The organism is Actinospica robiniae DSM 44927, assembly GCF_000504285.1.
GTDB classification, from domain to species: domain Bacteria; phylum Actinomycetota; class Actinomycetes; order Streptomycetales; family Catenulisporaceae; genus Actinospica; species Actinospica robiniae.
In genome coordinates this window covers 6206347-6262465 of sequence record NZ_KI632511.1, presented here as the reverse complement: position 1 = coordinate 6262465, position 56119 = coordinate 6206347, and the positions used below count along the sequence as shown (strand labels likewise).

Annotated in this window: 53 protein-coding genes and 1 tRNA gene (2 of these 54 running past the window's edge); 12 read left to right on the top strand and 42 right to left on the bottom strand. The window is 72.1% G+C overall.

Annotated features, from left to right (window positions below; genetic code table 11):
* Nucleotides 1-522 carry the 5' portion of an ABC transporter ATP-binding protein gene (locus ACTRO_RS26765; RefSeq protein WP_084316537.1) on the bottom strand. It extends 1443 nt beyond the left edge of the window, so the window shows 522 of its 1965 coding nt (coding positions 1-522); the start codon lies at nucleotides 520-522; its stop codon lies off the left edge, out of view.
* 298 nt (nucleotides 523-820) lie between these two features.
* Between ACTRO_RS26765 and ACTRO_RS26760 the strand changes: the two genes are divergently transcribed.
* Both ACTRO_RS26760 and ACTRO_RS26755 read left to right on the top strand, forming a co-directional pair.
* Nucleotides 821-3007, top strand: a complete 2187-nt coding sequence (locus ACTRO_RS26760; RefSeq protein WP_051451443.1) for a hypothetical protein — start codon at nucleotides 821-823, stop codon at nucleotides 3005-3007.
* A 65-nt stretch (nucleotides 3008-3072) separates the two neighbouring features.
* A tRNA-Arg gene (locus tag ACTRO_RS26755) sits at nucleotides 3073-3145 on the top strand.
* A gap of 71 nt (nucleotides 3146-3216) precedes the next feature.
* Here the strand turns inward: ACTRO_RS26755 and ACTRO_RS26750 are convergent.
* From ACTRO_RS26750 to ACTRO_RS26705, 10 genes are all read right to left on the bottom strand, one after another.
* Complete coding sequence (locus ACTRO_RS26750) at nucleotides 3217-4377, bottom strand: alpha/beta hydrolase (RefSeq protein ID WP_034267403.1); 1161 nt, start codon at nucleotides 4375-4377, stop codon at nucleotides 3217-3219.
* Nucleotides 4374-5366: a hypothetical protein gene (locus ACTRO_RS26745; protein WP_034267400.1), complete on the bottom strand. Its 993-nt coding sequence runs from the start codon at nucleotides 5364-5366 to the stop codon at nucleotides 4374-4376. The genes ACTRO_RS26750 and ACTRO_RS26745 overlap by 4 nt, the downstream gene beginning before the upstream one ends.
* Before the next feature lie 86 nt (nucleotides 5367-5452).
* Entirely contained in the window at nucleotides 5453-6271 is an 819-nt protein-coding gene (locus tag ACTRO_RS26740) for an ATP-binding cassette domain-containing protein (RefSeq protein WP_034276901.1), read from the bottom strand.
* 88 nt (nucleotides 6272-6359) lie between these two features.
* A complete protein-coding gene (locus tag ACTRO_RS26735) occupies nucleotides 6360-7337 on the bottom strand; it encodes an ABC transporter permease (protein WP_051451442.1) in 978 nt (325 codons plus the stop codon).
* Between the two features lie 61 nt (nucleotides 7338-7398).
* On the bottom strand, nucleotides 7399-8283 hold the full coding sequence (locus ACTRO_RS26730; RefSeq protein ID WP_034276897.1) for a glycosyltransferase: 885 nt from the start codon (nucleotides 8281-8283) through the stop codon (nucleotides 7399-7401).
* A gap of 17 nt (nucleotides 8284-8300) precedes the next feature.
* Nucleotides 8301-9068, bottom strand: a complete 768-nt coding sequence (locus ACTRO_RS26725) for a CDP-alcohol phosphatidyltransferase family protein (protein WP_034267398.1) — start codon at nucleotides 9066-9068, stop codon at nucleotides 8301-8303.
* On the bottom strand, nucleotides 9046-10116 hold the full coding sequence (locus ACTRO_RS26720; RefSeq protein ID WP_034267395.1) for an iron-containing alcohol dehydrogenase family protein: 1071 nt from the start codon (nucleotides 10114-10116) through the stop codon (nucleotides 9046-9048). Before ACTRO_RS26720 ends, ACTRO_RS26725 begins: the two co-directional genes overlap by 23 nt.
* Nucleotides 10116-10898: a phosphocholine cytidylyltransferase family protein gene (locus ACTRO_RS26715; protein WP_051451441.1), complete on the bottom strand. Its 783-nt coding sequence runs from the start codon at nucleotides 10896-10898 to the stop codon at nucleotides 10116-10118. Before ACTRO_RS26715 ends, ACTRO_RS26720 begins: the two co-directional genes overlap by 1 nt.
* Nucleotides 10899-10965: 67 nt before the next feature.
* The gene (gene galE / locus ACTRO_RS26710; protein ID WP_034267392.1) at nucleotides 10966-11952 is read right to left on the bottom strand and encodes a UDP-glucose 4-epimerase GalE; all 987 of its coding nucleotides are present in this window, start codon (nucleotides 11950-11952) and stop codon (nucleotides 10966-10968) included.
* Nucleotides 11953-12102: 150 nt separating this feature from the next.
* Entirely contained in the window at nucleotides 12103-13782 is a 1680-nt protein-coding gene (locus ACTRO_RS26705) for a DUF5941 domain-containing protein (RefSeq protein WP_211244419.1), read from the bottom strand.
* 191 nt (nucleotides 13783-13973) lie between these two features.
* On the opposite strand from ACTRO_RS26705, the gene ACTRO_RS26700 reads away from it, so the two are divergent.
* A complete protein-coding gene (locus ACTRO_RS26700) occupies nucleotides 13974-16850 on the top strand; it encodes a bifunctional glycosyltransferase/CDP-glycerol:glycerophosphate glycerophosphotransferase (RefSeq protein WP_034267389.1) in 2877 nt (958 codons plus the stop codon).
* Complete coding sequence (locus ACTRO_RS26695; RefSeq protein ID WP_051451439.1) at nucleotides 16850-18094, top strand: glycosyltransferase; 1245 nt, start codon at nucleotides 16850-16852, stop codon at nucleotides 18092-18094. The genes ACTRO_RS26700 and ACTRO_RS26695 overlap by 1 nt, the downstream gene beginning before the upstream one ends.
* A 28-nt stretch (nucleotides 18095-18122) precedes the next feature.
* Here ACTRO_RS26695 and ACTRO_RS26690 read toward each other — a convergent pair whose 3' ends face one another.
* The 13 genes from ACTRO_RS26690 to ACTRO_RS26630 all read right to left on the bottom strand — a co-directional run bounded on the left by ACTRO_RS26690 (nucleotide 18123) and on the right by ACTRO_RS26630 (nucleotide 30009).
* Entirely contained in the window at nucleotides 18123-19565 is a 1443-nt protein-coding gene (locus ACTRO_RS26690) for a sensor histidine kinase (protein ID WP_051451438.1), read from the bottom strand.
* Entirely contained in the window at nucleotides 19562-20263 is a 702-nt protein-coding gene (locus ACTRO_RS26685; RefSeq protein ID WP_034267386.1) for a response regulator transcription factor, read from the bottom strand. The genes ACTRO_RS26690 and ACTRO_RS26685 overlap by 4 nt, the downstream gene beginning before the upstream one ends.
* Nucleotides 20264-20382: 119 nt before the next feature.
* On the bottom strand, nucleotides 20383-21000 hold the full coding sequence (locus tag ACTRO_RS26680) for a hypothetical protein (RefSeq protein WP_051451437.1): 618 nt from the start codon (nucleotides 20998-21000) through the stop codon (nucleotides 20383-20385).
* Nucleotides 21001-21024: 24 nt separating this feature from the next.
* Complete coding sequence (locus tag ACTRO_RS26675) at nucleotides 21025-21684, bottom strand: hypothetical protein (RefSeq protein WP_051451436.1); 660 nt, start codon at nucleotides 21682-21684, stop codon at nucleotides 21025-21027.
* Nucleotides 21677-22906, bottom strand: a complete 1230-nt coding sequence (locus ACTRO_RS26670) for an ABC transporter permease (RefSeq protein WP_034267383.1) — start codon at nucleotides 22904-22906, stop codon at nucleotides 21677-21679. Before ACTRO_RS26670 ends, ACTRO_RS26675 begins: the two co-directional genes overlap by 8 nt.
* A gap of 1 nt (nucleotide 22907) precedes the next feature.
* A complete protein-coding gene (locus tag ACTRO_RS26665) occupies nucleotides 22908-23705 on the bottom strand; it encodes an ABC transporter ATP-binding protein (protein ID WP_084317161.1) in 798 nt (265 codons plus the stop codon).
* A 68-nt stretch (nucleotides 23706-23773) separates the two neighbouring features.
* Complete coding sequence (locus ACTRO_RS26660; RefSeq protein WP_034267380.1) at nucleotides 23774-25192, bottom strand: HlyD family secretion protein; 1419 nt, start codon at nucleotides 25190-25192, stop codon at nucleotides 23774-23776.
* 128 nt (nucleotides 25193-25320) lie between these two features.
* Nucleotides 25321-26664: a hypothetical protein gene (locus ACTRO_RS26655; RefSeq protein ID WP_034267377.1), complete on the bottom strand. Its 1344-nt coding sequence runs from the start codon at nucleotides 26662-26664 to the stop codon at nucleotides 25321-25323.
* A gap of 47 nt (nucleotides 26665-26711) precedes the next feature.
* Nucleotides 26712-27818 (bottom strand): L-cysteine desulfhydrase Cds1, encoded by a 1107-nt coding sequence (gene cds1 / locus ACTRO_RS26650; protein ID WP_034267374.1) that lies wholly within the window; start codon nucleotides 27816-27818, stop codon nucleotides 26712-26714.
* A gap of 57 nt (nucleotides 27819-27875) precedes the next feature.
* On the bottom strand, nucleotides 27876-28148 hold the full coding sequence (locus ACTRO_RS26645) for a hypothetical protein (RefSeq protein ID WP_034267371.1): 273 nt from the start codon (nucleotides 28146-28148) through the stop codon (nucleotides 27876-27878).
* Between the two features lies 1 nt (nucleotide 28149).
* Entirely contained in the window at nucleotides 28150-28755 is a 606-nt protein-coding gene (locus tag ACTRO_RS26640; RefSeq protein ID WP_157436461.1) for a hypothetical protein, read from the bottom strand.
* Nucleotides 28756-28763: 8 nt separating this feature from the next.
* Complete coding sequence (locus ACTRO_RS26635) at nucleotides 28764-29210, bottom strand: hypothetical protein (RefSeq protein WP_034267366.1); 447 nt, start codon at nucleotides 29208-29210, stop codon at nucleotides 28764-28766.
* A 115-nt stretch (nucleotides 29211-29325) separates the two neighbouring features.
* Nucleotides 29326-30009 (bottom strand): hypothetical protein, encoded by a 684-nt coding sequence (locus ACTRO_RS26630; RefSeq protein ID WP_034267362.1) that lies wholly within the window; start codon nucleotides 30007-30009, stop codon nucleotides 29326-29328.
* A 161-nt stretch (nucleotides 30010-30170) separates the two neighbouring features.
* Between ACTRO_RS26630 and ACTRO_RS26625 the strand changes: the two genes are divergently transcribed.
* Both ACTRO_RS26625 and ACTRO_RS26620 read left to right on the top strand, forming a co-directional pair.
* Nucleotides 30171-32462 (top strand): FdhF/YdeP family oxidoreductase, encoded by a 2292-nt coding sequence (locus ACTRO_RS26625; RefSeq protein ID WP_034276880.1) that lies wholly within the window; start codon nucleotides 30171-30173, stop codon nucleotides 32460-32462.
* 52 nt (nucleotides 32463-32514) lie between these two features.
* Entirely contained in the window at nucleotides 32515-33159 is a 645-nt protein-coding gene (locus tag ACTRO_RS26620) for a TetR family transcriptional regulator (RefSeq protein ID WP_034267359.1), read from the top strand.
* Nucleotides 33160-33277: 118 nt separating this feature from the next.
* On the opposite strand, the gene ACTRO_RS26615 is transcribed toward ACTRO_RS26620, so the two are convergent.
* Nucleotides 33278-34558 carry a CPBP family intramembrane glutamic endopeptidase gene (locus ACTRO_RS26615; protein WP_034267356.1) on the bottom strand — a complete coding sequence of 427 codons (1281 nt, stop codon included), beginning with the start codon at nucleotides 34556-34558 and terminating at the stop codon, nucleotides 33278-33280.
* Nucleotides 34559-34653: 95 nt separating this feature from the next.
* Between ACTRO_RS26615 and ACTRO_RS26610 the strand changes: the two genes are divergently transcribed.
* Nucleotides 34654-35304 carry an ATP-binding cassette domain-containing protein gene (locus tag ACTRO_RS26610; protein WP_051451435.1) on the top strand — a complete coding sequence of 217 codons (651 nt, stop codon included), beginning with the start codon at nucleotides 34654-34656 and terminating at the stop codon, nucleotides 35302-35304.
* Here ACTRO_RS26610 and hemB read toward each other — a convergent pair.
* The 6 genes from hemB to ACTRO_RS26580 form a co-directional block, all read right to left on the bottom strand.
* Nucleotides 35295-36269 (bottom strand): porphobilinogen synthase, encoded by a 975-nt coding sequence (gene hemB / locus ACTRO_RS26605; RefSeq protein WP_034267354.1) that lies wholly within the window; start codon nucleotides 36267-36269, stop codon nucleotides 35295-35297. The two genes, ACTRO_RS26610 and hemB, sit on opposite strands and share 10 nt — an antisense overlap.
* Nucleotides 36270-36357: 88 nt before the next feature.
* Entirely contained in the window at nucleotides 36358-38142 is a 1785-nt protein-coding gene (locus tag ACTRO_RS26600) for a bifunctional uroporphyrinogen-III C-methyltransferase/uroporphyrinogen-III synthase (protein WP_425394887.1), read from the bottom strand.
* Nucleotides 38143-38392: 250 nt separating this feature from the next.
* Entirely contained in the window at nucleotides 38393-39352 is a 960-nt protein-coding gene (gene hemC / locus ACTRO_RS26595) for a hydroxymethylbilane synthase (protein WP_034267351.1), read from the bottom strand.
* A complete protein-coding gene (locus ACTRO_RS26590) occupies nucleotides 39349-40704 on the bottom strand; it encodes a glutamyl-tRNA reductase (RefSeq protein ID WP_034267348.1) in 1356 nt (451 codons plus the stop codon). Before ACTRO_RS26590 ends, hemC begins: the two co-directional genes overlap by 4 nt.
* A 156-nt stretch (nucleotides 40705-40860) precedes the next feature.
* Nucleotides 40861-41670, bottom strand: coding sequence for a redox-sensing transcriptional repressor Rex (locus tag ACTRO_RS26585; protein ID WP_084316535.1), 810 nt, complete (start codon nucleotides 41668-41670; stop codon nucleotides 40861-40863).
* A gap of 290 nt (nucleotides 41671-41960) precedes the next feature.
* Entirely contained in the window at nucleotides 41961-42221 is a 261-nt protein-coding gene (locus ACTRO_RS26580) for a glutaredoxin family protein (RefSeq protein ID WP_034267345.1), read from the bottom strand.
* A gap of 165 nt (nucleotides 42222-42386) precedes the next feature.
* Here ACTRO_RS26580 and ACTRO_RS26575 point away from each other — a divergent pair, with 165 nt between their 5' ends.
* The 3 genes from ACTRO_RS26575 to ACTRO_RS26565 all read left to right on the top strand — a co-directional run bounded on the left by ACTRO_RS26575 (nucleotide 42387) and on the right by ACTRO_RS26565 (nucleotide 45791).
* Complete coding sequence (locus ACTRO_RS26575; protein WP_211244418.1) at nucleotides 42387-43229, top strand: HAD family hydrolase; 843 nt, start codon at nucleotides 42387-42389, stop codon at nucleotides 43227-43229.
* Between the two features lie 302 nt (nucleotides 43230-43531).
* Complete coding sequence (locus tag ACTRO_RS26570; protein ID WP_034267332.1) at nucleotides 43532-44266, top strand: ECF subfamily RNA polymerase sigma factor, BldN family; 735 nt, start codon at nucleotides 43532-43534, stop codon at nucleotides 44264-44266.
* A 316-nt stretch (nucleotides 44267-44582) separates the two neighbouring features.
* Complete coding sequence (locus ACTRO_RS26565) at nucleotides 44583-45791, top strand: DUF5667 domain-containing protein (protein WP_157436460.1); 1209 nt, start codon at nucleotides 44583-44585, stop codon at nucleotides 45789-45791.
* A 77-nt stretch (nucleotides 45792-45868) separates the two neighbouring features.
* Here ACTRO_RS26565 and ACTRO_RS26560 read toward each other — a convergent pair whose 3' ends face one another.
* The 11 genes from ACTRO_RS26560 to ACTRO_RS26515 form a co-directional block, all read right to left on the bottom strand.
* Nucleotides 45869-46654, bottom strand: a complete 786-nt coding sequence (locus ACTRO_RS26560) for a hypothetical protein (protein ID WP_034267326.1) — start codon at nucleotides 46652-46654, stop codon at nucleotides 45869-45871.
* 6 nt (nucleotides 46655-46660) lie between these two features.
* On the bottom strand, nucleotides 46661-47197 hold the full coding sequence (locus ACTRO_RS26555) for a SigE family RNA polymerase sigma factor (protein ID WP_245594496.1): 537 nt from the start codon (nucleotides 47195-47197) through the stop codon (nucleotides 46661-46663).
* 55 nt (nucleotides 47198-47252) lie between these two features.
* On the bottom strand, nucleotides 47253-48176 hold the full coding sequence (locus tag ACTRO_RS26550) for a 1-acyl-sn-glycerol-3-phosphate acyltransferase (RefSeq protein ID WP_051451434.1): 924 nt from the start codon (nucleotides 48174-48176) through the stop codon (nucleotides 47253-47255).
* Nucleotides 48173-49240 (bottom strand): NAD-dependent epimerase/dehydratase family protein, encoded by a 1068-nt coding sequence (locus tag ACTRO_RS26545; RefSeq protein WP_051451433.1) that lies wholly within the window; start codon nucleotides 49238-49240, stop codon nucleotides 48173-48175. Before ACTRO_RS26545 ends, ACTRO_RS26550 begins: the two co-directional genes overlap by 4 nt.
* Before the next feature lie 20 nt (nucleotides 49241-49260).
* Complete coding sequence (locus ACTRO_RS46020; RefSeq protein WP_018654693.1) at nucleotides 49261-49359, bottom strand: 30S ribosomal protein bS22; 99 nt, start codon at nucleotides 49357-49359, stop codon at nucleotides 49261-49263.
* Between the two features lie 159 nt (nucleotides 49360-49518).
* On the bottom strand, nucleotides 49519-49692 hold the full coding sequence (locus ACTRO_RS26540; RefSeq protein WP_211244738.1) for a helix-turn-helix domain-containing protein: 174 nt from the start codon (nucleotides 49690-49692) through the stop codon (nucleotides 49519-49521).
* Between the two features lie 309 nt (nucleotides 49693-50001).
* On the bottom strand, nucleotides 50002-50823 hold the full coding sequence (locus tag ACTRO_RS26535; protein ID WP_034276863.1) for a phosphatase: 822 nt from the start codon (nucleotides 50821-50823) through the stop codon (nucleotides 50002-50004).
* Between the two features lie 73 nt (nucleotides 50824-50896).
* A complete protein-coding gene (locus ACTRO_RS26530) occupies nucleotides 50897-52096 on the bottom strand; it encodes an MFS transporter (RefSeq protein ID WP_084316534.1) in 1200 nt (399 codons plus the stop codon).
* 128 nt (nucleotides 52097-52224) lie between these two features.
* Nucleotides 52225-53034: a pyrroline-5-carboxylate reductase gene (proC, locus tag ACTRO_RS26525; RefSeq protein WP_034267321.1), complete on the bottom strand. Its 810-nt coding sequence runs from the start codon at nucleotides 53032-53034 to the stop codon at nucleotides 52225-52227.
* A gap of 86 nt (nucleotides 53035-53120) precedes the next feature.
* A complete protein-coding gene (locus tag ACTRO_RS26520; RefSeq protein ID WP_245594494.1) occupies nucleotides 53121-54005 on the bottom strand; it encodes a sugar phosphate isomerase/epimerase family protein in 885 nt (294 codons plus the stop codon).
* Between the two features lie 91 nt (nucleotides 54006-54096).
* A complete protein-coding gene (locus tag ACTRO_RS26515) occupies nucleotides 54097-55035 on the bottom strand; it encodes a Ppx/GppA family phosphatase (protein WP_034267318.1) in 939 nt (312 codons plus the stop codon).
* A gap of 123 nt (nucleotides 55036-55158) precedes the next feature.
* Here ACTRO_RS26515 and ACTRO_RS26510 point away from each other — a divergent pair, with 123 nt between their 5' ends.
* Nucleotides 55159-55920 (top strand): DUF3109 family protein, encoded by a 762-nt coding sequence (locus tag ACTRO_RS26510; RefSeq protein WP_051451432.1) that lies wholly within the window; start codon nucleotides 55159-55161, stop codon nucleotides 55918-55920.
* Nucleotides 55921-55937: 17 nt separating this feature from the next.
* Nucleotides 55938-56119, top strand: partial view of a hypothetical protein gene (locus tag ACTRO_RS26505; protein WP_051451431.1) — the 5' end (the start) only. It continues 1582 nt past the right edge of the window; only the first 182 of its 1764 coding nucleotides appear in the window; its start codon is at nucleotides 55938-55940; its stop codon lies beyond the right edge, outside the window.

The window sequence follows — 56119 nt, the reverse complement described above, 5'->3', positions numbered from 1 at the left end:
GACGAGGCCGAGCGGCACCGAGGACGTCAGCAGGATCGTCGCTACAGCGACGACGGCGACGCAACCCCCGGTAAGCCTGGCCCAGATGTCGTACGTGCTGCCGATCGCCTCGACGTCGGTGGTGCCGATCGCGAGGACGTCGCCGCTGGCGATGAGCCGCGGAAGGTCCGCGCCCACCTTCACCGAGTGGCGGGAGGTGATCTGGATCGACAGGTAAGCGGCCGAGAGCCAGTTCGTCATCGCGCTGCGATGTCGCATGCCGCCCATGACCGCGGTGAACAGCGCGAGCCCGAGCGCGATCGATGCCCACTCCCAGAGGCCGCTCGCCGAGCGGTGTACAAGCCCGCGGTCGATGGCACGGCCGATGACGGCGGGCATCAGGGCGAGGGAGAGCATCCAGCAGATGCCGTAGAACATGCCCAGCAGCTGTGACCGCCACTGATCCCGCCAGATCCACATCAGCAGCCGGGTGGCCGACCGGCTGTCAGGTTCCCTGGGTTCTGGAACTGGAAGGCGGCGCATGAGATGGACAGTACGTGGCTCGGACGACGAGCCGCATCCCATTTTCGGAGGGATGACGGGCGGCACAGTCGACGCGAACGCGCAGGCGGGCGGAGGCGAGCCAGTGAGAGTGGGCATGGATGGACGTAGGCGTCGGTAAGAGGCGCAGTGGCGGAGAGGGTCTGAGCGTGGAAAACGGAGTCGATTGGGCGCTGACGAAAGCGGAGTAGCGGACCCACGGACGTCTCGAACTCGGTAGCCTGCACGGCGTCTGAAGCATCGACGAGACCGGACGGCAGACGAAGGGCGGGGCGGCACCATGGGCGACGGCGGTAGGGAGGAGACCCCGGAGCATTCGAAGAACGGGGAGCGCCCGGGGAGCCTTGAACGCGAGGAGAGCTGGGACAGGCGGCGCGATGGGGAGGTCGACGGCGCGTTCCGTCGAGCGCAGCGGGGCGATGGAAGCGAGCCGCGCGCGGACGCCCCGGCAGACGCGCGTGCGGACGCCCTGGCGGAAGAAGGCCAAGGCCAGCGGGCCGGCAGCAACCCTGCCAACCAGGACGACGACGGGGGCCGGTGGACCGTCGGTAGCGTCAGCCAAGGGCAGGACGAAGACCAAGGCCCGGATCAGGACCAAGCCCCGGCCCCCCATGACGAGCACACCCACCACCCCGGCCACCGCCACACACCCGCCTGCGACACCGGCTGCTGCGAGCGGCTTGAGGCGGAGGGGGAGGCGGCGATGGCGCGGCTTCTGCTCGACTCCGGGGATCTGGCGCACGCCGCTACCCACGTGGGCGGCGCGGTCGGGAGCGATCCGGGGCTGCCGGAGGCCTACGAGGCGCTGGCGGCACTTACCTCACTTGCCGGCGGAGCTTCGGAGGCTCTCGCCTACTTCCCCGCCACACTCCGCTACACCGGCTCGCTCGCTTGCCGTGCGGCGCTGCTCGCCGCCACAGGGGCGGCTTCGGAGGCCGTCATGCTTCTCGCGGCCGTCATGGGGGCCGCTCCGACGCAGCCTTGGGCCTCGGTGGCTTGGCTTTCCCGGCCGGAGCTGGCCGATCTGGTTTCCGCGGACGCCGTCGCTTCGTCGCTGGCTCACGTCACGCAGGCGCTTGACGATCCGGCCGCGCCGGCGGTTCGGGCTGTCGTGGAGCCCTATTACGCGCTCGTGCGGGCGGTTGCGGCCCGGCATCCTTCGCATCTGCAGCTTCTGGCCATGGCTTCGAGCTTGGCGCGTCGGCTGGATGACCTCGATGCCGCCATCGCCTGGGCCAAAACGGCCTTCTCCTTCCGCATGCCCGACAATGGCGCTGCGCTCGGCGTCGTCATGCTCGGCAGTGCGCTGCGACGTGCCGGACGGCCGTCGGAGACCATCGATCTCTGGTACGCGACTATCCGCGCCGAGCCTTCGCAGACCTACCTCGCCGTCGACCTGGCTGAGACTCTCGCCGCTCACGGGCGGGTCGAGGAGGGTATTGCCGTGCTCGAAGAGGTCTTGGTGCGCGAGCCCGACCATGAGAAGGCTGGGCCATCCGTCCATGCGCTGCGCTACCAGGCCTCGCCGGACGCTCGGCATCTGCTTGCGCTCTACGAGCACCTTCAGCGCCATCCCGATCACGACTTCGCCGAGTACCTGCTTCAGTCTCACTGCGGCGGTAGGCCCTGGCTCGGACACGTGGACTGGGCTACCGAGGCCTTGACCAACGGCGTGCGGCAGCTCATCGAGCGTTACGGGCCTGCTTATCCGTCGAAGGTGGAGACGCGGCTCTCCGGCATCGAGCCGCCGAGTGCCGGGCTGGCAGGGCGCTTCGCCGCGCCTGGGCTTTCGATCATCGCCGATCAGGTGCCGGTGCCCGACCCGCGCTTGGCGACGCGGGTGGTCACCACGCAGGTGTGGCGGTACGAGGGGACCACGCCCCTTCCCGCTGTACCCGCGCCGTCGGAGCGGGCGTTGGCGCTTGCGCGGGAGCTGGCTGCGCCTCGCTGGCCCTATCCGCCCGCGCTCTACGACAGCGCCCTGCCACTCGGCGAACTTCCCCTCTCCGATCTACTCGGACTTCTCGTGCACCCGCCGGAGCCTTCGACGGCGCCGTGGCAGAACGGGTATGCCGCACAGGCTCCGGACGTGTGGGTACGAGCGATTCAGGCGCTCGCGTGCTTGGGCATTGCCCATCACCAGCCGTCGCAGCCGTGGGTTGACTCGGTGCGGCGGGAGGTCCTGCTGGACCTGCTCGACGGGCCGGAGGACTGGGTCTGCGAGGCGGCCGCGTTCGCGCTCGTCGCCGTGGGCTGGGCGTTCCCGCCGGCGCGGGACGAGGTGGCGTCCCGGGTGATCGCTCGCCTGCGGGCGGGCACCGAGGCGGCGGCCACGCGCCCGGTGTCGATACTCGCGTCGCTGTGCCGGCTCGCGCTGGCTTGCGCCTGGCTGGAGCCGGGCGTGGTCGCCTCGCTCCGGCGGCTGCTCGAGCAGATCATGGCGGACGAAGAGGACGGCGACGGCTGAGCGATCGGGGGCGGGTGAAGAACTTGGTTCGAGGGCAAGAGCGTCAACCTGTAAGCTATCGCCGCGCCCTCGTAGCTCAGGGGATAGAGCAACCGCCTCCTAAGCGGTAGGTCGCGCGTTCGAATCGCGCCGAGGGCACCCACTCACCAGCGGGCGGAGTCCGTCTCGACTCCATCGAGCCCGCCACCACCCACCCCCTACACCTACGCCTACACCTCCGGCGCCGGAGTGGGCGAGGCCAGGGTGTTGGTCAGCCACTGGAGCGCGGGGGCTATCTCGGCGTTCCAGGTGGCGAAGTTGTGGCCGCCTTCGTTGCGCAGCAGCGTGGAGGTGTGCAGGGGGGTGCCGCGGGTGAGGCGTTCGAACTCGAGGACTGAGGGCAGGTCGTTCTCGCCGCTGAGGCTGGTGGCCAGCAGGACGGCGATGGGGGGCTTGGGGAGGTTGCGCACGCGCCACATCGGGTCGTTCTCGTCGCGGAACTGGCGGGTCTGGTACAGGTTGCCGGTGGTGATGTCCTCAGGAGCGTTGTAGTCGCCGGACAGGGACACGGCGGCGCTGAAGCGATCGGAGTTCATCATCGAGACCTTCAACGCGCAGTCGCCGCCGGTGCTGTCGCCCATCAGGCCCCAGGCTCTCGGGCCGTCGGCTACGCGGGGGTAGGCCTGCTCGACGGCGGCGGGGATGTCCTGGGCCCAGAAGGTGTCGACTTGCGGGCCGCCGGGGACGTTCGTGCACTCGGTGTCGGTGCCGCCGACGCTGGTGGGCGAGGGCTGCGTCATCACCAGCACTATCGGCTTGTCGGTGTGGCCTTTGATGCCGGTCAGCAGGCGGTAGGGGTACTTCAGCCGGTCCTCCAGCGCGCTGAGGGTGCCGGGGTAGCCGGTGGAGACGATCGCGACCGGGAAGCGGTAGCGCGCGTACGCGGGCTGGAAGTACTGGGGCGGGAGGTAGACGATCGCCTGCGTGCTCAGGCCGGTGATCCTGCCTTGGATCGTCACGTCCTGGGTCTGGCCGGTCACCTCGGGGGCGCTGCCGCCGGGGACGTTCAGGCCGTTGACGGCTTGGACGGTGAGGAGGCGCTGCCGGCCTTGGGAGGCGCGGGCGACGAGGGGCCGGGCGTCGCCGGTGGAGGCGGGCGTCGCCATGCCGAAGAGCTCGTGCCAGGAGCCGTAGAAGCCGAAGTAGTCGTTGGCCAGTACGGCCACGAGGAGCACCACCATCAGCTGGGCGCCGCCCAACACGCCGATGCGGCCGAGTACGGCGCGCCAGTTCCGCTTCGCGAGCCTGCGCCACAGCAGGATCACGCCGGCGAACGCGGCGACGGTCGCGGCGGCCAGGAGCGCCGCGAGCAGGGTGCCCGTCAGGTTCATGCGCGGGCGTCCGCGTTCGCGTCGATGGTCTGGCCGAGCCAGTCGAGTTCGCCGAGAAGTGTCAGGCCTCGTTGTCGGGTGACCTTGAGCGCGCCGCTGGTCGCCCTCAGCCGCTGCGGGATGGCCCCTGCGCTCGGGTCATACAGCAGGCTGATGTTCGGAGTGGGGACGGACGCGAGGTACTTCCCGATGCCGGGCCAGCTCTGCTGCGGGTCGGTGTGGGTCCAGTCCCCTGCCGCGGCGGCGAGGCCGTAGTGGGACGGGTCCTGCACGGCCAGGTTCACCGCGGCCGTGCCGTCAGGGCCGACGCCGGCGATGCCCCAGTCGGGTGCGTACGGGTCGAGGCGGTAGTGCGCGGTCAGGGCGGCCTGCAGGTCCTGCGCCCAGAACAGCCGGCCCTGCCGGCCGTCGGGGACGTCCACGCCCGGGATGTCCTGCACGCTGCTCGTGACGACCGCCACCATGACCTGGTACGTGTTCGCGACCTGCTGATACGTCGCCGCGCTCAGGCCCGCCGCGCCGCCGGTCAGGTCGACGATCTCGACCGGGAAGCGGCGGTGCTCGTCGCGCCGGGTCGCGTAGTCGGCGGGCGGATAGATCTGGAGGCCGGCGTCCAGGCCGCTGCGCAGGCCACTGAGACGCGCTCCGGACAGGCCGGCGCGCGAGGCCCTTGGCCACCTGGCCACGCCGTCGAGTGCCTTCGCGTCGTATTGGCCCGCGTCCGCAGCGCCCCTGTCGGTGACGCTGTACTTCGCCGACGCCGTGCCGAACAGCTGACCCCAGGACGTGTAGAACCCGCCCCAGGCGTTCACCGCGAACAGGAACGTCGCCGCCAGCGCCAGCTGGGTGCCGAGCAGGAGGCTGCTACGGCCGATCAGCGCCTTGGCGCCGGAGCCGGCCAGCCTCGGCCAGAGCCACACCGTGGCCGCGGCCAGGGCGAGCGTGCCCACGCCTAACAGAAGCAGGAAGGCCTTGCCGTCGATCCGCATGCCTGCGACCCGCCTCTATCCTCCGGCCCGGATTCCGGGCACTCCCCAGCGGGCCGCGCGCGCGGCCCGTCATGCGTTCGCGCATCTCAGCTCTGCTTCGACCACTGCTCGTAGGCGTTCGCGACCTCGTCCACGTCGCCGTCCATCAGGACCCTGCCCGCCTCGATCCAGATCGCCCGATCGCAGGTGTCGCGGATCGCGCTCATGGAGTGGCTGACCACGAACACGGTGCCCGCGCTGGCGCGCAGCTCCCGGATCCGCTGCTCGCTCTGCTTCTGGAACTTCGCGTCGCCGGTGGCCAGCGCCTCGTCGATCATCAGCACGTCCTGCTCGCGCGACGCGGCGATGGCGAAGCGCAGCCGGGCGGCCATGCCGGAGGAGTAGGCCTTCATCGGCAGGCTCATCGCGTGCGGGTTGGTCTCCTCGATCCGGGAGAAGTCCACGATCCCGCGGTAGCGCGCGTTCGCCTCGGCCTTGGACATGCCCATGGCGAGGCAGCCCACGATGACGTTGCGCTCGCCGGTCAGGTCCGGCATCAGCGCGGCGTTGATGCCGAGCAGCGAGGGCTGGCCGTCGGTGTAGACGGCGCCGCCCTTCTCGGGCGGCAGCAGGCCGGCCACCGCGGCCAGGGTGGTGGACTTGCCCGAGCCGTTGCGCCCGATCAGGCCGATGCTCTCGCCGCGGCGGGCCACGAAGGAGATCCCGCGCACCGCGTGCACCTCCTTGACCGTGGGCGCGGCGCGGCGCACGACGATCCGGGAGAGCGCGCCGCTGGCCGAGCCGCGGCCGGTGCCGGCGCCGTGGATCCGGTAGATGATGTTGAGGTTGTCCACGATCACGGTCGGCTGATTGTTGGCCGCCTCGGCTCGCCGCTTGGCCCGCTCCTCGAGGATCTGCGTGCGCATCCGCTGCAGATCCTCTTCGGACAGGGTGTGCTCGGTCCCCACGCCCTGGATCGCGCGCAGGATCTGGCTGGGCAGGATGTTCGGGTTCTCAGCCACGGCCGTACTGCTCCTCCGCCTTCCAGAAGTACACGAACCCGCCGACGCCGGCGATCAGCGCCCACAGCACCAGGGCCGGCCAGGCGTGGCCGGGCTGGTGCATGGACTGGACCGCGGAGTGGTAGTCCGCCGGGCTCGGGTACGAGCTGGCCGGGGGAATGTGGATCATGCAGTTGCGCACGACCGTGATGAACAGGGCCGGCGGGTTGTAGTAGAGCACGAGCTCGACCCAGTGCGGCACGTTGCCCTTGGCCACCGAGGAGATGCTGTACATCACGCCGGAGAGGTACATCCAGGTACGGGTGAGGAACGGCAGCAGCTGCGCGGTGTCGGTGAGCACCGAGCCCATCCGCGCCACGACCATGGCCATGCCGGCCGAGAACAGCGTCAGCAGCGCCAGCGCCGGGATGATCAGCAGCCAGCGCCAGTTCACGCCCTCGCCCTGTATCAGCGCGACCACGCAGACGATCACCATCGAGAAGCCCAGCTGCTGGAGCTGGATCAGGGTCGAGGAGATCGGCAGGCTGGCCCGGGGGAAGTGCAGCGCCCGGATCAGCACGAGCTGGTCGCTGATCGAGCGCGAGCCGTTGATCATCGCGGTCGAGAGGAAGTTGAACAGGAAGACGCCGATGACCAGGAACAGCAGGAAGTCCGGCACACCGCGGCTGATGCTCAGCAGGATGCCGAAGACGAAGTAGTAGACCCCGACGTTGAGCACCGGGGTGAGCAGCTGCCAGAGCTGGCCGAGCCGTGCGTTCGAGTAGAGCGAGCGGTTCTTCGCGGTGGCGTAGCCGGTGATGAAGTGGCGCCGCTGCCACAGCACGCTGCCGTACTGGGACAGCGGCGGACGCTTGCCGCTCTGCCTGAGGCCGTACTTGCCCGCCATTCCGATGCCGCCGAGCTGGGCGTACTCGGCGTCGACCGGAGGAGCCGGGAGCTCCTCGATGACAATCTCGGCGGACTCGCTCACTGCCTTCGCCTGACTTTCGATCCATCCGTCGTGGCCCGCTCGGCTCCGCGGGCTCCGACGGCTAGATCACCGGCGGCCGGCCCAGTCGGGTCATCCGCCACACGGTGGTCCAGCTCATCGGCCGCCTCGGGCCGCACGGGGTGCGCCAGCCGGCCGCGAAGCCACGGAGCCAGACCCGGAGGATATCCCGGTTCCGCGTGCGGGCGAGGGTCAATGCCGCCCAAACTCCGAGATAAGCCGGAATGAGCACCCCTGGAAGATTACGCCGGGCGAGCCACACTCGGTTGCGCGCCACGTTGTACGCGTAGGTGGCGTGGCGGCTCGGCAGGGACTTGGGGTGCAGCAGCGTCAGATCGGCGCGGTATTCGATGGACCAGCCCGCGTCCAGCGCCCGCCAGGCCTGGTCGGTCTCCTCGTGGCAGTAGAACCAGTCGTCCGGCAGGCCGCCGACCTGGTCGATCACGGCGGTGCGGATGGCGCTGGCGCCGCCGAGGAAGGTGGTGACCTTGCTGGAGCGGTTGGGGTCGCCGACGCGCACCCGCGGCACGTGCCGGCGCTGCACCTCGCCGCTGACCGGGTCGCAGATGCGGAACGAGACGATGCCCAGGTGCGGGTCGGCCTCGAAGGCGGCGCGGATGCGCTCGGCGGCTTCGGGGCCGTCGAGCTTGCCGTCGTCGTCGAGGACGAGCACGGCCTCGGGGCGCTGTTCGGCCGGGAGCGCGAGCAGCAGGTCGAAGCCGCGGTTGCGGCCGCCCGGGATGCCGAGGTTCTCCGGCAGGTCGAGGGTGCGCGCCAGCTCGAGGCCGGGCAGCTGCGAGGCCTTGATGCCGTTGCCGACGACGACCACGTCGATCGGGTCGCCCTTCTGCTCGGCCACCGACCGGAGCAGGTCCTGCAGTTCTTCGGGGCGGTTTCCCATGGTCAGGATGACCGCGCCCAGTCGCATCGTGCCCACGCGCGCTCCTAGGACTTCAGCCGGCTCGAAAGCACGATGGAGACGAAGTGCAGCACGACCATGACGGCTGCGATGACGAAGAGCACGACCACGGCGGCCCGGGTGAACGGCTGGTTGTGCGCGAACAGGTCGGCGATCCCGGCCAGGAGCACCAGCAGCGAGGACTCGATGCCGACGATCAGCCGGTGCACCTTGAAGATCTGGGCGACCGAGCGCAGCTTGGCGGCGCCGGCGGCGCGCGGGGTGACCGAGCCCTCGGTGGCGGCGGTCAGGCCGGCCCGGGCGCGGGCGACGTCGACCAGGTCGCTCTCGGACTTGATCAGCAGCACGCACACCGCGGTGGCCAGGCCCAGCACGGCCCAGACGTCGGCGTGCAGGTGCGAGGCCCGGAAGCCGAGCCCGACCAGGAACGCGGCCTCGGCCATGTAGGCGCCGATCCGGTCGAGGTAGACCCCGACGATCGAGGTCTGCTGCCGCCAGCGGGCCAGCTCGCCGTCCACGCAGTCGAGCAGCAGGTAGAGCTGGACGAACACGGCGCCGAGCACGGCGCCGGCGATGCCGGGGATCAGCAGCGCGGGGCCGGCCAGCACGCCGGCCACGATCATCAGGTAGGTGTAGCCGTTCGCGGTGATCGGCGAGTTGACCAGCAGGCGGGTGGTGCGCAGGGAGATCTTGCGCATGTACATCCGGCCGGCCCAGTGCTCGCCGTTGCGGCGCTGCATCTTCTCCTGCGGCTGGACGACCGCGCGGAGTTCATCGAGCGTAGGTAGCGACATAGTCCTTCACCGCGTCGTGGATCTCGTCCGGGCTGAGATCCAGGTGCTCCAGAATGGTGTACCTACCTGGTCTAGTCCGCGGCGCGTAGGCTACCGCTTCGACGAACTGATCGATACCAAGTCCTAGATCCCCGGGGGTAACCGGGAGTTCATGGTGCGTCAGTACCCGGGCCATGTCGGCCGCGCGCTCGGCGTCGCCGCGCAGGTGCGTGGCGAAGGTCGCGCCGACGCCGCACTGCTCGCCGTGCTGGGTGGACAGCCGCGGGTAGAGCTGGTCTATCGCGTGGCTGATCTCGTGGCAGGCGCCGGAGCTGGGCCGGCTGGTGCCGCAGACGGTCATGGCCTGGCCGGAGAGCACGAGCGCGTCCGCGAGCACGGCCAGGAAGCCCTCGTCCGCGATGGTGCCGGGCTGGCGCAGCACGGCCTCGGCGGCGGTGCGGGCCATCGCCGCGGCCAAGCCGTCGACCTGCTCGCCGGTCTCGCGGTGGGACAGCTCCCAGTCGGCCAGGGCGGAGAGGTTGGACAGGGCCTCGCCGATGCCGGAGCGCACGAACCGGGCCGGCGCCTCGCGGACCAGGTCGAGGTCGACGAGCACGCCGATCGGGCTGGGCACGCCGTAGGAGCCGGTGCCCGCGTCGTTCTGCAGGGTCGCGACCGGGGAGCAGATGCCGTCGTGGGCGAGGTTGGTGGCGACGGCGACCAGCGGCAGGCCGAGCCGGGCCGCGGCGTACTTGGCGGCGTCGATGACCTTGCCGCCGCCGACGGCGACGAGCGTGTCGTACCCGGCCCCGGCTCCGCGGATCTGGTCGGCCAGGTCGACCGCGGCGTCCAGGCTGGCCCGGCTGACGGTGAACCAGCCGACGTCTCCGGGCAGGTCGGCGCTCAGCCGCTGGCGCAGCCGCACCCCGGAGCCCTCGCTGACCGCCAGGGCGAGCTTGCCGGAGACGGAGATGCGCTGATCGGCCAGGACGGTCGGCAGCTCGGAGGCGACTCCGGAGCCGATCCGCACCGCAGCCGGAGCCTGGATCAGCCGGCTGAGGACGGCCATCAGGCGCCCGGGGCCGACGCGGCCTCGGCCGCGGCGCGGGCGGCGAGGATGGCGCGCGCCTTGGCCAGGTCGTCGTGGTTGTCCACCTCGACCCAGTCGATCTTGCCGATGGGGGCGAGGTCGACCCGGAAGCCGCGGTCCACCAGCTCCTGGTAGCCGTCCTCGTAGTAGAGCTGCGGGTCGCGCTCGAAGGTGGCGCGCAACGCGTCGGCCAGCGGCTCGGCGGCCTCCGGCGTGATGAGCGTGACGCCGATGTACTCGCCGGCCGCGGCGGCCGGGTCCATCAGCTTCGTGATACGCCGAACGCCCTCGGCGGCCGAGCCGATCACCTTCATCTCCTCGTCCGCCAGCGACTTGACGTCGTCGAGGGCGAGCAGGACGCGGGCCTGCGGGTCGCGCTCGTGGGCGGCGAGCAGGGTGCGCTCGACCGAGACCGGGTGCACGGTGTCGCCGTTGGCCAGGATCACGCCCTGCTTGAACAGGTCGCGCGCGCACCACAGCGAGTACGCGTTGTTCCACTCCTCGGCCTTGTCGTTGAAGACCAGCTCGATCCGCAGTCCGTAGCGCTCTTCGAGCTCGGCGTGGCGGGCCTGCACGGCCTCGGCCCGGTAGCCGACCACGATCGCGGCCTCGGTCAGGCCCACCTCGGCGAAGTTCGCCAGGGTCAGGTCGAGCACGGTCAGGCCGCGCTCCTCATCCACCGGCACCAGGGCCTTGGGCAGCGTTTCGGTGTAGGGGAGCAGGCGGCGGCCGGCGCCGGCGGCGAGGATCAGTCCGATCATGGCCGACAGCTTATCGGCTTAACCGCCCGGTAGATACACGGCCGAGCCCCGTTCCCCCCTCGTTACCTCAGGTGTCGTGCCGGTGACGCCAGCCGGTCCAGGCGGAGGAGATCATCTCGGCCAGGTCGCGGGTGGCGCTCCAGCCGAGCTCCTCGCGGGCGCGTTCGGCCGAGGCGACCAGGCGGTCCGGGTCGCCGGGACGGCGCGGGACGATGACCGGGGGCAGGTCGATGCCGGTGTGGTCGAGGATGGTGGTGATGACCTCCTTGACCGAGGCGCCGGTGCCGGTGCCGAGGTTGAGCGTGAGCGCCGTCTTCGGGTCGCGGCCGAGCCGCAGCGCGGCGGCCACGTGCGCCTCGGCCAGGTCGGCGACGTGGATGTAGTCGCGGATGCAGGTGCCGTCCGGCGTGCCGTAGTCGTCGCCGAAGATCAGCGGGGCCTGGCCGGCTTCGAGCTTCTCGAAGACCATCGGGATGAGGTTGAGCGCGACCGGGTCGCCGAGCTCGGGGGCACCGGCGCCGGCGACGTTGAAGTAGCGCAGGTTGGCGTAGCCGAAGTCGCGGCCGGCCAGCTGCTGGGCGCGGGCGACGCCCTTGATCATCCACTCGCCGACGAGCTTGGTCTCACCGTAGGGGGACGCCGGCGTGCACGGGGTCTGCTCGGTGACCAGGTCCACGTCCACCTCGCCGTAGACGGCGGCGGAGGAGGAGAAGACGAACTTGTCGATCCCGGCGGCCACGGCCACGTCGAGCAGGGTGCGCAGGCCCTCCAGGTTCTCCTCGTAGTACCAGGTGGGGCGGTCGACCGACTCGCCGACGCGCTTCTTGGCGGCGATGTGGATCACGCCGCCGACCCGGTGGGTCTGGACCAGCTGCTCGAGAGCGGCGCGGTCGTGCACCTTCGCGATCTCGGCCGCCACCCCGTCCGGCAGCCGGTCCTTGCCGCCGGTGGACAGGTCGTCCACCACGACGACCCCCTCGCCGGCGGCGAGCAGCGCACGGGTCACGTGCGATCCGATATATCCGGCCCCGCCGGTAACAAGCCATGTCGTCATGTCGATGACCTTACTGGGAAGGTGGCGCCCGTTCGCGCCCGCGCTGTCACGCTTGCGCTACACACTCTAACAAAAATCAACATGAACGCCCATTGCTACACAGAAGCCGGCGGCCGGGCAGGCCGGACGAGCGGCTCGGGGGCAGACGGCTCAGTCCGGCAGCACCGGGGCGGCCGGACGGGTCCAGAACCGCACCGACTCGGCCACCGCGACCACGGCCAGATAGGCGGTGAGCAGCCAGATCGCCAGGCTCAGCGGGTTGCCGTGGGTCAGCCCGGTGCCGAGCACGACCACGAGCACCGAGCGGCCGAGGTTGCCGCCGAGCGCGACGGCGACCCAGCGGGGCATCTGGCCGGCCCCGGCGCGCAGCCGGTAGACGATGTCGTAGTGGTGGTAGATCACCGCGGCCAGCAGCGCGAACGCGGCCGGGCCGAGTTTCCGGTCGCCGAAGATCAGGCCGATCATCACGACGTAGGACACCAGCTGGATCAGCGGCGGGGCCAGCCAGCCCAGCCGGGCGGTGAACGGCTCGCGCGCGGTGGCCCGGATCGCCAGCGGCAGGTCGCACATCGCGCGCAGGGCGTCGATCGCCGCCGCGGAGCGCGGCCGGTCCGACCGCTGCGATCGCAGGACCCTGCCGAAGGTGGTGTAGAGGGCTGCCAGCAGGCCCCAGATCAGCAGCGTGGCGAAGACGATCCGCGGCCGGGTGAAGGCGGTCAGCAGCGCGATCAGGGCCCAGCGCTCGCCGATCGGCAGGATCACGACCTTGCGGGCCCAGTACCCGGGGCCGCGCCCCTCGGCCGGCTTGGCCGGGGCGTCGGCCGAGGCTATGCCCGGGTCCGGGCGTAGCGACTCGTGGTAGGCGAAGTCGATGTGGTGGCGCAGGGTCTGGAGCACCATGGCCGCCGAGGCCAGCAGCCAGATGCCGTGGTCGCCGCCGCGGGCCGCGCCGAAGGCGAGGCCGGCGTAGACGGCGTACTCCTTGGCCCGGTCGAAGGTCGCGTCCAGCCAGGAGCCGATCCGGGAGAAGCGCAGAGCGTAGCGGGCCAGCTGCCCGTCGGTGCAGTCGAGCGCGAAGGAGAGGTAGAGCGCGACCGCGGTGCCGATGTACCCGGCCCGGGTACCGGTCATCGCCGCGCCCGCGCCGGCCAGCGCGACCAGCAGGGAGAGCGTGGTGACCAGGTTCGGGCTCCAGCCGTGCCGGGCGCACCAGCGGGCCAGGTACCGGGTCCACGGGGAGACGCAGTACGTGGTGAACAGACCGTCGTCGCTCTTGACCGCGCGACGCAGCCGGATCGCCTCGTCGTCCACCGACTCGATCTGCGCGTAGACGTCCTTGCGCGCCGAGAGCGGCGCGTCGACCAGGCGCATGACCAGGCCATCCGGCAGCGCGGTCTCGTGCACCTGGACGCCGCCGGAGCCGAGCCGCTCGGCGAAATCGTCGGCCAGCAGCGGCCGGGGCGCGGTGAGCCGGGCGGCCGGGGAGGCGCCCTCGACCCGATGCCCCGTCAGATCCGGCATCCCGCGCAGCTCCGCGGCCAGGCGCTCGCGGGCCTCGCCGGACACGCTGAGCACCCCGGGCGCGTGCGCGGCCTCCCAACGCGAGTCGAGCAGGGCCAGGCGCAGCGCGTGCGTGTGGGCGGCCAGCCGCGGATCCACCAGGGCGACCCGCCCACCGGCCGAGGCGCTGGCCACGGCGCGGGCGGTGGCGGCCGGTCCGTCCGCGGTGACCACGGTTATGCCGAGCCGGGCGAGAGCGGAGCGCAGTACGCCGTCGCCGTCCACGGGTTGCGGGCCGGTGAGCACGGCCGTGGGTGCTGCGGTGCGCAATGCACTTCTCCTAGCGCGTCGTTCCGTCGTTCAACTAAGGTTCACCCAACCAGCGTGCCCGCTCGGATCCCCGGGTATCGCCAGCAACCGTAGTGCGCGGGCCGATCGGATACCATCCCTGCGTAGGCCGGATGGGGGCCGGGCACGGTGGGCGGCAGACGATGTCGCCCGACAGCGCAAGTGAGGAAGTCTTGCCGGAGCACAACGAGGTACAGGCGCCGGACCTCTCCGTCGTCATCATCGGGTACAACGACGCGGCCCGGCTTCCGACGGCGGTGCGCTCGGTGCTCGAGCAGACGCTGCACAACGTCGAAGTGGTCATCGTCGACGACCACTCCGGCGATGACACCCCGAAGGTGGCCGAACGGCTGGCGGCGCAGGATCCGCGGGTGAGCTACCACCGGCTGCCGGAGAACAGCGGCGGCTGCTCCAAGCCGCGCAACACGGGCATCGATCACGCGCGAGGGCGCTACGTGATGTTCCTCGACTCCGACGACGTGCTCGACCGGCACGCGTGCCTGAACATGCTTCAGGCCGCCGAGGAGAACGACGCGGACCTCGTCTCCGGGCTCTGCATCCGACGGCACGTCAACCGCTCCGGACTCGTCGAGGACGTGCCGTGGTGGCCGGACCTCTACACCCGGCGCCAGGTGCTCGACTCCGTCGCCGACATGCCCGGCCTGCTTCGCGACACGCTCTCGACCAACAAGTGCTACCGGCGCGAGTTCCTCAACGAGCACGCGATCCGCTTTCCCGAGGGCTTCCACTGGGAGGACCTGCTCTTCTCCGCGACCGCGTATCTCAATGCGCGCAGGATCGTGCTGATCCCCAACCCGGTGTACTACTGGGAGGTCATGGTCCGGGCGGCGGCCAAGTCCATCTCCAACCAGCGCTCGAACATCGGCAACGTGCGCGACCGGATCGGCATCCACCGCCGGGTGGACGCGGTGCTCGACGGCTTCCCGGACGAGGCGGGGCGGGCCGAGATCAGGCTGGCCAAGGCGGTCAAGTTCATCGAGCACGACCTGGTGCTCTATCTGCGCGAGCTTCCGTATCAGACGCCTGAGTACATCGAGGAGTGCCGGGCGCTGTTCCGGGACTATCTGCTCACCCTGCCGCTGGAGCAGGCCTTCGCGCAGTGCGCGCACCGGGTCGCCGTGGCCGGCGCGTACCTGCTGGTGCGGGAAGACTGGCCGAACCTCGTCACCGTCAGCGAGAACCTGCTCGACCGCACCCGGATCACCACCGACCTGGTCGAGCGGGACGGGCGCGTCTACTGGTGCGACGACGGACACCTGGACGACGCGCTCGGCCGGATCGCTCTGGACGTGACCGAGGCCGGCTACCACCAGCTCTCGCTGGCCGAGTCGAACCTGGCCAGCCGGCTGACCGGGCTCGAGGTCGTCGCCTCGGGCCGGCGGACCGGGCGGATCAGGCTGACCGGCGAGACGGTCAACTCGCTCGGCCGCGTGCCCGCGGACGTTCCGCTGAGCGCGCACTTCGAGTTCGGTCCCGGCCAACGCGCGGTGCGCAAGTACCGGGTGAAGCTGACCGAGGTGCGGCAGGAGGGCAGCCGCATCCGCTGGTCCGGCGAGGTGGACGTCAGCCGCACGGTCCGGCCGCTGGGTGTGGTGGACCCGATGTTCGAGCTCCGGTTGCGGCTCAAGGCCGGAGACCTGGGCACGATGGCCACCCGGATCACCGCGATCGACCTGCCGCCGGGCGCGGCGCAGCTCGAGCTGCCGGCCCGCCCGCTGCTGACCAGGCTGGTCGGGGACCGGTGGACGGTGCGGATCAACCACCGCGGCGTGGTCACCCTGCAGCTGTCCGCGCGCAACTTCGTGGCGCGCAGGGTCAACGCGTCCTTCGAGACCAACGCCACCGGCACCGGCGGCGGCCGGCTGCTGCGGCTGGTGCGCCGGGGCATGCGCCTGGCGCAGAAGGCGAACCAGACCCGGGTCAAGCGGCGCGCGTTCCAGCTGTTCGCCCGGCTGCCGGTCAAGCGCGGCTCGGTGGTGTTCGAGTCGCACCTCGGCCTGTCCTACAGCGACAGCCCGAAGTACCTCTACCAGGCGCTGCGCCGGCACGAGTACACGGGCAAGATGTACTGGTCGTATGCCGAGAACGGCAACGGCTTCCCCAAGGAAGCGGCCCTGCTCCGACGGATGTCCTGGGGATACGTCTGGGCGCTGGCCCGGGCGGAGTTCTGGGTGGACAACCAGGGCTTCCCGCAGTGGATGGGCAAGCGCAAGCAGACCACGTACATCCAGACCTGGCACGGCACGGCCCTGAAGACCATGGGGGTCAACACCCCGCAGGTGCGCGCGATGCTGACCGAGCAGCGCGAGGCCCTGGTGCACGGCGTGGGCCGGTTCGACGCCTTCCTGGTGCGCTCCGAGTACGACATCAGGACCCTGGTGGACGCGTTCGAGATGCGGGCCGAGCCGCTGCGCACCGGCTACCCGCGCAACGACGTCCTGCTCGGCCCGGAGGTGGCCGAGCGCTCGGCCGCGCTGCGGGCCCGGTTCAACCTGCCGGCCGATCGCACGGTGCTGTTGTACGCGCCGACCTTCCGGCAGCGCAGCGGCCGGTTCGAGCCGGGTTTCTCCTTCGAGGACTTCGCCCGCGAGTTCGGCCGCACCCACGTACTGCTGGTGCGCGCGCACTACCTCAACACGGTCGCGGTCCCGCCCGCGGCGCGCGGCGCGGTCCAGGACGTCTCGCACCACCCGGATGTCAGCGAGCTCTTCCTCGCCTCGGACGCCCTGGTCACGGACTTCTCCTCGGTCATGTTCGACTACGCGCTGCTGGACCGCCCGATGCTCTTCTTCGCGGCGGACAAGGCGGACTACACCCGGGACCGGGGCACCTACTTCGATCTCGCGGCCGAGGCGCCGGGTCCCTACTCCACCGACCCGGAGGCCTTCTTCAAGTCTATCAAGGCCCTGACGGTGGAGGACTCCCACGCCGAGACCCGGCGCGCCTTCGCCCGGCGCTACGGCGAATACGACCAAGGCGACGCGGCGGAGCAGGTCTACCGGCGCTTCTTCGCGAAGGGCGGGAAGTGATGATGACCGTGGACGAGGCCGCCGGGCTGTGCCCGAGCACCCGGGCCGCCACCCCGCGCGACGTGGTGATCGTGGCGAACAACATCGACGAGGCGGGCGGCGCCCAGCGCTGGACCCGGTCGATAGGGGACATCCTCGCCGCGCGCGGCCACCGGGTGCGGCTGGTCGGCCTGGGCGCGGTGGCCAAGCCGCACGACTACGCCGCCGAGCACGACGGCCCGCTGCCGTACGAGACCAGCGTGCTGCATCCGCGGCCGCTGCGGGCTGTCGCCCCGCCTTCCCCGTACCAGCGGGTGGTACAGCCGGCCGTGTCGCTGCGTCGGGCCCGCTGGAGCGCCCTGCAGCACCGCGGCGCGGCCGCTCTGAGCGGGATACTGGCCCCGCTGGACCCGCGCAACGCGGTGGTGGTGTGCGTGCAGGTGCTCGCGATGGAGTGGGTCGCTCTGGCGGACACCCGCGGCATCCCGGTGATCGGGATGAGCCACGAGTCCTACTCCGCGTCGATGAACTCCACCCGTGGCAAGCGGGTGCAGACCCTCTACCGAGACCTGCCCCGGTTCGTCGCGCTGACCGAGCAGGACGCGATCGACTGGACCGTCTCGGGCGGGATGAACAACGCCACGACCATAGCGAATCCACTGCCGCTGCCCGCTTCCGGCGGCGCCGACCCCGCTGCGCACACCTGCGTCGCACTCGGCCGGCTGAGCCAGGAGAAGGGCTACGACCTGCTGCTCGAGGCGTGGGCCCAGGCCGTGCTCGCCCGGCCGGAGACGGACTGGCGGCTGCGGCTGTACGGCGACGGGCCGGACCGGGCCGGGCTCGAGGCTCAAGCGGCCCGGCTGGGCGTGGCCGACTCGGTGGTCTTCGAAGGCGCGACCGATCAGGTCCGCGAGTCCCTGCTCGGCGGCTCGCTCTTCCTGAGCGCCTCACGCGCGGAGGGCTTCCCGATGACGCTGCTGGAGGCGCTCTCGTGCGGCCTGCCGTGCATCGCCTTCGACTGCGCCCCGGGCGTGCGTGAGATCCTGCGCGGCGACGAGCCCGACGGCGACGGCACGACCACGGTCAACGGCGTACTGGTCACACCCGGAAACACCGAGACCTTCGGCTACCAGCTCGGCCGGCTGATGGACGACGCCGAACTGCGCGCGAAGCTGGCCGCGGCCGCGCCCGGATCGGTGGCCCGGTACTCCCCCGAGGTCATCGGCGAGCGCTGGGACCGGCTCTTCGATCTCGTCCAGCGCTGACGGACCGGGCCGCAGCGCCCGATGAACGTCAGTGGTCCGCCGTCGGCAGCGCCAGCGTGAAGACGGCGCCGGGCCCGGGCACCGCGTTGCCCGCGGTCACGGTGCCGCCGTGCGCCTCGGCGACCTGGGCCACGATGGCCAGGCCGAGCCCGGAGCCGGGCCGGTCGCGCATCGCGGCGGAACGGTAGAAGCGGTCGAAGACGTGCGCCAGGTCGTCCGGCGGAATGCCCGGGCCGTGGTCGCGCACGGTGAGCCGGCCGTCGGTGGCCAGGGCCAGTTCGATCAGGCCCTCGCCGCCGGAGAACTTGGCCGCGTTGTTCAGGATGTTGCCCACGGCCCGCTCGAGCCGGTCGGACGCGGCGACGACGGTGCACGGCCGCAGGTCGAGGCGGAACTCTATCTTCGGCCAGTGGCCCTCGGCGCGCTCGACCACGCGCCGGGTCAGCTCGTCCCAGCGCAGGTAGGCCAGCACCGGCTCGCGCTCCTCGCCCCGGGCCAGCTCCATCGTGTCGGCGACCAGGCCGGTCAGCTCGTCGATGCCGCCCAGCAGCGAGGCGATGACCCGCTTGCGGTCCACCGGGTCGAGCCGGTCGAACTTGTCGAGCACCTCGGCGTTCATCCGCAGCGAGGTCAGCGGCGTGCGCAGCTCGTGCGAGGCGTCCGCGACCAGCTGCCGCTGCCGGTTCGTGGCGTCCTGGACCGCGGCCAGCATCGCGTTGAAGCTGGTGGCCAGCCGGCCGAGCTCGTCCCGGTCCGCCCGGCCGCCCAGCTCGATGCCGCGGGCGAGGTCCCGGGGCTCGGCGGCGATGCGCTCGGCCGCCTCGGTCAGCCGGGCCACCGGGCGCAGCGCGGTCCGGGTCACCCACCAGCCCAGCGCGGCCGACAGGACGATGCCGCCGAGGCCGGCCAGGCCCAGTTCGAGCCCTATCTGGTCGAGCTCGGCGTTCAGGCCGGTCGTCGGCAGCGCGACCTGCAGCGCCTCGCCCTTGCCGAGCTGCACGGTGTAGAGCATCAGATCCGTGCCCTGCACGTTGACGTCGCGGTAGCCGGCCGGCGCGGTGCCCGCCGCGATCAGCCGGTCCTCGGCGGTGACCGGCAGCTGCAGCTGGCCCGTGGTCGAGGCCTGCACCAGCTGGCCGGTGTCGCCATTCTGGTAGACCATCTGCGTGTCGGTGACGGAGTCGCCGAAGCCGCGCTGGTAGCCGGGCCACCGGGGCAGCGGCTTCACGGCGGGCAGGGGTTGGCTGGACCGGCGCACGTAGGTGGAGATGCTGGTGGCCTGCTTGGCCAGCTGCGCCTGCATGTTGTGCACCAGCTCGGACCGCAGCGCCAGGTAGGCGAAGCTCACCCCGGCGCCGATGCCCACGGACACCGCGAGGGTGGCCGCGAGCGTCATCCGGGTGCGCAGCTTGCCCTTCTGCCGCCCGAGCGAGGAGCCCCAGCCCCGGCGCGGTCCGAGCCGCAGTCTCACGACGGCGTCCGCAAGGTGTACCCCACCCCGCGCACGGTGTGGATCACCCGCGGCGCGCCGCCCGGCTCGGTCTTGCGCCGCAGCACGGAGATGAACACTTCCATGGAGTTCGAGCCCGGCACGCCGTCGTAGCCCCAGACCCGGTCCCGGATCAGCTCCCGGGTGACCACCCGGCCGGCGTTGCGCAGCAGCAGCTCGAGCAGGTCGAACTCGATCTTCGTCAGGTCCTCGGTGTGGCCGGACCGGCGCAGCTGGCGGGCGCCGAGGTCGAGCACCAGGTCGCCGCAGCTGAGCAGGCCCGGGTCGACCAGGGGCTCGGAGGTGGCGCGGCGCAGCAGGGCATTGATCCGGGCCACCAGCTCGGCCAGCGCGAACGGCTTGACCAGGTAGTCGTCGGCGCCGGCGTTCAGGCCCATCACCCGGTCCTGCACCGCGTCGCGCGCGGTGAGCATGAGCACCGGGGTGCGGTCGTTGGCCGCGCGCAGGGCCCGGGCGACGCCGAGGCCGTCGAGGCCGGGCATGGCCACGTCGAGCACGATCAGGTCCGGCGGCGAGACGCTGACGGCGTTGAGGGCCTGCGCTCCGTCCGCCGCGAGCGCGACGCCGTAGCCCTCGAGCTTGAGCGCACGCCCCAGGGCCTCGCGCACCTCGCTGTCGTCCTCGACGATCAGCAGTTCCGCAGCATCAGTCGTCGCCATCACGGCACCAGTCTGGACGAACCGCCCAAAAGACTGCTGAGAACAATGTCACGGAATGGAATCGGGCCCCGGCGTTCGGCATGCGGCCGAATGCCGGGGCCCGAGCCCGGGATCAGCGCTCAGCCCGAGGTCGGCGCGCCGGTGGGGGCGCCGGTGGGGATCAGCGGCTTGCAGACCGAAAGCGCCTGGGCCACCTTGGGATCGGCCGTGCTCAGGCCGCCGAGGTAGCGCGCGTCACCCGTGGCCGGAGCGGTGGGCCGGGCGGTCGGTATCGCCTCGCCCTGCTGGCTCATGCAGTTGCGGAACGCGGTCAGCCGGCTGTTGTCCGCACCGCCGCCGAAGCCCCCGCCGAACCCGCCGCCGCCGAAGGCGCCGGTCGGCCGGTCCGAGGCGCACGCCGCCGCGGCCGCCGCCATGCTCGGGTCGGCCGAGGCGAAGCCGCGGCCGCCGCCGAAGCCGCCCGTGGGGCGCGCGGTGAAGCCGCCGGCCGGCCGGGAGAATCCGGCGCCGGGCCTGCGCCGGCCGCCGAAACCGCCGAAACCGCCGCTCGGCAGGGTCACCCCGTGCGCCGAGAGGCACTGCGTGTACGCGGAGTAGGCCGAGTTGCCGCCGCTGCTGCTCGCGGAGGTGGCGGCCGCCGTGCTCGAGCCGGAATTCGAGGCGCAGCCGGCGATCAGACCGACCGCGGCGACGCCCGCCGCTGCCGATACCAGGGTGCTGACGTAGATCCGCTTCATGGGTACCCCGCCTACTAGGACGAATCAGTTCGTTGCTGCCGTGATGGAGGTGGCGGCCACGGTTCCGCCCGAGTCCGCGGTGCCGGCGATGGTGACCGTCTGGCCCGGCTTGATCTGGCTGAGCGAACCGCTGGAGGAGACCTTCACCGTGGTCGAGCCCGTGGTGGTCACGGTGTAGACGGTGCCGTCGGCCGCGGTCACGTACAGGGTGCCGCCGCTGACCACGGTGACGGTGCCGCTGATCGAGTTGCCGGCGCTCGCGGTGCCGCCACCGCCGTACCCGCCGCCACCGAAGCCTCCGCCGCCGAAGCCGCCCCGGCCGGTGCCGCCGGTGGGCGCGCCGGTCGCGCCCGCGCCGCCGCCGCGGCCGAACGCGGCGGCGAAGGAGCCGGCCCGGCTGGAGGCGGAGGAGGACCCGAGGTGCTTCTGCGCCAGCGCCCCGCCGATGAACCCGGCGGCGACCAGGACCGCGCCGGTCAGGGCCAGGGTGACCCGGGGCAGCTTGGCCTTCGGCGGCCGGGCCGCGAGCTCCTCGGCCAGGTCGTCCGCACGCGGCGGGATGGCCAGCAGTTCCTCGGCCGACATCTCCTGCGTGCCGGTCTTGCTGTGCGGCTCGGCCGCCGGAGCCTGGGACACGGTGCCCTCCTTGGCAGTCGCGGTCTTCTGGGACGCGGTCTTACTCATGGCGCAGCGCCTCGATCGGGTGCAGCTTGGCCGCCCGGTTGGCCGGCAGGGAGCCGAAGACCAGTCCGATCACCGCGGACACGCCGAACGCCAGCGCGATCGAGGTGGGGACCAGCACGGGTTTGATGCCGTCGATGGTGAAGCGGGATCCGATGATGCCCACGAGCACGCCCAAGGCGCCGCCGAACACGGACAGGAACACGGCTTCGATCAGGAACTGGCCGAGGATCGCGCCCTTGGGCGCGCCCAGGGCCTTGCGGATGCCGATCTCCCGGGTCCGCTCGGTCACCGTGACCAGCATGATGTTGGTCACCCCGATTCCGCCGACCAGCAGGGAGATCGCGGCCACCGCGGCCAGCAGCACGGTGAAGGTCTGCGTGGTGGACTGCGCGGTCGAGAGCAGCGAGGACTCGTTGGTCACCGTGAACTGCTCGGTGGAGGTGCTCTCGTGCAGGTAGTCCAGTAGCAGGTTGGTGACCTCGGCCTGGGCCGCGCTGGTGGAGTCGGCGGTGGTCGCCTGCACCGCGATCTCGCTGAGCGAGCCGAAGCCGGTGAGGCTGTCCTGCACCGTGCTCAGCGGCGCGAGCGCCACGTCGTCCGGGTCGTCGAAGGTGCTGCCGCCGCCCTTGGCCGCCAGCACGCCGACCACGGTGTAGGGCACGTTGTTCATGTCGATCGTCTTGCCGATCGGGTCGATCGAGGCGAACAGGTCGGTCACCACGGTCTGGCCGATCACCACGTCCTTGCGCGCGTGGTTGACGTCGTCGGTGCTGAACGAGCTGCCCTGGCTGACGGTGTAGTTCGACATGGACAGGTAGGCCGGGTAGGTGCCGACCACCTGGGAGATGGTGGTCGAGGCGCCCTGGAAGGTGGCGGTGACCGAGGTGGTCGCCACCGGCGCGACCACGGCGACGTCAGGGTCCTGATCGGAAGTGGCCAGGTCCTGGGCGATCGCCGGGGTGAGGTCGCCGGTCGAGCCGACGTTGCCGCCGCGGGTGGAGGCGGCCCGGCCGACCGTGCCGCTCTGGTGCGTGACCAGCAGCAGGTTCGAACCCAGGCTGTTGATCCGGGCTTGGACCGCCGCGCCGGAGCCCTGGCCCACCGCGATCAGCAGGATGACCGCGCCGACGCCGATCAGGATGCCCAGGGTGGTCAGGCCCGAGCGCAGCTTGTTGGCCCGCAGTCCGCGCACGGCGAACCGGAAGACTTCGCGGATCCGCATGTCAGATCGCGCCTCCCGGCAGCGGCGCGGTCGGGAGGTCCGCGCCCTTCGGGGTGTGGTCGGCCTCGGCCGAGCCCAGCTTCGGCGGCAGGCCGCCGACCGGGCTCAGCCGCCGGTCCTCCACGATCCGGCCGTCCACCAGGCGCACGAAGCGCTTGGCGTGCTCGGCGATGTCCTCTTCGTGGGTGATCACCACGATGGTGCGCCCGAGCGCGTTGAGCCGGTCGAACAGGCCCATCACCTCGTAGCTCGAGTGCGTGTCGAGGTTGCCGGTGGGCTCGTCGGCCAGGATCAGCGAGGGCGCGTTGACCAGTGCCCGGGCCACCGCGACCCGCTGCTGCTGGCCGCCGGAGAGCTGGTTGGGCAGGTGCTCGACCCGGTCGGAGAGCCCGACGAGCTCGAGCGCGGCCAGCGCCCGGCGGCGCCGCTCCGGACCGCGCACCCCGCCGTAGACCAGCGGCAGTTCCACGTTCTCGAACGCCGAGGTGCGCGGCAGCAGGTTGAAGGACTGGAAGACGAAGCCGATCTTGCGGTTGCGCACCAGGGACAGCTGCGCCTCGTCCAGGCTGCCGATGTCGATCCCGTCGAGCCGGTAGCTGCCGGCGGTGGGGATGTCGAGGCAGCCGATGATGTTCATCATGGTGGACTTGCCGGAGCCGGAGGAGCCCATGATGGCCACGTAGTCGCCGTGCGGGATGTCGAGGTCGACTCCGCGCAGCGCGTGCACGGCCGCGTCGCCGTCGCCGTAGACCTTGGTCAGGGCGCTGATGTGGACGGCGCTGGCCCGCGCGGCCGGCAGCGGCTGTGTCCGCGTCGCCGGGCCGGTCTCGCCGCGCCGGCGCGCCGCCGGGACGGAGACCCGCCGGGTCACCTCCCGCCGCCGAACCCAGCGCCGCCGAAGCCGCCGCCTCCGCCGAACCCGCCGCCCGTGCCGATGCCGCCGAAGCCGCGCCCTGTGGTGGACGAGCCGGTGCCCGCGCTGATGGTGAGCAGCACGGTCTGGCCCTGGGTCAGGCCGCTGGTGATCTCGGTGTCGGTGGTGCCCACGACGCCGGTGGTGACCTTCGTCGGCACGTCCCGGCCGCTCTCCACCACGGTCACGAAAGAGGTGGAGCTGGTGGTGGTGACGGCCGAGGTCGGCACGTACAGCACGTTGGTCGCCGAGCCGGTGGTGATCAGGATCGACGCGGACTGGCCGGGCCGCACTCCGCTGGGCGCGGCGCTGCTCAGGCTCAGGGTGACCGCGTACTCGACCACGTTCGAGACGGTGGTGGAGGTGGGCGAGATGGTCTGGACCTTGGCGTCGAGGGGCCCGGCGGTGCCGGCGTTGAGCGTCACCGTGGCGGCCTGGCCGACCTTGATCGAGTTGATGTCGGTCTCGGAGACGTCCGCGGTGATCTGCAGCGCGGAAACGTCCGCCATGGTGATGAAGGCGGAGGAACTCGAGCTGCTCGAGCCGGTCGAGGACGAGGTGGAGCCGGTGCCGGTGGAGCTCGAGCCGCCGGAGCCGGACGAGGCGGACGCGCCGGTGGTGGAGGAGCCCGCGCTGACCTGGCTGCCGACCTGGCCGGCGATGGACAGGATGGTGCCGGCCGAGGGGGCGGTGATGGTGGTGCCGTCCACCTCGGTCTGCGCGTTGTTCACGGCGGCCTTGGCCTGGGTGACAGCCTCCTGATCCTGTGCCAGCGCACTGGGATCGACGTAGGCGCTCAGCGCCTGCTGGTCCCTGGCGCTCTGCAGCGCGTTCTCGGCGTTGCTCAGGGCGCTTTCGTCCTTGGACAACTGCTCCGCCGCGACCTTGCCCGACTTGTCGTCATCGACGGTCTGCTGGTCCGCGGTGACGGCGGCCTCGTCCGACCTCAACTGATCGTTGTTCACAGCCTGCTGCTGTGCGGACGGACCGTCCTGGGCCTTGGCCAGGTTGTCCTGGGCCACCGTCAGCTGCTCCTGGGCCTCGGTCAGAGCCAGATTCGCCGCGGTGGCGTCGACGGTGGCGAGCTTCTGCCCGGCCGTGACGGTCTGGCCGACGGTCACATCGACCGCGGTGACCTTGCCGGCGGCGCCGAACGCGAGCGAGGACTGGGAGGCCAGGGCCAGGTTGCCGGAGGCGGAGACCGAGGCGGTCACCGGGCCGCGCAACACCGTGGCGGTGCGGGTGAAGGAGCTCGCGGAGGCCGAAGAGTCCGCGCCCACTTCGAGGTACGCGGCGACCCCGGCGCCGACCAGGACGACGGCCAGGCCCGAGTTCAGCGCCACACGGCGGCGCGAGGACCGAAACGACTTCATGGCCCGGAGTCTCAAAGTTCAGGCTGAAACAAAGGTGAAGCCAAGCCCGTTCTTAGACTACGTTCAGTGAACTGTTACCGCGTCCCGACAATCGCGCCTTTCGATCACCGCGCGCATTCGCCCGGCGATCAACGGTATTCGCGCAGCCGCGGCGCGAAACCGGACAGGACCAGGAGCGCGATGACCGGCGCCCAGACCGCCGGCAGCCACTGCCAGGGGCCCAGCGCGGTCCGGCCCGAAGCCATCGCGGCGTTGAATGCGGACTCGTTGTCGGCCAAAGCCCCGCGGAGCGCGGTGATGTACTTTTCAAAGTCCGCCTGCGCGTCGCCGAGCTCGAAAGACACCGGGATGGCGAGCTTGTCGGCCTTGCTCTCCCCGGCTTCGGTGCGCAGGGTGCTGTCATCTCCGACGAAGTCCTGGTAGGCCTGGTCGATCGACGTCGGGGTGCCGCTGGAGAAGATGAGCTCGTCCAGGCCGAAGATCGTCTGCTCCTGCTGCTCCAAGTCCTGCGCGTCGTCCGAGGCCGCGCCGACGGTCTGCCCGGATCCGTAGTGCCCCGCGCCGACGTCGAGCAGGAAGCGCCCGTCCGCGGCGCGCATCTGCGCGGCGTCCGCCTGCACCTGCCAGAGTTCGACCATGGCACCGGAGGAGGCCGCGTTCTGGGCCGTGTAGTCGCCGCGCGCGGACTGGACCTGCACGATGAGGCCCACGCCGAACCCGATGGTGAGCAGGGTGGCCAGGAGCAGGCTCGGGTTGAACCGCCGCATGAAGCGGCGGCCGAGCTCGCGCTGGACGAAGACGAGCATGAGCAGCACCAGGGCCAGCAGCACGGCCGCCACGGTGATCAGTTGCGTGGACAGACCGAGCTTGCTCACCGACGCGGCCTCGATCGTGCCCTGTTCGGCGCCGATCAGCTGCGTCGCGAGGGCGAGCACACCGCTGTTCTGCTCGGACAGCAGGTCGACCGCGTGCTGATACGTGCCCAGCGCCTCGGCGGAGGGCTGTGCCGGATTGCGGCCGTGGGCCAGGGAGTCGACGTACATCGCGTCGTCCACGGCGTGCTCGTACGCGGACAGGCCGTTCTCGATCTGGATGAGGAGCTTCGATCCGTCCGGCACCGCGTCGATGCCGGAGCCGATCAGGGCCAGGTTCGTGTTCGCGTCCTCGATGTCGTGCTGATACGCGCCGTACGCGGTCGCCCGATTCTCGCCGAGCCCGCTCTGGTCGCCGACCAGCAGCATGGTCACGACCTCGTTGTCGAGGTCGGACAGGTCGTAGGAGAGCCGGGCCGAGGCCTCCACCCCGGGCGCCGTGCCCGCCCCGATCGTCGTGAAGCCCGCCCGCAGTCCGCCGAGCTCGCCCGCCAGGACCAGCCAGGCGACCAGTACCAGCGCGATCGGCACCGCGATGCCGGTCCACAGCCGTACCGGAGTGCTTATCCGCGTGTCGAATACCCGTTTCTTCCCCGCCACATCGCCACGATAGCGCTCGCGCGCCCCCGGTGCCCCAGCCGCCCGTCTCAGCCTTGGAACACTCCGGTCGCGAGGAACGCGTCGATCGCCGCCCGGTACGGCCGCGGGTCGATCCCCTGCCCGGCCAACCAGCCGTCGTCGTAGTAAGTGTGCGCGTAACGCTCGCCGCCGTCGCACAGCAGGCTCACCACGGAGCCGCGCTGCCCGGCCGCGCGCAGTTCGGAGATGACCTGGAAGGCGCCCCACAGGTTCGTGCCGGTGGAACCGCCCGCGCGCCGCCCGGTGTGCCCGGCCAGCCAGCGCGCGGCCGCGATGGACGCGGCGTCGGGCACCCGGATCATCCGGTCCACCACCTCGGGCATGAACGATGGCTCCACCCGCGGCCGGCCGATGCCCTCGATCCGGGAGCCGAGGCCGGTGGCGAACTCGGGGTCGCGCCGGACCCAGCCCTCGAAGAACGCGGAGTTCTCCGGGTCCACCACGCACAGCCGGGTGGCGTGGCGCTGGTAGCGGACGTAGCGGCCGATGGTGGCGCTGGTGCCGCCGGTGCCCGCGCCGACCACGATCCAGCACGGCACCGGGTGCCGCTCCCGGTCCATCTGATGGAAGATCGATTCGGCGATGTTGTTGTTGCCGCGCCAGTCGGTGGCCTGCGCGGCATAGGTGAACTGGTCCATGAAGTGCCCGCCGGTCTCGGCCGCGAGCCGGCGCGACTCGGCCACCACCGCGGTCGGATCGTCCACGAGGTGGCAGCGCCCGCCGTAGAACTCGATCAGCGCGCACTTCTCCTTGCTGGTGCTCGCCGGCATGACCGCGATGAAGGGCAGGTCGAGCATCCGGGCGAAGTAGGCCTCGGAGACGGCGGTGGAGCCGGAGGAGGCCTCGATCACCGGCCGGCCCTCGCGGATCCAGCCGTTGCACAGCGCGTAGAGGAACAGTGAGCGGGCCAGCCGGTGCTTGAGCGAGCCGGTCGGGTGGGTGGACTCGTCCTTGAGGTAGAGGTCCACGCCCCATTCCCGGGGCAGCGGGATCGGGAAGAGGTGGGTGTCCGCGGACCGGTTGCGATCCGCCTCGACCCGCTCGATCGCCTCGTGGATCCAGCCGCGGCCGGCCTCGCAGGCGGCGTCGGTACGGTCGGCCTCGGTCGGGTGCATGCTCGCGCGCCTTCCACGTCAGCGTGGCTTTCCTGTGCTCCATGGCTTTATGCCATGTCATTCGCCTCGACGGTACCGCGCCAGCCAAGCCGCCGACGAGGCGGTGTAGCCCAGCAGCGCCGCGACCGCGACGGCCGTGATCGCCGCGCCGGCGCTCACGTCGACGCGGGTGGCCGCGGTCCAGGCCGCGCCGCGGCGTTGGTCGCCGGCCGCGTGGTAGCCGAGCAGGAACGGCGCGGCGGTGAGCCAGGCGCCGACCAGCGCGAGCAGGCCGAGGCCGAGCAGGGCCGCGACCGGTGCGGGGTGGCGGGTGGGGGGTTGCGCTCGCATGTCAGTCCTTCTCGCTCGGGCCGCCGGGTCGCTTCTCGCCCTCGTCCCGGGCCCGCAGGTCGGCGGCCAGCGCGGCGACGAGCGGGGTGAGCAGGTCGCGCAGGGCGCCGGCCGCGTCGATCGCGGGCGCGGCGGCGGGGGCGGCCGGGGGCGCCACGGGTTGCGGCTCGGGCGCCCTGACCGGCTCCGGCGCGGGCTCGAGTTCGGGCTCGAGGAACAGTTCGGGCGGCTCGACCGGCTCCGGCTCCGGCTCGGCGAAGCGGCGGCGGACCGGTTCGGGCGCGCGCAGCCGGCGCACGAGCGTCGCGCCGAACAGGCCGGCCGTCACGAAGCCGAGCACCAGCACGGCCGCGCCGGTGGCGAGGTCGACGACGCTGCTGCGGGGCACGCTCGCGGCGCCGTGTCGATAGTCGAAGGCGTACGGCGCGAGCAGCAGGAACGCGCCGACCAGCGCGCACAGCACGCCGGAGACCAAGCCGATATAAGGGCCGAGGAACGGCGCCGACTCGGGCTCGCCGACCGGGTCGGCCGGCTCGGCCCAGGGCCTCGCGCCCTCGCCCGGGAAGGACGGGTCGCCCTCGGCGTCCGCACGTCTCGCTTCGCTCACGGTCGCGGTCATCCCAGCGCCCCCAGGTAGTCGTAGGTGAGCGCGCGCACCAGGCTGCTGAGCGCGGCGGGCCGCAGCACCTGCACCGCGGCCCGGCCGGCCCGCTCGGTCATCCCGGTCCACACCAGCGGCCCGGCGCCGGCGCGCTGCGTCGGCGGCACCAGCCGCGAGGCGGCGCCGGCCAGCGCGGGGAAGGCCGCCGGGTCGTGCTCGAGTTGATCGGCCATCACCGCGAGCAGCACGCCGATCAGCGCGTACTCCACATCCTGGGGAAGCGGCGGACCCGGCGCGAGGTCGGCGGAGGCGGCCGGGGCCGACTCGCTCGACGCGCCCGCGGGCGCCGCACCGCGGTCCCGCAGGGAGAAGCCGGCCAGCGCTCCGACCGCGATCAGCGGGACGGCGGCGAGGAAGGCCGCGTAGTCGCGGTGGATGAGCGACTCCATGCCGTTGCTCATGACCGACCATGCTGCCAGCCGGACCGAGGCATATCAGTGATCATCATCCCATCGGGCGACCTGGACCACCCGATCCGGTGAACACGCCGCGGAACCGAGCCCGCGGCGGCTCGGCCTACAGGCCGCCGAGCAGAGGCACCGCGCCGAGCAGAGCGGTCGAGTCGCCGGAGCCGAGCAGTCCCGACAACGGGTTCGAACCGGCGCCGAGCAGGCCGGAGAGCGGATCGGGGAGCGAGTCCGAGCCGAGCAGGTCGGTGAGCTGGCCGTCGTCCGTCGGCGTCGGGGCGGACCTGGCCTGCCGGTGCTTGCCGGTGTAGCCGGAAGTCAGCGCGCCGGAGCCCTGCTGGATCGGGCGGATCGCGCTCTGCCCGGAGCCGGCGGCGGCCGGGGTGGAGCTTTGCTCCGGCGTGGAGAGTACGGGCCGGCTGGTCGAGGTCGCGGCGTCCGGCACCGAGCCACCCGAGCGGGCGGCGATCGCGGAGGTGACCTGGTGCACCGTGCCGCGGACTGCCTTGCCGGTCGAACCGGCCGAAGAGGCCGCCGAGCCGACGGTGCTGGTCGCGGGGGCGGCGGTGAGCGCGGTGAGCGTGCTCGTCTGCGGGCTGATCGCGACCGGGTCGGCGAGGCCGGAGAGCTGGATCGCCGCGCCGGCGCCGGGGGCCGAGCCCGCGGAGAGCACGGCGGTGGCCGGGTCGAGCGCGGCGGCGGTCAGTCCCACGCCGGTGAGCGTCGCGCCGACGGCGAGGGCACCCAGGGCGGTCTTGCGTCCGGTGGTGCGGGTTTTGGCATGCGAGCCCATGACGCTTCCCCTTACTAGAGACGAGCGGCCTTCGACGGCTGGACGGAATGAGCACCGCCTCCATTGCAGGGGAGCGACACGCCGGGCGAAGGCTTAACCTTCTCGAATCACCCGAACGTATGAATATGGCGTAATCGCGCTACGGCATTAGAGTCATGGGCATGTCGAAGCCACCCGCCACCGACCCGGACGAGTCCGAACTCAGCGTCACCGAGCCCAAGACCTGGGCCGTCGGCGCACCCGCGGTCACCCACGCCCTGCAGATCGCGCAGCGGCAGATGGGTGCCCGGCGCACCGCGCTGACCTTGCTGAAGGTCAACCAGAAGGACGGCTTCGACTGCCCGGGCTGCGCCTGGCCGGAAGGCGGCGAGCGCAGCCATTTCGAATTCTGCGAGAACGGCGCGAAGGCGGTGGCCGAGGAGGCGACGCTGCGCCGGGTCACCCCGGAGTTCTTCGCCGAGCACTCCGTGGCCGAGCTGGCCGAGCGCACCGACTACTGGCTGGGCCAGCAGGGCCGGCTGACCGAGCCGATGTATAAGGAGCCCGGCGCGACCCACTACCGGCCGATCGACTGGGACGAGGCGTTTCGCCTGGTGGCGGGGGAGCTTGAGGCGGGCACGCCGGACGAGGCGGTGTTCTACACCTCCGGCCGCACCTCCAACGAGGCCGCGTTCGCCTACCAGCTGCTGGTGCGCCGCCTGGGCACCAACAACCTGCCGGACTGCTCCAACATGTGCCACGAGTCGAGCGGTTCGGCGCTCGGCGAGACCCTCGGCGTCGGCAAGGGCTCAGTCTCCCTCGACGACCTCTACAAGGCCGATCTGATCATCATCGCCGGCCAGAACCCGGGCACCAACCACCCGCGCATGCTCACCGCGCTGGAGAAGGCGAAGAAGGCCGGGGCGTCCATAGTCGCGGTCAACCCGCTGCCCGAGGCCGGCCTGATGCGGTTCAAGAACCCGCAGAAGGCGGCCGGCGTGCTCGGCTCCGGCACACCGCTCTCGGACGAGTTCCTGCAGATACGGCTGAACGGCGACCTCGCCCTGTTCCGCGCGCTGAACCGGCTGCTGCTCGAGGCGGAGGACGAGGCACCGGGCACGGTGCTCGACCACGGGTTCATCGCCGCGCACTCGCACGGGTTCGAGGAGTTCGCCAAGGACGTCCGCGGGACGTCCTGGGACGACGTGCTCACCGCCACCGGCCTGACCCGGGAACAGATCGAGTCCGTGGCCGCGCGGGTGCGCCGGTCGGAGCGGATCATCGTCTGCTGGGCGATGGGCCTGACCCAGCACAAGAACTCGGTGCCCACGATCCGCGAGGTGGTCAACTTCCTGCTGCTGCGCGGGAACGTGGGCCGGCCGGGCGCGGGCGTGTGCCCGGTGCGCGGGCACTCGAACGTGCAGGGCGACCGGACCATGGGCATCTACGAGAAGCCGACCGCGGCTTTCCTGGACGCGCTGGGCCGGGAGTTCTCCTTCGCGCCGCCGCGCGAGCACGGCTACGACACGGTCGAGTCGATCCGGGCGATGCGCGACGGCAAGGTACGGGTGTTCATGGCGTTGGGCGGCAATTTCGTCTCGGCCACGCCGGACACGGCCGTGACCGAGGCGGGCCTGCGCCGGTGCAAGCTCACCGTGCAGGTATCCACCAAGCTCAACCGCTCGCACGCGGTGACCGGCGATGCCGCGCTGATCTTGCCTTGCCTCGGCCGCACCGAGCGGGACGAGCAGGCCGGCGGCGAACAGTTCGTCAGCGTCGAGGACTCGATGTCGATGGTGCACAAGTCGCGGGGCCGGCTCAGCCCGGCCTCCCCGCACCTGCGCAGTGAGGTCTCGGTGGTGGCCGGTCTCGGCCGGGTGCTGTTCGGCGACGACGACCAGGTCGACTGGGCCGGCCTGGCCGGGGACTACGACCTGATCCGCAACCACATCGAGCGCGTCGTACCGGGTTTCGCCGACTTCAACCGGCGGGTGCGCGAACCTGACGGCTTCCAGCTGCCGCACGGTCCGCGCGACTCGCGCACGTTCCCCACCGCGACCGGCAAGGCGAACTTCACCGTCAACGACCTCACGGTGCTGCGGGTCCCGGCCGGCGCCCTGCTGCTGCAGACGGTCCGTTCGCACGACCAGTACAACACCACCATCTACGGCCTCGACGACCGCTATCGCGGTGTGCACCAAGGCCGGCGGGTGGTGTTCGTGCACCCCGATGACATCAGGGAGCTGGATCTCCAGGACGCACAGCTGGTGGATCTGACCTCGGAGTGGTCCGACGGCGTGGTCCGCCGCGCCGACGCCTTCCGGGTCGTCAGCTACCCGACCGCGCGCGGCTGCGCGGCCGCGTACTTCCCGGAGACGAACGTGCTGGTCCCGCTGGACTCCACGGCCGAGACCTCGAACACGCCCACCTCGAAGTCGATCGTGGTGCGACTCGAGCCGACCCGAACGGCGTAGGTGGACGGTCCATCACATTATCTAACTGATCATAGGTAGATAAGCTGACGGTATGACACAAGTACGTACCGTCGATGGACGGATAGCCGGCCGGCGTGGCCAGGAGACCCGGGCCCGCCTCCTCGAGTGCCTCGCCGAACTGCTGGCGGCCCGGTCCTACCGGGACGTCACCGTCATCGACGTGGCACGTGACGCCGGGACCTCGCCGGCGACCTTCTACCAGTACTTCCCGGACATCGAGGCGGCCATCCTGGAGCTGGCCGCCGACGTGGTCAAGGAGGCGGCCGAGCTCAAGGAGCTGGCCAGCGAGCGCAGCTGGGCCGGCCGGGCCGGCACCGTCTCGGCCACCGAGCTGGTCAACGGCCTGATGGACTTCTGGCAGGAGCACGACTCGATCCTGCGCGTGGTCGACCTGGCCGCGGCGGAGGGCGACAAGCGCTTCACCAAGCACCGGATGCGCGTGCTCGACGCCGTGCACAAGGCGCTGAGCTCGGCCATCACCGAGCTGCAGAAGACCGGCAAGGTGGAGGCGGACGTCCCGGCCAACGCCACCGCCGGCGCCCTGGTGACCATGCTCGCCGCCTCGGCCGCGCACCCCAAGACCTTCGAGTCCTGGTCGGTGAAGGACAAGGACCTGCGCGGCGCGCTCATCCGCCTGGTGAGCTGGGGCGTGACCGGCAAGAAGCCGACCCCGTAGCCGCGCCCGGATCCGCCGCCCCGAAGCTCATCCCCCGTACCGGCCCGGTACGGGGGATGAGCTTTGGGCGCGATCTGCGGGCCGACCGCCGCTCAGCCGGCGGACCGAGCCGGCGGTCTCAGCCGGCGGCGAAGTCCGGGTTGCCGGCCAGGCGCTGCCCCTGGACGAACTGGTCGTAGCGGCGCCGGGCCATCCGGTCCGAGTTCTCGATGCTCAGGATCACCACGAGCATGACCAGCGTGCCGAGCCCGAGGCCCAGGATCATCAGGCCGCCGGCCGCCTGCGGCACGACGCTGCCCACGTACTCGAAGAAGTCGTAGGTCGCGTGCGCCAGGATGATCGGCCACAGCAGACGCCAGCGCCGGTAGACGTAGATGTTGACGCAGGTGAAGATGATCACGCCGAGCGAGGCCCAGCCGTAGTACAGGTGGAACGGGATGCGAAGGCAGATCGCGACCAGGTAGATCACCCAGGCGCGGTTGCCGGTCATGCCGGCCTTCTCCAGCGCGTTCGTGACCAGCCCGGTGATCAGCATCTCCTCGCCGAACCCGGCCGAGAGCGCGACGACGAGGCCGACCAGCACCAGCCACGGGCTGTTGCCCTGGTCCGGCGCGCCGGTCTGCTGGCGGGTCAGGCTCGTGTAGATGACGACCGAGATCAGGAAGCCGAGCACGCCCGCCATCGAGATGAAGTAGGCGCGGGCGAACTGCCAGCCGCGGCCGCGGTCCGCCGGCGGCTGCGGGAAGCCGGGGAAGAACATCGGCGCCTGGCCGTCGAAGCCGTACCCGTTCCCGGGCGGCGGCGCCTGCTGCTGGGTCGGCTCCGAGCCCCAGGCGCCCCACCCGGGCACGGGGGTGGTGGGCGGTTCGGCGATCATGGGCTGGGTCGGCTCCGGCCGGGCGTCCGCCGGGGCGTGCTGGACGTCCTGAGGCGCGTGGCCCCACTGCGGGTGCTGCGTCGGCCGGGTCGGCTCCGGCCCCGGCGGCGCCCCCCACTGGGGCTGCGGCTGGGTCGGCTGGGCCACGCCGTCGTAGGCCGGCCAACCGGCCGGCAGCCTCGGCTCCGGCTGCCGGCTCGGCTTGCCGAAGAGCATCGGCAGGGTCACCCCGCGCTGCACGCAGAAGAACGCCACGCCGAAGATGGTCACGCTCGCCTGCATGACGTACTGCAGTATCTCCTCGAGCGCTGGAAGCCACCCGCTGACCTGGTCGTTGTTGCCGAGGCTGGGGTTGTGCAGCAGCACCAGCGCGGTGAACACGCCGAGGCCGAAGGAGGGCACGTAGACCGCCAGGATCTCCCCGAGCGCCCGGGGCACTCCGATTCGCCGCGGCTCCGGCCGCACCGGGGCGGCGGGAGCGGGGTTCTCGGCGCTCTCCGGTATCCGCTCTTCGATCTCCACGCGCCCCGTCCCTCGTCTCGACAACAGGCTGTCCCTTGAGTTTGCTTTGTATCACGACTCAACGACTCCCGCCCTCGCGCGAAAGGCCCGGCCCGATGTCCGTGCAGCTGGAAACACGCGAGGTCACGGCGGGTTACCCGGGCGTGCCCGTGCTGACCGGAATAAGCCTGCGAGTATCGGCGGGAGGGCTGACCGGCCTAATCGGATCCAACGGCGCGGGCAAGTCCACCCTGCTCGACGTGGTGTGCGGACGGCTGCGCCCCAGCGGCGGCCGGGTGCTGCTCGGCGGACGCGACGTCACCCGCTATCCGACGCACCGGCGGGCGAGGCTCGGATTAGGCCGGACGTACCAGCGGCTGGAGGTGTTCGGCTCGCTCAGCGTCGCGGACAACCTGCTGGTCGCCGCGCGGGCCACGGGCGCCGCAGACCCATCGGCCGCGGTGGCCGCCGCATTGCGCCGCCTCGGCCTGGCCGACTTCGCCGGGTATCCGGCCGGGAAGCTGCCGACCGGGCTGGCCCGGCTGGTGGAGATCGCCCGGGCGCTGGCCGGCGGGGCGCGGGTGCTGCTGCTGGACGAGCCGTCCTCCGGGATGGGCGCGGACGAGCTCGCCCGGTTCGCCCGGACGCTGCGCGACCTGCGCGCCGACGGGCTCGCGCTGCTGCTGATCGAGCACGACCTCGAGCTGGTGCACGAGGTCTGCGACGAGGTCTACCGGCTGCGCGGCGGCCGGGCGGATCAGGCCTGAAGCAACCTGATCGCGTCCAGGGCCCAGTACGTCAGGATCGAGCTCGCGCCGGCCCGGCGGATCGAGGTGAGCGTCTCCATGATGGCCCGGTCCCGCTCGATCCAGCCGTTCGCCGCGGCCGCCTCGACCATCGCGTACTCGCCGGAGACCTGGTAGGCGGCCACCGGCACGTCCACCTCGGCCGCGACCCGGGCGATGATGTCGAGGTAGGCCAGGGCCGGCTTGACCATGACCAGGTCGGCGCCCTCCTCGATGTCCAGGCGCACCTCGCGCAGCGACTCGAGCGCGTTCGCCGGGTCCTGCTGGTAGGTCTTGCGGTCGCCCTCGAGCTGGGACTCGATCGCGTCGCGGAACGGGCCGTAGAAGACCGAGGCGTACTTGGCGGAGTAGGCCAGCAGACCGGTGTCCTGGTAGCCGCCCTCGTCGAGCACGCGGCGGACGTAGCCGACCTGGCCGTCCATCATGCCGCTCGGGCCGAGCAGGTGCGCGCCCGCCTCGGCCTGGGCCAGGGCCATCTCGCCGTAGCGCTCGAGGGTCGCGTCGTTGTCCACCGAGCCGTCCGCCCGCAGCACGCCGCAGTGGCCGTGGTCGGTGAACTCGTCCAGGCACAGGTCGCTCATCAGCACGGTCTCGTCGCCGACCTCGTCGGCCACCTCGCGCAGGGTGCGCTGCAGGATGCCGTCCCGGTCGGTGCCGGCGCTGCCGGTCGCGTCCCGGTGCTCGGGCACCGCGAAGAGCATCAGTCCGCCGACGCCGAGTTCGACCGCCTCGCGGGCCGCCTTGCGCACGCCGGCCAGCGAGTGCTGGAAGACGCCGGGCAGCGAGGCGATCGGGGCGGACTCCTCCAGCCCTTCTTTGACGAACAGCGGCAGGATCAGGTTCGCCGGATGCACCCGGGTCTCCGCCACCAGCCTGCGCATCGCGGGCGTCGTACGAAGCCGTCGCGGACGGTACGTCAGATCCATCGGTGCCACCAAGCCTTTCCCACCACCGCCCGGGTCTTACCGGGCGCTGCTCGCGCGCGACCCGACCGTCCGGGCGCGCCGCTCCACTCTACGCCCGGCGCCGACGCGCCCGGGTACGTTCCGACGGACGCGTGACCGGATCGCCCGCGGCGATCTGCGCCTCGCGCCGGGCGGCGCCGAACGCCGCCAGCGCCTCGGCCAGCGCGGCCGCGCTCGGCGTCGGGGCGAGCACGTCCACGCGCAGGCCGTGCTCCCGCGCGGTGGCCGCGGTGGCCGGGCCGATGCAGGTGATCACGGTCGCCGCGTGCGGCTTGCCGGCGATGCCGACCAGGTTGCGCACGGTGGAGCTGGAGGTGAACAGGACCGCGTCGAAGCCGCCGCCCTTGATCGCCTCGCGGATCGCCTCGGCCGGCGGCGCCGCCCGCACGGTCCGGTAGGCGGTGACGTCGTCCACTTCCCAGCCGAGCTCGACCAGGCCGGCCGAGAGCACCTCGGTGGCGATGTCGGCGCGCGGCAGGAACACCCGCTCGATCGGGTCGAAGGCGGGGTCGAAGGCGGGGAACTCGGCCAGCAGGCCGGCCGCGGACTGCTCGCCGGCCGGGACCAGGTCCGGCACCACACCGAAGGCCTTGAGCGCCTTCGCGGTCGCCTCGCCCACCGCGGCCACCTTGATGCCGGCGAAGGCGCGGGCGTCGAGGCCGTAGTCCTCGAACTTCTCGCGCACCGCCTTGACCGCGTTCACCGAGGTGAAGGCGACCCACTCGTAGCGGCCGGTGACCAGGCCCTTGACCGCGCGCTCCATCTGCTGCGGGGTGCGCGGGGGCTCGACCGAGATGGTCGGGACCTCTGTGGGCACCGCGCCGTACCGGCGCAGCTGCTCGGACAGCGCCCCGGCCTGCTCCTTCGTGCGCGGCACCAGGACCCGCCAGCCGAACAGCGGCTTGCTCTCGTACCAGGACAGCTCGGCCCGCTGATTGACCACGGCACCCACCACTACCACGGTGCCGGCGCCGACGCAGGAGACGCGCTCGGCCTTGAGGGCCGCGGTGATCTTGTCCAGCGTGCCGGTGACGGTGCGCTGCGAGGTGAGCGAGCCGTCCACGGTCACCGCGACCGGGGTAGAGCCGGGCCGGCCGGCCGCGAGCAGCTCGGCCGCGACCTCGTCGATCCGGTCGCCGATGCCCTGGAGCACCAGGGTGGAGGCGCTCGCCCCGGCCTCGCCGAGCTGGCGGTGCCAGTCCGACCAGGCGGTGAAGTCCTCGCCCGCGGCCGGGTGCGGGGCCGAGAGCAGCCGCACGTCGCCGATGGAGCCGTGGCTGAGCGGGATGCCGGCGAACATCGGCACCGCGGTGGCGCGGGCCAGGCCCGGCACGACCTCGAACGGGACCGCCGTGCGGGCGCACTGCGCGGCCTCCGCCTCGAGCGGGCTGAACAGGCCCGGGTCGCCGTCGAGCAGGCGCACCACGTGCCGGCCGGCCGCGACCGCCTCGGCCATGGCCAGCAGCACCGCCTCCGGGCAGGAGGCCGGGTGGCTGAAGACGGACGAGGGCAGCGGCGCGTTCTTGCCGCCCGGCGCCGCCAGGGCCGGCTCCGGGCCGAGCTCGACCAGGTGCACGTCCGGGCGGGCCAGCGGGCGGAAGCGCTCGATCAGGTGCCGGTCGAGCACCAGCATGTCGGCCTCGGCCAGGGCGGCCGCGCCGCGCAGAGTGAGCAGGTCCGGGTCGCCCGGGCCGGCCCCGACGAAGCTGACCCTGGCCCGGTGCGCGGGACGCTCGGACTCGGCGTGCGCGCCCTCGCCCTCGGCTCCCTCGCCCGGCTCCGCGGCGCCGGGCGCGTCGGTGCCGCGCTGCGTGCGCGGGCCCGGCAGGCTCACGGCCTCCAGCGCGCTCTCGATCTTCTCCAGCGGCGTCAGCGCGGGCCCTGCGAGGGTCGCGGTCGCGGAGTCGGCGATCGTTCGTACGGCGGTCACAGCGAAGCTCCCATCAATGCCATACCTGATCCGGCACGCGCTGCGCGCGGTCGGGCTGTGGCGGTCGTGCAAGAGGTGGTGCGGGTGGTACGGGTGGTACGGGTGGTGCGGGTCTCGGCCGGGGCGGCGGGGCGGTCCCGGCTCGTGGCGGGCGTCATGACGAGGCCCGCGGCACGGCGGCCATGAGCGCGTCGGCGCCCTGCTCGAGCATCCGGGCGGCCAGGTCGGCGCCGATCCGGGCGGCCTGCGCGACCGGTCCGGTCAGGCTGCCGCGCACGGCCTCGGGCGCGCCCTCGTGCTCGGGCCCGGTGACCGCGGCGACCAGGCCGCTCAGGGTCAGCTCCCCGTCGCCCGGGCCGATCAGCGCGTAGCCGCCGACCGGGGCGGAGCAGCCGGCCTCCAGGGTGGCCAGCAGCGCCCGCTCGGCGACGACCGCGGCCCGGGTGGGCGCGTGGTCGAGCCGGGCCAGGATCTCGAGCAGCTCGGCGTCGTCCGCCCGGCACTCGATCGCCAGCGCGCCCTGGCCCGGGGCGGGCAGGAACTCGGCCGGGTCGAAGAAGTCGGTGGCCTCGCCGATCCGGCCGAGCCGGTTCAGGCCGGCGTAGGCCAGCACCACCCCGTCGAGCCGGCCGTCGGAGACGAAGCCCACGCGGGTGTCCACGTTGCCGCGGACCGGCACGACCTCCAGGTCGGGCCGGACCAGCCGCAGCTGGGCCGCGCGGCGGGCGGAGCCGGTGCCGACGCGGGCGCCGGCGGGCAGATCGGCCAGCTTGCGCCCGCCGTGGGCCACGAGCACGTCGCGCACGTCCTCGCGTTCGGGCACCGCGGCCAGGGCCAGCCCGGCCGGCGGGGCCGTGGGCAGGTCCTTGAGCGAGTGCACCGCGAAGTCCGCCTCGCCCGCCAGCAGCGCCTCGCGCAGCGCGTTGACGAACACACCGGTGCCGCCGATCTGCGTCATCGGCACCTGCGTGGCCTGCGAGGTGTCCCCGGAGGTGGTGATCTCCACCAGATCGACCGGCCGGCCGGTGACCGCGCGCACGGCGTCGGCCACCATCCCGGACTGCACCGTAGCCAGCGCCGAGCGCCGGGTGGCGAGCCTGAGCGTGCTCGTCATCGCTTCTCCTGCCTGGGTTCGGCCGGACGGCCCGCGGTGGGGTCCTCGCCCGGCGCCGCCTCGGCCCGGCTGACCGCCACCGCGGTCCTCGGGTCGAGGTTGAACAGTTCGCGCAGCGCCTGCGCGTACGTCACGCCCCCGTCGCCGACCGTCAACTGCTTGACGCGAACGGTCGGCTCGTGCAACAGCTTGTCCACCACCCGGCGCACGGTCTGCTCGACCTCGGCCCGGGTGCGTTCGTCCAGGCCGGCGGTGCGGCCGTGGAACCGGTCCAGCTCGGCCGAGACGACCTCGGCGGCCATGCAGCGCAGCGCGGTGACGGTCGGCGTCACGGCGCTGGCGGTGCGCAGCCTGCGGTAGGCCTCGACCTCGGCCTCCACGATCCGGGCCACCTCGTCCAGGCTGCCCTGGCCCGGCTGCGGCTCGGCCTCGCGCTGGTCCTCGGCGATCCGCTCCAGGTCCACCACGCGCACGTGCGGCAGCTCGGCCAGGCGCGGATCCAGGTCGCGCGGCATGGCCAGGTCGACCAAGGTGATCGGCGTCGCTATGCCGGCCCGGGCCGCGGCGAACCGGTCCGCCGTCAGCACCAGCTCGGTGGCGCCGGTGCAGGAGAGCAGCAGGTCGGCGTCGGCCAGGTGCGCGGGCAGCTCGGACAGCGGGGCGGCCGTCGCGTCCACCGCGTCGGCCAGCCGGCGGGCCCGCTCCGGGGTGCGGTTGAGCACGGCGAGGGCGCACGCCGGGTACCGGCGCCGGATCGTGGTGGCGGCCAGCGCCGACATGGAGCCGGCCCCGACCACGACCACCCGGCCCGGGTCCGGCGACCCGGCCGGCACCGCGAGGTCGAGCGCGGCGGTGACCAGCGACTGGCCGGCCTTGTCCAGCGCGGTCTCGCTGTGCGCCCGCTTGCCCACCCGCAGGGCCTGCTGGACCAGCTCGTTCAGGACCGGACCGGCCGTGCCCACCTGCTGCCCCAGCGCCAGCGCGGAGCGCAGCTGGCCCAGGATCTGCGGCTCGCCGACCACCATCGAGTCCAGTCCGCAGGCCACGGTGAACAGGTGCCAGGCGGCGCGGTCGTCGTAGTGCACGTAGAAGTGGCCGGTGAGCACCTCCCGCGGCACTGCGGTGTACTGGGCGAGCAGTTCGGAGATCTCGGCCAGGGCGCCGTGGAACTTGGAGACCTCGGCGTACACCTCGAGCCGGTTGCAGGTGGCCACGGCCACCGCCTCGGCGACGTGTTCGGACCCTGCGACGTCACCGAGCAGCTTGACCGCGAGCTCCTCGGTCAGCGAGGTCTGCTCGAGCAGGCGAACGGGTGCGGTGCGATGCGAGAGACCGACGACCAGCAAGCTCATGCGGCCACCGCCTCACTGACGTGCGGCCGACGCATTCGCCAAGGCACAGTGCTCATCGATTCACTCGCAAGCTCGCTCATGCGGCCACCGCCTCACTGACGTGCGGCCGACGCATTCGCCAAGGCACAGTGCTCATCGATTCGCTCGCAAGCTCGCTCATGCCGGCAACACCTCATTCAGATCAGGCGCGGAGCGGTGCTGCCGGATCGGGGGTTCGGCCGGGCGCTCGGGCGCCGAGGCTTGATCCGGATCCGGGTTCACTGGATCCTCCCGCATGGCCCGACGCACCGTACGCCCGCCCCTGGTGCGTTTGCCCTCCGCGGCCTTGCGCTGCTCGTGGAAGGCCAGGATCTGCAGCTCGACGGACAGGTCCACCTTGCGCAGGTCCACCCCCTCGGGCACGGTCACCACGGTAGGGGCGAAGTTGAGGATGGAGGTGACCCCGGCCGCCACCAGCCGGTCGGCCACCGCCTGCGCGGCGGTGGGCGGGACCGAGATGACCGCGATGGAGATGCCGAGCTCGGCGATCACCTCGTCCAGCTCGTCCACGTGCCGGATCACCAGCCCGGCCACCCGGTTCCCGGACAGCCGCGGGTCCGCGTCGAACAGTGCGGCTATCCGGAAGCCCCGGCTGACGAAGCCGCCGTAGTTGGCCAGCGCGTGGCCCAGGTTTCCGATGCCGATGATGGCCACCGGCCAGTCCAGGCTCAGACCCAGCTCGCGCGAGATCTGGTAGATCAGGTACTCGACGTCGTAGCCGACGCCGCGGGTGCCGTAGGAGCCGAGGAAGGAGAGGTCCTTGCGCAGCTTGGCCGAGTTGACCCCGGCCACGGTGGCGAGTTCCTCGGAGGAGACGGTGGCGGTACCGCGGTCCTGCAGGGTCCGCAGCGCACGCAGGTAGACGGGCAACCGTGCGACGGTCGCCTCGGGGATGGCGGCCATACCAGGACTGCTCATGCTGGCCATGCTGCTCCCGGTCGCGCTCGCTGGAGGTACGTTGAGGGTTGCCGCGCCGAGGCGGTGATGCGGAGGCGACCGACGCGGGACGGCCCCGGACGAAGGGGGCGCCTCGGGTGATCTGTTGGTATCACTGCCTCAACACTCACTGGGCAGCGTAGGACTTTGTGAAGGCGCGCACAAAGTTCACGACCGAATCGTGACATATTTGCGATTTATCGCCTCATGTCCGTTTTACCCGACCTCACCTGCGACGATACCCGCCGCGCAGGCCCCGTGCGCCCCGCGTGCGACCGAAGTCACAGGTTGCTGCCAGCTTCCGGGGTGGTCAGCGCCGCGCGCAGCCGGTTCTCGTCCACCCGCCAGAAGTCGTGCGGCCGGCCGTCGACGAGGGTGACCGGGATGGTGTCCCAGTAGTCCTCCTTGAGCCGGGGGTCGTCGTTGATGTCGTACTCGACCCAGCCGACCCCGAGCTCCGCCGCGACCTTCGCCACCGTCTCCCGCGCCGCGTCGCACAGGTGGCAGCCGGCCTTGCCGATCAGAGTGATACGCGTCTGCATGCCCTTTAGCCTCTCATCCGCCGGCCCCGCCCGGCACCGGGCACCGCCGCGTCCGGCCCGCTCCCGGCCCGCGTCCGCCCGAGTTCGCCCGAGTTCGCCGCAAGGACTCCGGCCGGTCGGTTGACGTAGACGTAGCCGATGCGCGCAGCCGGTAGGGTCTCAAGAGTGACAGTGCGCCCTGCCCTCAGCGCGGCCGCCGACAAGCGAGCCGTCGACGCGGCCGCTGCGCCCCGGCCCACCGCCGCGGCGTTCTTCGACCTCGACAACACCCTGATCCGCGGTGCTTCGCTGTTCCACCTCGCTCGCGGCGCGGCCGCCCACCGGTTCCTCAGCTCCGGCGAGATCGCCCGGTTCGCCTGCTCGCAGCTCACCTTCCGGATCCGCGGCGAGCGCAGCGGCCAGGTCGCCAGCACCCGGGAGCGGGCGCTCTCCTTCGCCCGCGGCCACACCGTCGAGGAGATGGTGGAGCTGTGCCGGCACATATACGACGACTACCTCGCGGAGAAGATCTGGCCGGGCACCCGCGCCCTGGCCGAGCTGCACCGGCGCCGGGCCGAGCCGGTCTGGCTGGTGACCGCGGCGCCCAGCGAGCTGGCCGAGATCATCGCCGGGCGGCTCGGCCTGGACGGCGCGCTGGGCACCGTGGCCGAGGCGGTGGACGGCCGCTACACCGGCCGCCTGGTCGGGGAGATACTGCACGGACCGGCCAAGGGCACCGCGGTGCGGGAGCTGGCCGAGCGCCTCGGCTACGACCTGACGGCCTGCCACGCCTACTCGGACTCGGCCAACGACCTGCCGATGCTCACGCTCGTCGGGCACCCGCACGCGGTGAACCCGGACCACCGGCTGCGCGCCCGGGCCGAGCACGAGGGCTGGCCCATCACCGACTACCGCACCGGGGTGCGGATCCTGCGTGCCGGGCTGCCCGGGGCGGCACTGACCGGAGCGGCCAGTGGGGCGGTGGCGGCGGGGGTGGCGTGGGCGCGCCGCGCGAAGGCGAAGTCGTAGCGACGTGCCGTAGCGACGTCGTCACTAAGGGGTATCCTCGTGTCTCGTCCTGACGGCTCGTCAAGCAGAGTCGTCAAAGCCGCACACAGCGGGGTCCGAGCCGCCTACTATGGGTGATCGGGCCGTCGCGACGGGCGGCGGTCCACGTGAAGAACGACGCGAGACCACGAGCGGAACGACCCGCCCGTCGCCCGCAGCCCACGCGGCGCGGCGGAGCGGACACGAGGGCAGTGCGCACCGGAACCGCGCGGCTGAACGGATGCCGTGCCCGAACCACGGCGCACCCGAGCACCTGGAGCCTTGTGCACCGAGACGTCAGCGCCGATCGCACCGGCCTGAGCGGCCTGCGTGCGGCAGTGCTCGCGATGACGGCCGGAGCGGTCCCCACCCCGCCCCGCCCCGCCGGCGCGGGCCCGGCCGTCAGCTCCGCGCGGCCAGTCGCGCCCGGCGGCGCCACCACGCCGCCGGAGCCGCCGCGCCCGGACGCCGAGTCGGCCCGGATGCTGGCCCTGGTCGAGCGCGCGCAGTCGGGCGACGGCGAGGCGTTCGGGATGCTCTACGACGCGTACGTGGACACGGTCTACCGCTACGTCTACTACCGGGTGACCAACAAGGCGCTGGCCGAGGACCTGACCAGCGAGACCTTTCTGCGGGCCCTGCGACGCATCTCCACCTTCACCTGGCAGGGCCGCGACTTCGGGGCGTGGCTGGTGACCATCGCGCGCAACCTGGTGGCCGATCACTTCAAGTCCTCCCGGCACCGGCTGGAGGTGCCCACCGGCGAGATGCTCGACTCGGACCAGACCGAGCCGAGCCCGGAGGACTCGGTGCTGGCCTACCTCTCCAACCGGGCCCTGCTGGACGCGGTCAAACAGCTCAACAGCCAGCAGCAGGAATGCGTCACGCTGCGCTTCCTGCACGGCCTGTCGGTGGCCGAGACGGCGCAGATCATGGGCAAGAACGACGGCGCGATCAAGACCCTGCAGTACCGGGCGATCCGCACCCTGGCCCGGTTGCTCCCGGCGGATCTGCGGTGAGCGGCAGACCCGGCCGGATACCGGGCCGTCTCCCGCGGCCGACGCCGCCGAGCGGGCCGGACGCACTGGTACGGCACGCCCGTGCGGGGGTGGCCTCCGTAACTCGCGACCCGCTCCCGTCGTTGCTCACGACGATGCGCGCCCGCACCCCGGCCGAGCGTCCGAGATCCACTCGAACGAGTGAAAAGGACGTCCCTGGGACTGCTCTCGGGCGAGCCGGGCACAACCAAAGCCGCCCGGCACGCGTCGAACGCGGTGACGGCCGGGCGGGGCCGGCGCCCCGGACCGACGAGCAGTGGAGGAGGTGGCAGGCGCGATGAACGAACGACAGGCGGCGGAGGAGTTCGCGGCTTTGCTCGCCGACCCGGCGGGCGGGCGGGCGGCACGCACCCGCCACGGGCAGCACGCCGAGCGGGGCGAGGGCACGCTGATGCTGGCGCTGGCGGACCGGCTCGGCCAGGCCGGCCGGGCGCTGCCGGCGCATGCGCCCGCGCAGTTCCGCTCGAATCTGCGGGCGGAGCTGGTGGCGCTCACGCCCAAGGTGGCCGGGCCGAACGCCGAGGGCGAGGCCGGGCGGAGCAGCACGGCGGTGCCCGCGCAGCGCGGGCGCGGCGGACGCTCCGGAGCCCGGCACGGCTCCGGCGAGACGCGCACCCGCCCGAGCTTCGCCACCCTGTCCACGGCCTGGCGGCGCAGGCTGCTCGCGGCCGGGGTCGGGGTGGCGGTGGCCACCGGCTCGGTCGGCGGGATCGCGATCGCCTCGGCCGGCGCCGAGCCCGGCGACCCGCTCTACAACGCCAAGAAGATCTTCGAGTCCCTGCAGCTCTCGCTCTCCGGCTCGACCACCGACCAGGGCCGCGACTACCTGCACTTCGCCGACATCCGGCTGAGCGAGATCGACTCGCTGCTGCAGCGCCCGGACGTGGATCTGGCCGGCTCGCCCACGCAGGCCTACCTGCGCCAGACACTGGACGAGCTGCGCACGATGATCGCCCAGGGCGGCAACATGCTGGTGGCCCAGGTGCGCCTGACCGGCGATCAGACGGCGCTGCACGCGCTGTCCGACTTCCTGCTGACCGAGCGTCAGCGGGTGGCCGACCTGAGCTGGCGGCTGCCGCCGTCCCTGCAGTCGGAGCCTCCGCAGATCGTGGCCCTGATGGACCAGCTCAACCGGCAGCTGCAGCAGGCCGAGGCGGCGCAGGCGGCGCAGTCCTCGCACATCGACCAGGGACCGGGCAGCGCGGGCAGCGCGGACGGCGGGCCGGGCGGCGGCACCGGGACCCAGGGCTCCTCGTCGGTGGGCGCGGGCAAGAGCGGAGCGCCCAGCACGCGGCCGTCCGGTTCCGCCGGGCCCGAGCCCTCCGGCAGCTCCGCGTCCGGCACTACCTCGCCGAGTTCGGCCGCGTCGATAGGAGTCGACGTCCCGCTGCCGCTGCCGACGATAGGAGTCACCGTCCCCGGGCTGCTCGGCCTGCCGGCGATCGACCTCGGCATAGGCGATGACGGAGCGAGCTCCACCCCCTAGGCGCAGCACCGACCAGGAGCACTGAGCGCCGAACCCGCGGGCCCGGACGAGGAATCGTCCGGGCCCGTCGCTCTGCCTCAGTGCTGCAGCCGCCCGGCCGCCGTGCCCCAGAACGGGTTGGTGAGCACGGCCTCGACCTGACTCGTGGTCAGCGGAAAGTCGGCCACCGCCTGGCTGGTGAACAGCACTTCCGTGGTGAACCCGCTGGGACTGAGCCAGACGAAGATCTCGGTGGGGCTGTAGGGGTCGTTCCTGATGACGCGGAACAGCGTGCCGCCGTCGAGCGACCGGCTGGTGCAGCCGCCGATCCCGGTCCGATCGCCCACGTCGGCGCACGAGCGGGCCCACGCCCCGTCGTAGAGGCTGAAAACAAGCAAGCTGTCACCCTTTGCGCCGGAGGCCTGCACGGTCATGTCCGCCCACATCATCCACAGCCCGGTGTCGTAATCCTTGACCGGGCCCACGATGCCCGGGCCGCCCTCGGGGCCGCTCAGCGTAGTCGTGGCCGCCGGCAGCATCTCCTCCAAGGTCGAGAGCACCAGCGCGGTGCCCGTCGGAGTGGCGGACGCGGAGGACGTGGCAGCCGACGCGGTCGGATCGGCGCTCGCGCTGACGGAGGCGGTACCGATCGGACTCGCCACGGCGCGGCCCGACCCGGATCCGGGCAGCGTGACGGCGAGCACCGCAGCGACGCACGCCGCGAGGCCGGCGCCCAATCCGGCGGTGACGCGGCGTCGGCGGCGGATGGCGTGGCCGCGGCGCAGCGAGCCCTGATACAGCTCGTGCGGGCTCGGCGCGGGTAGCAGCGTGGCGGTCTGGAGCAGCGCGGCCGCGAAGCGGTCTTCCTCGGAACCAGTGGACATCTTGACTCAGCTCTCTGCGAATGTGAGGAAGTCGGCGCCGAGCTGCTCGCGCAGCCGGGCCAGCGCCCGCGACGAGCGGGACTTCACCGCGGAGACGGACAGGCCCAGCATCCGGGCGGTCTCCTCCACGCTGTGGTCCTCCCAGTACCGGAGCACGAGCACCGCGCGGTCGCGCGCCTCGAGCCGCCCGAGCTCGGCCAGCAGGGTCAGCCGCAGCTCCTCGTCCCGGCCCCGGGCCGGATCGTCCTCGAAGCGCGGGGTCGGGAGCTCGGCGCTCGACTTCCTGCGGCGGGTGGCGATGAACGCGTTCACCAGCACGCTCTGGGCGTACGCGGCCGGATTCTCGATCCGCCCGCGCCGGCCCCACTTGGCGAACATGCGGCCCAGGGTCTCTTGCACGAGATCCTCGGCCAGGTGCGAATCACCGCCCGTGAGCAGGCAGGCGGTGCGATAGAGATGCGTACCCCGCGAGAGCACGAAGGCCTGGAAATCCTCGGCGTCCAGGGCAGACGGCTGCGCAGTCGGGCTCGACAGTGACCTCACACCCTGAAGATGCGGTGGCGGCCCGGTTCGGTCGCAGTCGGCTGCGACGGGGAGCTCAGAAGAAGACCGAGCGCCGCTGCAGCAGCACCCGGTAGAGGGTGTCCTGGATGGTCTCGCGCACCTGGTCGGTGAGGTTGAACACCAGCATCGGGTCCTCGGCGGCGGCCGGGTCGTAGCCGGAGGTGTCGATCGGCTCGCCGAACACGATGTACCACTTCGACGGCAGCGGGACCAGGCCGAGCGGCCCGAACCAGGGAAAGGTCGGGGTGAGCGGGAAGTAGGGCAGGTTCAGCAGCCGGGCCAGCGGCTTGAGGTCGCCGAGCTTGGGATAGATCTCCTCGGCGCCCACGATCGCGGTCGGGATGATCGGGGTGCCGGTGCGCAGCGCGGCCGAGACGAAGCCGCCGCGGCCGAAGCGCTGGAGCCGGTAGCGCTCGGCGAACGGCTTGCCGATCCCCTTGAAGCCCTCCGGCCAGACCCCGACCACCTCCCCGCCGGCCAGCAGCCGCTGCGCGTCCGGGTTGCAGGCCAGGGTGTGCCCGGCCTTGCGGGCGAACTCGCCGACGTACGGCGTGGTGAAGACGACGTCGGCCGCGAGCATGCGCAGGTGCCGCTCGGCCGGGTGGTGGTCCCACAGCGCGACCTGGGTCATCAGCGCGTCCAGCGGCAGGGTGCCGGAGTGGTTGGCCACGATCAGCGCGCCGCCCTCGGCCGGCACCCGCTCCAGGCCCCGGGCCTCGACCCGGAAGTAGCGTTCGTAGAGCGGTCGCAGCAGGTTGAGCAGCACGTGCTGGGTCAGGTCCTCGTCGAAGCCGAACTCGTCGACCTCGTACTCGCCGGTGATCCGGCGGCGCAGGAAGGCCAGGCCGCGGGCGGCGCGGCGCTCCCACTCGGGTGTGTCAGACACCGTCGACCCCGGCGCGGCGCGGCTGCGGACGGTGCGCCGCGGCGCGGCGGATCCCGGCGCGCTGGATCTCAGTCACGGCCGCCTCCCGCTTCCCGCGCGTGCGCCGCGTACCGGTCGAGCAGCTCTATCAGGGCGCGCTCCGCCGAGCGTACCCGGTCCGGGTCGATCAAGGGGCTGATCTCGGCCGACCTGGCGTGGTCGGCCACCGCCTCGGCCGAGGTGCGGGCCGGGCGGAAGCGCAGCTTCTCGGTCATCCTGGTCAGGTCGAGGACCCGGCCGAAGGTGAGCAGCTCGACCTGCTCGGGGCCGAGGTCGGCCACGCCGAGCCGGCTCAGCCCGCGGCCGAGCCAGGGCGCGGCGAAGCGCGGCACGGGCACGGTGGGCCGGCCGAGTCGGCGGGCGAGCTGGGAGAGCGTGAGCGATCCCGCGCCCGCCACGTTGTAGACGCCCGGATGGGAGCCGTCCGCGGCCAGCCGCAGCGCCCGCACCGCGTCGTCGATGTGCACGAACTGCAGGCGCGGGTCGAAGCCGGCCACGGTGGGCAGCACCGGCAGCGCCAGATAGTCCGGCACCGGCCCGGTGACGCCCGGGCCGAGCAGTCCGGCGAAGCGCAGCACCGTCACGGACACGTCCGGGCGCCGCCGCGCGAAGCCGCGCACGTACTCCTCGACCTCGACGCAGTCCTTGCCGAAGCCCGCGCGGGGCGGGCGGTGCGGCTGGGTGTCCTCGCTGAAGTGGGCCGGGTCCCGGGGGGCGCAGCCGTAGACCGCGGCCGAGGACCTGACCACCAGCCGGCGCACCGACGGCGCCCGCTGGCAGGCCGCGAGCAGCTGCATGGTGCCGATGACGTTGCGTTCCTTCATCGCCGTGCGCCCGCCGGCCAGGCCGGGGGCGGCGAGCACGTCGAGGTGCAGCACGGTGTCCGGCCGGGCCTTGGCGATCAGGGTGGCGATGGCCGGGGCGCGCAGATCCACGTGGACGTGCTCGACCCCCTCCACCCGGAGTTCGGAGGGAGGGTCGAGAAGGTCCACCGCGAGGATGCGCCGCGCGCCGTCGCGGGCGGCGAGGTCGCGCAGCACCGCGGTGCCGAGCCGCCGGGCGGCTCCGGTCACCAGCAGGGTGCGTGCGGCCGTCATCGTGCGCCGTGAGCGCCGGGCTACTTCTTGTTGCGACGCTGGATGCGCGTCTTCTTCAGCAGCTTGCGGTGCTTCTTCTTGGCCATACGCTTGCGGCGCTTCTTGATGACAGAGCCCACGGGGGTCCCTCGCTCACTTCTTCACTTCGAGCAGCAGGTGCTGCGGACATGGAACAGGGAACCCAGCGTACCCGCCCGCAGCCGCTGCTGGGAAAGCGAGAGCTCAGAAAGAGGTCAGAAAGAGGGGAGAGAGCTCGAGGGAGCTTCCTTCCGAACCGCTCAGGAGGTCTCGACGTAGGCGGCCGAGAGGTACTCGCGCACCGCCTTGGCCGGCACCCGGAAGGATCGGCCCACTCGCACCGCGGGGAGTTCGCCGGAGTGGACCATCCGGTAGACCGTCATCTTCGAGACCCGCATCACCCCGGCGACCTCGGCCACCGTGAGGAAGGCCATGTCGCTCAGGTCGATGTCGCCGCCGAGGATCGGCCGGTTGGTGCGTGCTGTGTCTGAATCGGTCATAGGGGCTCCACATTCGTGGCTGTCGTCGTAGGCATCACAACTCGCGCTTACGCGCGCACCGGGGGGTGACCCGCATGTGTGCGCGTCGTTCCTAAGCGTAGTTGGGTCAGGTGTGGAAGGGGAGGCCTTAGGCAGAAAAAGGGAGTTTTTCGGCAAGCCAGGAATCAGGTGAAACCGTTGCACTGCCGACTAATCGGCAGTGCGGCGGAGGATGTCAGGACCCTTCGTAAGCGTCCGGGGGCGTCAGGACCCTGCTACAGCCTCGGCGGTCCGGCCCACCCGGCCGAGCACGTAGTCGGCGATCGGGTCGTAGAGTTCCGGCGCGAGGCCGTCGTCGAGCGGCACGGCCACCCGCACCACCCCCTCGGACTCCCCCACGAACAGCGCCGGGTCGTTGCAGTCGGCGAAGCCGATCGCGTCCGCGCCCGCCTGGGCGGCCCCGCCGCACCAGCCGTGGTCGGCCACCACGAGGTCCGGCAGCGACCGGCCGGCCTCGGCCAGGGCGGCGAAGGTGGCCCGGATCGGGCGCGGAGAGTGGGTGTGCACCGCCTCGTCGCCGTCCTCGAGCACGGCCACGTCCCCGCCGCGGTAGCCGATGGTCAGCCATCGGGTCCCGTACCGGGTCGGCGCGTCGTACCCCCAGCCCGCGCCGGCGTGCAGGATCCGGCAGCCGTACCCGCGCAGCGCGTCGGCGAAGCGCTGGTAGATCCGGGCCAGGCTGCCCGGGTGGCCGGTGGCCAGCAGCACCGTCTCGCGCCGCAGCGCCGCCTCGGCGAGCCGGTCGGCGTAGCGCTCGAGCGCGTCGAGCACCCGCTCCGGATCGATGGTGTCGACGCCTGAGCGGTAGGCCGGATCCGGCTCGACCCCGACCCGCTCGGCCATCAGCTCCAGCACCGACCGGGCGCTCCACCCGGGCGACGGGTCGAGCCCGAGCAGGTAGTGCGGGTCGCGGTCGGCCATCAGCCGGTAGTGCAGCAGGTTGTTCTCCCGCGGCGTGGCCACCAGGCCCGCGATCCGGCCCTCCGTCAGATGCCGGACCAGGTCGGCGCGGTCCAAGGGGTCCATGCTCACGAGGGTAACCGCCGGGCCCGGGCCAGGGCGGGATCGGCGGGCGGGCGCGGGAGGCGGGCCGCGCGCGTCACACCGCGCCGGTGCGCCGCTCGTCGAAGCCGTAGGCGAACACGAACATCAGGGCCGCGAGGGTGGCCGGGATCAGCCAGCCCGGGCGGTAGGGCATCCTGGCCTGCCACAGGCTGGTCAGCAGCGGCGCGCCGAGCAGGAAGCCGAGGTAGTTGAAGACGTTGAGCCGGGCCACCGCGATCCCGGTCTCGTGCGGGTCGAGCCGTCCGGCCGCGGCGAAGGTGAGCGGGGCCATGACCGAGATCCCCAGGCCCACGACGGCGAATCCGGCCAGCGCGGCCCACGCGTCCGGCGCGACGCACACCAGCAGGAAGCCGAGCACCGCGCACACCGCCGCGACCCGGGCGATCAGCACCCCGCCGAACCGGTCGGTGAGCCTGTCGCCGGAGAAGCGCCCGATCATCAGCGGCACGGAGTAGACGGCGTAGACGGCGGTGTACTGCCAGCCGTGCGCCATCAGCTCCTTCTCCATGTACACCCCGCCCGCGCTCGAGACGGTGGAGTCGCCGAGGTAGGCCAGTGTGATCACGACGCAGATGGCCGCCATCGGCTTCCACGGGATCTTGATCGTCTTGGCCTCGGCGGTCAGCGTCTCGTCGCCGATCCCGCGCAGCAGCCGCGGTCCGAAGGCCAGCAGCAGCGGCACCACCAGGATCGTCGAGGTCAGATACAGGTTGCTGTAGACCTTGCCGTCGAAGCGCGAGGTGAGCGAGGCGGCGGCCGACCCGGCGAACGCGCCGAGCGCCCAGCAGCCGTGGAAGGAGAGGATGATCGAGCGGCCGTAGCGCCGCTGCAGCGCCACCGCCTGCATGTTGGTGGTCGCGTCCACCGCGCCCACGGCCAGGCCGAAAAGTGCCAGCACCGGCAGCATGACGGCGAACGAGGGGGCGTAGCCGGCCAGCAGGATGGAGACCGGCACCAGGATCTGGGCCACCCGCAGCACCCCGGAGGAGCTGTAGCGCCCGACCAGGAACCCGGCCGCGACCGAGCCGACGCCGGCGATCACCGGCACCACGGCCAGCAGGATCGAGAGCGTGCCGTCGTCGATCCCGAGCTTGTCCTGGATGTTGGCGACTTCGCTGGTCAGCAGGGAGAAGGCGAAGCCCTGCGCGCCGAAGGAGACGTAGCCGGCCACCCGGGCCCGGCGCAGCACCGGCGTGACCGCACCGGCCGGCCTCGACGTATCCGTCTTCGCCACCTTCGACCCTCCTCGCTCGCTGGTCGCGTCAGCGTACGCACGATGGGCTACCAGGCGGAAGAGCCTTCATCCAAATGTGATCCCTGGTTCATGTTGACCTTCGTGCGGCACGCGGCGCCGGGCGGGGCTCAGTCGCCGGCGGCCAACTGCTTGGACCGGTCCCGCGCCGCCTCCAGCGCCTCGAGCAGCGCCGCGCGCACGCCGTGCCGCTCCAGCTCGCGGATGGCGGCGATGGTGGTGCCCGCGGGCGAGGTGACCGCCTCGCGCAGCTTCACCGGGTGCTCGCCGGAGTCGCGCAGCATCACGCCCGCGCCCACCGCCGACTGCACGATCAGCTCGTGCGCGGTGGCCCGGGGCAGCCCGAGCAGGATCCCGGCGTCGATCATCGCCTCGACCAGGAAGTAGAAGTACGCCGGGCCCGAGCCGGAGAGCGCGGTGACCGCGTCCTGCTGCGACTCCGGCACCCGGATCGTCTTGCCGACCGGCCGGAAGATCTCCTCGGTCCGGCGCAGGTGCTCCTCGGTGGCGTGCGGGCCCGCGGAGATCGCCGACATCGCCTCGTCCACCAGCACCGGCGTGTTCGTCATCACCCGCACCACCGGCAGGCCCTCGGCGCCGAGGCGCTGGGCGACGAAGGCGGTGGTGATGCCGGCCGCGCCGGAGACCACAAGCCGGTCGGCCGGCACGTACCCGGCCAGCTCCGCCAGCAGCGCGCCCATGTCCTGCGGCTTGGCGGTCAGGATCAGCGTGTCGGCTTGCTCGGCCGCCTCCCGGTTGGAGACCGCGGCCACGCCGTAGCGGGCGGCGAGCTCCTCGGCCCGCTCGGCCCGGCGCGTGGTCACCAGCACCTCGTGCGCCGGCTTGCCCGCCCGCAGCATGCCGGACAGGAGGGCCTCACCCATCTTGCCGGTGCCCAGCACGGCGATCCGCTGACCCATCGAAGCTCCCGTTCGTCCTGATCGACCCGACCGGGGGAGATGCTACCGACCGCCGCCGCGCGGCACCCGGCCGTCTCGGCCCGCGGCTACACCGTGATCTGCCGCGTCTCGCGCCCGTCGCCGACCCCGCCAAGCACCAGGTGCCGGCGCGCGTAGACCAGCGCCTCGAGCAGGTCGGCGTCCCTGGTCTGCTGATCCGGCGCGCGGCGGGTGTTGACCTCGAGCACGACGTTGCCCTCGAAACCGTTGCGCCCCAACAGGCCCAGCACCGCCGAGCACGGCTGCCGGCCGCGGCCCGGTACCAGGTGCTCGTCCGAGTTCGAGCCGGAGCCGTCGGCCAGGTGCAGGTGCGCCAGGCGCGAGCCCATCCGGCCGAGCATCGCCATGGTGTCCACCCGCGAGGTGGCCGAGTGCGACAGGTCCAGGGTGAAGTGCGGGTACTCCTCCTCGGTCGGGTCCCAGCCCGGCGAGTACGCCTCCACCCGCCGCTCGCCCACCAGCGGGGCGCTGGCCCGCCACGGGTACATGTTCTCCACCGCGAACCTGATGTCGGTCTCGGCCTGCATCCGCTTGAGCCCGGCCACGAACTCGTTCGCGTACTTGCCCTGCCAGACGAACGGCGGGTGCACCACGACGGTGGAGGCGCCGAGCTCCTCGGCCACCATCCGGGCCTTGACCAGCTTGCCCCACGGGTCGGTGCCCCAGACCCGCTGCAGGTTCAGCCAGAACAGGCAGGGCGCGTGCACCGCCAGGATCGGCACGCCGAGCCCGTCGCGCAGCCGCCGCAGCGAGTCGATGGACTGGCTGACCGGGTCGTTGGTCACCATCACCTCGACCCCGTCGTAGCCCAGCCGCTGCGCTGTGGCGAAGCCGGTCGCGGTGTTCTCCGGGTAGACCGAGATCGTGGAGAGCGCGACCTTGGGCACGGCGATCCGCTCCACCGCGCCGGCTCCGCTCACTGCCCATGTCACGTGTCTGAGCGTAGCTCAGGTGCGCGTCGGCGTCCGAGCCCCGGCCCGCCGCCGTCCGGCACCGTCGGGCGTCACCCGCCGCCGCCGTGGGTCAGAGCCACTCCTCCGGCAGCCCGTCCAGCCGGCGCAGGATGATCCCCTCCCGCAGCGCCCACGGCGAGATGTCCGCCACCTCGGACTCGAACAGGTCGATCGCCGCCTCGGCCACGATCGCCCCGGCCAGCAGCTGCTTGGCCCGGCCGATCGAGACCCCGGGCAGCTGGGCCCGCTCCGCGCTCGACATCCGGGCGAGCTTGCCGATCCACTCCGACAGGTCGGCCCGGAAGAGCCGGCGCGGCACGTACAGGCCCTCCGTGCTCGGCGCCGCCCCGGCTATCCTGGCCAGCTGCTTGAAGGTCTTCGAGGACGCGCACACCCGGTCCGGCCGGCCGTAGCGCACCAGGTCGCCGACCACCTTGCCGATCTCGGCCCGCACGTGCCGGCGCAGCGCCCGCACCGCGGTCTCGTCCGGCGGGTCGGTGACGAACCACTCCTTGGTCAGCCGGGCCGCGCCGAACGGCAGCGAGCGGGCGACCTCGGGCATCTCGTCGAAGCCGGAGGCCATCTCCAGCGAGCCGCCGCCGATGTCGAGCACCAGCAGCCGTCCGGCCGACCAGCCGAACCAGCGGCGCACGGCCAGGAACGTCAGCTGGGCCTCGGCCTGCCCGGGCAGCACCTTGAGCTCCACCCCGGTGCGCTCCCGGATGCCGGAGAGCACCTCCTCGCCGTTGTCCGCGTCCCGCAGGGCCGAGGTGGCGAAGGCGATCAGCTCCTGCACGCCCTTGTCCTCGGCGATCCGCAGCGCCTCGTGCACGAAGGCCTCGAGCCGCTCGCGCCCCTCGTCCACGATCCGGTTGTCCCGGTCGATCAGGTCGACCAGGTGCAGTTCCGTCTTGTGCGACGACGCGGACAGCGGGCGGGCGCCCTGGTGGGCGTCCACGACGAGCAGATGCACCGTGTTCGAGCCGACGTCCAGCACTCCCAATCGCATGCTCACGAAACTAGTGCACGAGGCCGCGAGCCGCTGGACATACCCTTGCGGATCCAGGCCGCACCCCGGCGCGCGCGTGGGTTTGGGACTCTTTGGCCGAAAGTCGCCCTATGCTCTAGGGCTGTGCCTGAAGTAGCCCTCGATTTCCCTCGCGCCTGGGTGGAGTTCGCCGACCCGGACAATTCCGAGCAGACCTTCCGTTGCGACCTGACCTGGCTGTGCTCCCGCTGGCAGTGCGTCTGGGGGTCGGGCTGCCAGGGCATCCGGCCGGGGCGGGCCGACGACGGCTGCTGCACGCTGGGCGCGCACTTCTCCGACGCGGACGACGAGAAGCGGACAAAGGAGGCGGCCAAGCGGTTGACGCCGGAGTTCTGGCAGTTCCACGCCCAGGGGAACAAGCGTGGCGGGCGCTTGACGGTGGTGGAGGCGGACGAGGACGGCGACCGCCAGACCCGGGTGGTGGAGGGCGCCTGCATCTTCCTGAACCGGCCGGGCTTCTCCGGCGGCGCGGGCTGCGCGCTGCACGCCCTGGCCCTGCGGGAGGGTCGCCACCCGCTGGAGACCAAGCCGGACGTGTGCTGGCAGCTGCCGATCCGGCGCACCTACGACTGGATCGACCGGACCGACGAGACCCGCGTGCTGCAGGTGACCATCGGCGAGTACGACCGCCGCGGCTGGGGTCCCGGCGGCCACGACCTGAACTGGTGGTGCACCGGCAACACCGAGGCACACACCGCCTTCGACCCGGTCTACGTCTCCTACCGGCCGGAGCTGACCGAGCTGATCGGCGCGACCGCCTACGACATGCTGGCCGAGTTCTGCCAGGCACACCTGGCGGCCAAGCCGCGTCCGCTGGCGATGCACCCGGCCGATCCCGAGTCCTGATCGGCGGAAGGAGCGGCATGCGGGAGGCGGGCGCCCTCGGCGACGAGGCGGAGACCGAGGCGGACGCGGCAGGCGCCGGCGCCGGTAGTACGCTGCCGAGATCCAGGACGCTCCCGGAACCCGCGCCGCACCGCGCCGCTTCCGCGCCCGGCGGCGTCCGCACCCGACGCTCCGATGGGATCGCCGCCGTGACCACCAC

Excerpts from the sequence above, each read along its gene's own strand:
- ACTRO_RS26760 (WP_051451443.1), top strand. The coding sequence starts at position 821 with ATGGGCGACGGCGGTAGGGAGGAGACCCCGGAGCATTCGAAGAACGGG.
- ACTRO_RS26750 (WP_034267403.1), bottom strand. The coding sequence starts at position 4,377 with ATGAACCTGACGGGCACCCTGCTCGCGGCGCTCCTGGCCGCCGCGACC.
- ACTRO_RS26745 (WP_034267400.1), bottom strand. The coding sequence starts at position 5,366 with ATGCGGATCGACGGCAAGGCCTTCCTGCTTCTGTTAGGCGTGGGCACG.
- ACTRO_RS26740 (WP_034276901.1), bottom strand. The coding sequence starts at position 6,271 with ATGCGCACGCAGATCCTCGAGGAGCGGGCCAAGCGGCGAGCCGAGGCG.
- ACTRO_RS26730 (WP_034276897.1), bottom strand. The coding sequence starts at position 8,283 with ATGCGACTGGGCGCGGTCATCCTGACCATGGGAAACCGCCCCGAAGAA.
- ACTRO_RS26725 (WP_034267398.1), bottom strand. The coding sequence starts at position 9,068 with ATGTCGCTACCTACGCTCGATGAACTCCGCGCGGTCGTCCAGCCGCAG.
- ACTRO_RS26720 (WP_034267395.1), bottom strand. The coding sequence starts at position 10,116 with ATGGCCGTCCTCAGCCGGCTGATCCAGGCTCCGGCTGCGGTGCGGATC.
- ACTRO_RS26715 (WP_051451441.1), bottom strand. The coding sequence starts at position 10,898 with ATGATCGGACTGATCCTCGCCGCCGGCGCCGGCCGCCGCCTGCTCCCC.
- galE (WP_034267392.1), bottom strand. The coding sequence starts at position 11,952 with ATGACGACATGGCTTGTTACCGGCGGGGCCGGATATATCGGATCGCAC.
- ACTRO_RS26695 (WP_051451439.1), top strand. The coding sequence starts at position 16,850 with ATGATGACCGTGGACGAGGCCGCCGGGCTGTGCCCGAGCACCCGGGCC.
- ACTRO_RS26685 (WP_034267386.1), bottom strand. The coding sequence starts at position 20,263 with ATGGCGACGACTGATGCTGCGGAACTGCTGATCGTCGAGGACGACAGC.
- ACTRO_RS26680 (WP_051451437.1), bottom strand. The coding sequence starts at position 21,000 with ATGAAGCGGATCTACGTCAGCACCCTGGTATCGGCAGCGGCGGGCGTC.
- ACTRO_RS26675 (WP_051451436.1), bottom strand. The coding sequence starts at position 21,684 with ATGAGTAAGACCGCGTCCCAGAAGACCGCGACTGCCAAGGAGGGCACC.
- ACTRO_RS26670 (WP_034267383.1), bottom strand. The coding sequence starts at position 22,906 with ATGCGGATCCGCGAAGTCTTCCGGTTCGCCGTGCGCGGACTGCGGGCC.
- ACTRO_RS26660 (WP_034267380.1), bottom strand. The coding sequence starts at position 25,192 with ATGAAGTCGTTTCGGTCCTCGCGCCGCCGTGTGGCGCTGAACTCGGGC.
- cds1 (WP_034267374.1), bottom strand. The coding sequence starts at position 27,818 with ATGCACCCGACCGAGGCCGACCGTACCGACGCCGCCTGCGAGGCCGGC.
- ACTRO_RS26645 (WP_034267371.1), bottom strand. The coding sequence starts at position 28,148 with ATGCGAGCGCAACCCCCCACCCGCCACCCCGCACCGGTCGCGGCCCTG.
- ACTRO_RS26635 (WP_034267366.1), bottom strand. The coding sequence starts at position 29,210 with ATGAGCAACGGCATGGAGTCGCTCATCCACCGCGACTACGCGGCCTTC.
- ACTRO_RS26630 (WP_034267362.1), bottom strand. The coding sequence starts at position 30,009 with ATGGGCTCGCATGCCAAAACCCGCACCACCGGACGCAAGACCGCCCTG.
- ACTRO_RS26625 (WP_034276880.1), top strand. The coding sequence starts at position 30,171 with ATGTCGAAGCCACCCGCCACCGACCCGGACGAGTCCGAACTCAGCGTC.
- ACTRO_RS26620 (WP_034267359.1), top strand. The coding sequence starts at position 32,515 with ATGACACAAGTACGTACCGTCGATGGACGGATAGCCGGCCGGCGTGGC.
- ACTRO_RS26610 (WP_051451435.1), top strand. The coding sequence starts at position 34,654 with ATGTCCGTGCAGCTGGAAACACGCGAGGTCACGGCGGGTTACCCGGGC.
- hemB (WP_034267354.1), bottom strand. The coding sequence starts at position 36,269 with ATGGATCTGACGTACCGTCCGCGACGGCTTCGTACGACGCCCGCGATG.
- hemC (WP_034267351.1), bottom strand. The coding sequence starts at position 39,352 with ATGACGAGCACGCTCAGGCTCGCCACCCGGCGCTCGGCGCTGGCTACG.
- ACTRO_RS26590 (WP_034267348.1), bottom strand. The coding sequence starts at position 40,704 with ATGAGCTTGCTGGTCGTCGGTCTCTCGCATCGCACCGCACCCGTTCGC.
- ACTRO_RS26585 (WP_084316535.1), bottom strand. The coding sequence starts at position 41,670 with ATGGCCAGCATGAGCAGTCCTGGTATGGCCGCCATCCCCGAGGCGACC.
- ACTRO_RS26580 (WP_034267345.1), bottom strand. The coding sequence starts at position 42,221 with ATGCAGACGCGTATCACTCTGATCGGCAAGGCCGGCTGCCACCTGTGC.
- ACTRO_RS26565 (WP_157436460.1), top strand. The coding sequence starts at position 44,583 with ATGAACGAACGACAGGCGGCGGAGGAGTTCGCGGCTTTGCTCGCCGAC.
- ACTRO_RS26560 (WP_034267326.1), bottom strand. The coding sequence starts at position 46,654 with ATGTCCACTGGTTCCGAGGAAGACCGCTTCGCGGCCGCGCTGCTCCAG.
- ACTRO_RS26545 (WP_051451433.1), bottom strand. The coding sequence starts at position 49,240 with ATGACGGCCGCACGCACCCTGCTGGTGACCGGAGCCGCCCGGCGGCTC.
- ACTRO_RS26540 (WP_211244738.1), bottom strand. The coding sequence starts at position 49,692 with ATGGCCTTCCTCACGGTGGCCGAGGTCGCCGGGGTGATGCGGGTCTCG.
- ACTRO_RS26535 (WP_034276863.1), bottom strand. The coding sequence starts at position 50,823 with ATGGACCCCTTGGACCGCGCCGACCTGGTCCGGCATCTGACGGAGGGC.
- proC (WP_034267321.1), bottom strand. The coding sequence starts at position 53,034 with ATGGGTCAGCGGATCGCCGTGCTGGGCACCGGCAAGATGGGTGAGGCC.
- ACTRO_RS26515 (WP_034267318.1), bottom strand. The coding sequence starts at position 55,035 with ATGCGATTGGGAGTGCTGGACGTCGGCTCGAACACGGTGCATCTGCTC.